This is a genomic window from Nocardiopsis baichengensis YIM 90130 (assembly GCF_000341205.1).
Taxonomy (GTDB): Bacteria; Actinomycetota; Actinomycetes; order Streptosporangiales; family Streptosporangiaceae; genus Nocardiopsis_A; species Nocardiopsis_A halophila.
Map to the genome: position 1 here is coordinate 57180 of NZ_ANAS01000015.1, position 57095 is coordinate 114274.

The 57095-nt window shown below is 72.6% G+C and carries 50 protein-coding genes (2 of these 50 cut by a window edge); 27 read left to right on the forward strand and 23 right to left on the reverse strand.

Going from position 1 to position 57095, the window contains the following annotated elements:
- Positions 1-1771: the 5' portion of a bifunctional [glutamine synthetase] adenylyltransferase/[glutamine synthetase]-adenylyl-L-tyrosine phosphorylase gene (locus tag C892_RS0114045; protein WP_017557738.1), read on the reverse strand. 1262 nt of this gene lie to the left of the window's left edge; the window shows 1771 of its 3033 coding nt (coding positions 1-1771); the start codon lies at positions 1769-1771; its stop codon lies beyond the left edge, outside the window.
- Positions 1772-1997: 226 nt separating this feature from the next.
- Between C892_RS0114045 and C892_RS0114050 the strand changes: the two genes are divergently transcribed.
- From C892_RS0114050 to C892_RS0114070, 5 genes are all read left to right on the forward strand, one after another.
- Entirely contained in the window at positions 1998-2321 is a 324-nt protein-coding gene (locus C892_RS0114050; protein WP_017557739.1) for a DMT family transporter, read from the forward strand.
- On the forward strand, positions 2318-2914 hold the full coding sequence (locus C892_RS0114055; RefSeq protein WP_017557740.1) for a TetR/AcrR family transcriptional regulator: 597 nt from the start codon (positions 2318-2320) through the stop codon (positions 2912-2914). Before C892_RS0114050 ends, C892_RS0114055 begins: the two co-directional genes overlap by 4 nt.
- A 628-nt stretch (positions 2915-3542) precedes the next feature.
- Positions 3543-4136, forward strand: a complete 594-nt coding sequence (locus C892_RS0114060) for a hypothetical protein (RefSeq protein WP_017557741.1) — start codon at positions 3543-3545, stop codon at positions 4134-4136.
- 89 nt (positions 4137-4225) lie between these two features.
- Positions 4226-4843: an SCO family protein gene (locus C892_RS0114065; RefSeq protein ID WP_017557742.1), complete on the forward strand. Its 618-nt coding sequence runs from the start codon at positions 4226-4228 to the stop codon at positions 4841-4843.
- On the forward strand, positions 4843-5382 hold the full coding sequence (locus C892_RS0114070) for a copper chaperone PCu(A)C (protein WP_017557743.1): 540 nt from the start codon (positions 4843-4845) through the stop codon (positions 5380-5382). Before C892_RS0114065 ends, C892_RS0114070 begins: the two co-directional genes overlap by 1 nt.
- A 225-nt stretch (positions 5383-5607) precedes the next feature.
- On the opposite strand, the gene glnA is transcribed toward C892_RS0114070, so the two are convergent.
- Positions 5608-7032 carry a type I glutamate--ammonia ligase gene (glnA, locus tag C892_RS0114075; RefSeq protein WP_017541421.1) on the reverse strand — a complete coding sequence of 475 codons (1425 nt, stop codon included), beginning with the start codon at positions 7030-7032 and terminating at the stop codon, positions 5608-5610.
- A gap of 267 nt (positions 7033-7299) precedes the next feature.
- On the opposite strand from glnA, the gene C892_RS0114080 reads away from it, so the two are divergent.
- On the forward strand, positions 7300-7734 hold the full coding sequence (locus tag C892_RS0114080; RefSeq protein WP_026124351.1) for an RDD family protein: 435 nt from the start codon (positions 7300-7302) through the stop codon (positions 7732-7734).
- 340 nt (positions 7735-8074) lie between these two features.
- Here the strand turns inward: C892_RS0114080 and C892_RS0114085 are convergent, their stop codons facing one another.
- The 9 genes from C892_RS0114085 to C892_RS0114125 all read right to left on the reverse strand — a co-directional run bounded on the left by C892_RS0114085 (position 8075) and on the right by C892_RS0114125 (position 20798).
- Entirely contained in the window at positions 8075-8812 is a 738-nt protein-coding gene (locus C892_RS0114085) for a DUF4191 domain-containing protein (RefSeq protein WP_017557745.1), read from the reverse strand.
- Positions 8813-8909: 97 nt separating this feature from the next.
- On the reverse strand, positions 8910-9860 hold the full coding sequence (gene lipA / locus C892_RS0114090) for a lipoyl synthase (RefSeq protein ID WP_017557746.1): 951 nt from the start codon (positions 9858-9860) through the stop codon (positions 8910-8912).
- 58 nt (positions 9861-9918) lie between these two features.
- A complete protein-coding gene (gene lipB, locus C892_RS0114095; protein ID WP_017557747.1) occupies positions 9919-10677 on the reverse strand; it encodes a lipoyl(octanoyl) transferase LipB in 759 nt (252 codons plus the stop codon).
- A 221-nt stretch (positions 10678-10898) separates the two neighbouring features.
- Positions 10899-11798, reverse strand: coding sequence for a TIGR01777 family oxidoreductase (locus C892_RS0114100; protein ID WP_017557748.1), 900 nt, complete (start codon positions 11796-11798; stop codon positions 10899-10901).
- A gap of 2030 nt (positions 11799-13828) precedes the next feature.
- Positions 13829-15229 carry a 2-oxoglutarate dehydrogenase, E2 component, dihydrolipoamide succinyltransferase gene (gene sucB, locus C892_RS0114105; RefSeq protein ID WP_026124352.1) on the reverse strand — a complete coding sequence of 467 codons (1401 nt, stop codon included), beginning with the start codon at positions 15227-15229 and terminating at the stop codon, positions 13829-13831.
- An 80-nt stretch (positions 15230-15309) separates the two neighbouring features.
- Complete coding sequence (gene lpdA, locus C892_RS0114110; protein ID WP_017541413.1) at positions 15310-16686, reverse strand: dihydrolipoyl dehydrogenase; 1377 nt, start codon at positions 16684-16686, stop codon at positions 15310-15312.
- A gap of 95 nt (positions 16687-16781) precedes the next feature.
- On the reverse strand, positions 16782-18290 hold the full coding sequence (locus C892_RS0114115; RefSeq protein ID WP_017557750.1) for a leucyl aminopeptidase: 1509 nt from the start codon (positions 18288-18290) through the stop codon (positions 16782-16784).
- Between the two features lie 387 nt (positions 18291-18677).
- Complete coding sequence (locus tag C892_RS0114120; protein WP_017557751.1) at positions 18678-19505, reverse strand: adenosylcobinamide-GDP ribazoletransferase; 828 nt, start codon at positions 19503-19505, stop codon at positions 18678-18680.
- Between the two features lie 237 nt (positions 19506-19742).
- A complete protein-coding gene (locus tag C892_RS0114125; RefSeq protein WP_017557752.1) occupies positions 19743-20798 on the reverse strand; it encodes a bifunctional adenosylcobinamide kinase/adenosylcobinamide-phosphate guanylyltransferase in 1056 nt (351 codons plus the stop codon).
- A gap of 271 nt (positions 20799-21069) precedes the next feature.
- Between C892_RS0114125 and C892_RS0114130 the strand changes: the two genes are divergently transcribed.
- A complete protein-coding gene (locus C892_RS0114130) occupies positions 21070-21273 on the forward strand; it encodes a hypothetical protein (RefSeq protein ID WP_017541408.1) in 204 nt (67 codons plus the stop codon).
- Positions 21274-21660: 387 nt separating this feature from the next.
- Here the strand turns inward: C892_RS0114130 and C892_RS0114135 are convergent, their stop codons facing one another.
- Together C892_RS0114135 and C892_RS0114140 are read right to left on the reverse strand one after the other, a co-directional pair.
- Entirely contained in the window at positions 21661-22665 is a 1005-nt protein-coding gene (locus C892_RS0114135; RefSeq protein WP_017557753.1) for an aldo/keto reductase family protein, read from the reverse strand.
- Between the two features lie 79 nt (positions 22666-22744).
- The gene (locus C892_RS0114140) at positions 22745-23386 is read right to left on the reverse strand and encodes a DUF3043 domain-containing protein (RefSeq protein ID WP_040685425.1); all 642 of its coding nucleotides are present in this window, start codon (positions 23384-23386) and stop codon (positions 22745-22747) included.
- A gap of 134 nt (positions 23387-23520) precedes the next feature.
- Here C892_RS0114140 and C892_RS0114145 point away from each other — a divergent pair, with 134 nt between their 5' ends.
- From C892_RS0114145 to rpsD, 8 genes are all read left to right on the forward strand, one after another.
- A complete protein-coding gene (locus C892_RS0114145) occupies positions 23521-24300 on the forward strand; it encodes a PspA/IM30 family protein (protein ID WP_083932784.1) in 780 nt (259 codons plus the stop codon).
- Complete coding sequence (gene pspAA / locus C892_RS0114150) at positions 24297-24581, forward strand: PspA-associated protein PspAA (protein WP_017541405.1); 285 nt, start codon at positions 24297-24299, stop codon at positions 24579-24581. Before C892_RS0114145 ends, pspAA begins: the two co-directional genes overlap by 4 nt.
- 166 nt (positions 24582-24747) lie before the next feature.
- A complete protein-coding gene (gene htpX, locus C892_RS0114155; RefSeq protein WP_017541404.1) occupies positions 24748-25668 on the forward strand; it encodes a zinc metalloprotease HtpX in 921 nt (306 codons plus the stop codon).
- A gap of 38 nt (positions 25669-25706) precedes the next feature.
- A complete protein-coding gene (gene pspAB, locus C892_RS0114160) occupies positions 25707-26279 on the forward strand; it encodes a PspA-associated protein PspAB (RefSeq protein WP_017557755.1) in 573 nt (190 codons plus the stop codon).
- 92 nt (positions 26280-26371) lie between these two features.
- Complete coding sequence (locus C892_RS0114165; protein WP_017557756.1) at positions 26372-27490, forward strand: glycerate kinase family protein; 1119 nt, start codon at positions 26372-26374, stop codon at positions 27488-27490.
- A gap of 550 nt (positions 27491-28040) precedes the next feature.
- Entirely contained in the window at positions 28041-28394 is a 354-nt protein-coding gene (locus C892_RS0114170; protein WP_017541402.1) for a HesB/IscA family protein, read from the forward strand.
- A 170-nt stretch (positions 28395-28564) separates the two neighbouring features.
- Positions 28565-29536 (forward strand): carbohydrate kinase family protein, encoded by a 972-nt coding sequence (locus C892_RS0114175; RefSeq protein ID WP_017541401.1) that lies wholly within the window; start codon positions 28565-28567, stop codon positions 29534-29536.
- 361 nt (positions 29537-29897) lie between these two features.
- The gene (gene rpsD, locus C892_RS0114180; protein WP_017541400.1) at positions 29898-30509 is read left to right on the forward strand and encodes a 30S ribosomal protein S4; all 612 of its coding nucleotides are present in this window, start codon (positions 29898-29900) and stop codon (positions 30507-30509) included.
- Positions 30510-30853: 344 nt separating this feature from the next.
- Here the strand turns inward: rpsD and C892_RS0114185 are convergent, their stop codons facing one another.
- The gene (locus tag C892_RS0114185) at positions 30854-31105 is read right to left on the reverse strand and encodes a sulfurtransferase TusA family protein (protein WP_040685426.1); all 252 of its coding nucleotides are present in this window, start codon (positions 31103-31105) and stop codon (positions 30854-30856) included.
- A gap of 364 nt (positions 31106-31469) precedes the next feature.
- Between C892_RS0114185 and ctaC the strand changes: the two genes are divergently transcribed.
- From ctaC to C892_RS0114205, 4 genes are all read left to right on the forward strand, one after another.
- A complete protein-coding gene (ctaC, locus tag C892_RS0114190; RefSeq protein WP_449406518.1) occupies positions 31470-32477 on the forward strand; it encodes an aa3-type cytochrome oxidase subunit II in 1008 nt (335 codons plus the stop codon).
- Positions 32477-34156 (forward strand): aa3-type cytochrome oxidase subunit I, encoded by a 1680-nt coding sequence (gene ctaD, locus C892_RS0114195; protein WP_026124354.1) that lies wholly within the window; start codon positions 32477-32479, stop codon positions 34154-34156. The genes ctaC and ctaD overlap by 1 nt, the downstream gene beginning before the upstream one ends.
- Positions 34157-34168: 12 nt before the next feature.
- Complete coding sequence (locus C892_RS0114200; protein WP_026124355.1) at positions 34169-34594, forward strand: cytochrome c oxidase subunit 4; 426 nt, start codon at positions 34169-34171, stop codon at positions 34592-34594.
- Positions 34595-34840: 246 nt separating this feature from the next.
- Complete coding sequence (locus C892_RS0114205; protein ID WP_017557759.1) at positions 34841-36172, forward strand: L,D-transpeptidase; 1332 nt, start codon at positions 34841-34843, stop codon at positions 36170-36172.
- Between the two features lie 496 nt (positions 36173-36668).
- On the opposite strand, the gene qcrB is transcribed toward C892_RS0114205, so the two are convergent.
- From qcrB to ctaE, 4 genes are read right to left on the reverse strand one after another with little or no spacing between them, the layout of a single operon-like run.
- Positions 36669-38342: a cytochrome bc1 complex cytochrome b subunit gene (gene qcrB / locus C892_RS0114210; RefSeq protein WP_017557760.1), complete on the reverse strand. Its 1674-nt coding sequence runs from the start codon at positions 38340-38342 to the stop codon at positions 36669-36671.
- A 3-nt stretch (positions 38343-38345) separates the two neighbouring features.
- Positions 38346-39476: a cytochrome bc1 complex Rieske iron-sulfur subunit gene (gene qcrA / locus C892_RS0114215; protein ID WP_017541392.1), complete on the reverse strand. Its 1131-nt coding sequence runs from the start codon at positions 39474-39476 to the stop codon at positions 38346-38348.
- Positions 39469-40395 carry a cytochrome bc1 complex diheme cytochrome c subunit gene (gene qcrC, locus C892_RS0114220; protein WP_083932782.1) on the reverse strand — a complete coding sequence of 309 codons (927 nt, stop codon included), beginning with the start codon at positions 40393-40395 and terminating at the stop codon, positions 39469-39471. The genes qcrA and qcrC overlap by 8 nt, the downstream gene beginning before the upstream one ends.
- Positions 40396-40412: 17 nt before the next feature.
- Entirely contained in the window at positions 40413-41039 is a 627-nt protein-coding gene (gene ctaE / locus C892_RS0114225) for an aa3-type cytochrome oxidase subunit III (protein ID WP_169541702.1), read from the reverse strand.
- 350 nt (positions 41040-41389) lie between these two features.
- Between ctaE and C892_RS0114230 the strand changes: the two genes are divergently transcribed.
- A complete protein-coding gene (locus C892_RS0114230; RefSeq protein ID WP_017541389.1) occupies positions 41390-41812 on the forward strand; it encodes a hypothetical protein in 423 nt (140 codons plus the stop codon).
- A gap of 249 nt (positions 41813-42061) precedes the next feature.
- Positions 42062-43159, forward strand: a complete 1098-nt coding sequence (trpD, locus tag C892_RS0114235; RefSeq protein WP_017541388.1) for an anthranilate phosphoribosyltransferase — start codon at positions 42062-42064, stop codon at positions 43157-43159.
- A 111-nt stretch (positions 43160-43270) separates the two neighbouring features.
- Here trpD and C892_RS0114240 read toward each other — a convergent pair whose 3' ends face one another.
- From C892_RS0114240 to C892_RS0114250, 3 genes are read right to left on the reverse strand one after another with little or no spacing between them, the layout of a single operon-like run.
- Positions 43271-43546, reverse strand: a complete 276-nt coding sequence (locus C892_RS0114240) for an Lrp/AsnC family transcriptional regulator (RefSeq protein ID WP_017557762.1) — start codon at positions 43544-43546, stop codon at positions 43271-43273.
- Between the two features lie 27 nt (positions 43547-43573).
- Positions 43574-44338, reverse strand: coding sequence for a rhomboid family intramembrane serine protease (locus C892_RS0114245; protein ID WP_017557763.1), 765 nt, complete (start codon positions 44336-44338; stop codon positions 43574-43576).
- A gap of 16 nt (positions 44339-44354) precedes the next feature.
- Entirely contained in the window at positions 44355-46094 is a 1740-nt protein-coding gene (locus C892_RS0114250) for a DEDD exonuclease domain-containing protein (protein ID WP_017557764.1), read from the reverse strand.
- A gap of 77 nt (positions 46095-46171) precedes the next feature.
- Here C892_RS0114250 and C892_RS0114255 point away from each other — a divergent pair, with 77 nt between their 5' ends.
- The 4 genes from C892_RS0114255 (at position 46172) to C892_RS0114270 (ending at position 50633) form a co-directional block, all read left to right on the forward strand.
- Entirely contained in the window at positions 46172-46360 is a 189-nt protein-coding gene (locus C892_RS0114255) for a hypothetical protein (RefSeq protein WP_017557765.1), read from the forward strand.
- Positions 46360-47721, forward strand: coding sequence for an NYN domain-containing protein (locus C892_RS0114260; protein ID WP_017557766.1), 1362 nt, complete (start codon positions 46360-46362; stop codon positions 47719-47721). Before C892_RS0114255 ends, C892_RS0114260 begins: the two co-directional genes overlap by 1 nt.
- A 459-nt stretch (positions 47722-48180) precedes the next feature.
- Positions 48181-49176 (forward strand): C40 family peptidase, encoded by a 996-nt coding sequence (locus C892_RS0114265; protein ID WP_026124357.1) that lies wholly within the window; start codon positions 48181-48183, stop codon positions 49174-49176.
- A gap of 449 nt (positions 49177-49625) precedes the next feature.
- Positions 49626-50633 (forward strand): C40 family peptidase, encoded by a 1008-nt coding sequence (locus tag C892_RS0114270; protein WP_017557768.1) that lies wholly within the window; start codon positions 49626-49628, stop codon positions 50631-50633.
- Between the two features lie 1310 nt (positions 50634-51943).
- On the opposite strand, the gene C892_RS0114275 is transcribed toward C892_RS0114270, so the two are convergent.
- A complete protein-coding gene (locus tag C892_RS0114275; RefSeq protein ID WP_017541380.1) occupies positions 51944-53743 on the reverse strand; it encodes an AMP-dependent synthetase/ligase in 1800 nt (599 codons plus the stop codon).
- Between the two features lie 275 nt (positions 53744-54018).
- On the opposite strand from C892_RS0114275, the gene C892_RS0114280 reads away from it, so the two are divergent.
- Positions 54019-54558 (forward strand): hypothetical protein, encoded by a 540-nt coding sequence (locus C892_RS0114280; protein ID WP_040685434.1) that lies wholly within the window; start codon positions 54019-54021, stop codon positions 54556-54558.
- A 266-nt stretch (positions 54559-54824) separates the two neighbouring features.
- On the forward strand, positions 54825-55772 hold the full coding sequence (locus C892_RS0114285) for an ROK family glucokinase (RefSeq protein WP_017557770.1): 948 nt from the start codon (positions 54825-54827) through the stop codon (positions 55770-55772).
- A gap of 180 nt (positions 55773-55952) precedes the next feature.
- Here C892_RS0114285 and macS read toward each other — a convergent pair whose 3' ends face one another.
- Positions 55953-57095: the 3' portion of a MacS family sensor histidine kinase gene (macS, locus tag C892_RS0114290; protein WP_026124358.1), read on the reverse strand. Its footprint extends 279 nt past the window's final position; the window shows 1143 of its 1422 coding nt (coding positions 280-1422); its start codon lies off the right edge, out of view; its stop codon occupies positions 55953-55955.

Here is a 57095-nt window from a genome sequence, read left to right on the forward strand (position 1 = left end):
GCAGGTACCAGGGGGTCGCCCCGAGCGCGTCGCTGACCTGCCGGAACCCCAGCAGACCGGCGTCGGGTCGGGGTGCGTCGGAGAACCAGCCCAGCATCACCGGCAGCAGCGTGCGCTGGATGGAGGCCCGGCGCGACACCCCCGAGGTGAGCGCCTGCAGGTGGCGCAGCGCCCCCTTGGGGTCGGCGAAGCCGAGCGCGCCCAGGCGCTCGCCGGCCTGCTCCGGGGTGAGCCGGGACTCGTCCCCGGGCAGGCGGGCCACCGCGTTGAGCAGCGGCCGGTAGAACAGCTTCTCGTGCAGCCGCCGCACGTCCCCGGCGACCCGCTTCCAGGCCGCCGTGACGTCGGTGACCGGGTTGGCCGCGTGGCCGAGCGCGCGGCCCAGGCGCCGCAGCGCCTCCTCACCGGACGGGGAGGACGCGTCCGGGAGCAGGTGGGTGCGGCGCAGCTTGTGCAGCTGCAACAGGTGCTCGACCCGGCGCAGGAAGCGGTAGGAGGAGGCGAGCCCGGCGGCGTCGGAGCGGCCCACGTAGCCCCCCGACGACAGCGCCTCCAACGCCTCCAGGGTGTTGCCCGAGCGCAGCGCGGCGTCGGCGCGCCCGTGCACCAGCTGCAGCAGCTGGACGCTGAACTCGATGTCGCGCAGGCCGCCGGGGCCCAGCTTGATCTCGCGCGCCGTCTCGGCGGCGGGGATGTGCGCCACCACCCGGCGGCGCATCGCCTGCACGTCCTCCACGAAGTTCGTGCGGTCGGCGGCGCGCCAGACCATCGGGCCGATCGCCTCCAGGTAGGCGGCGCCCAGCTCGGCGTCGCCGGCCACCGGGCGCGCCTTGAGCAGCGCTTGGAACTCCCAGGTCTTGGCCCAGCGCTCGTAGTAGGCCACGTGCCCGGACAGCGGGCGCACCAGCGGGCCGTTCCGGCCCTCCGGGCGCAGGCCGGGGTCGACCTCCCACAGCGTGCCCTCGCCGTCGGTCTCGGCGGGGATCGCCATCATCCGCGAGGCCAGGCGGGTGGCGGCCTGCATCGCCTCGTGCTCGTCGGTGCCGGGGGCGGGTTCGGCGACGAAGACCACGTCCACGTCGCTGACGTAGTTCAGCTCGCGCCCGCCGCACTTGCCCATGCCGATCACGGCCAGCCGGCACGCCGCCGCGTCCTGCGGGGACTCGCCGCGGGCCACGGCCAGGGAGGCGTCGAGCACCGCGGCGGCCAGGTCGGCCAGCTCGGCGCCGACCGCGGCCAGGTCGGCGGCGCCGGTCAGGTCGCGCCCGGCCAGGCGCAGCACCCGGCGGTGGTAGGCGGCACGGAGCGCGCGGGAGGGGTTGTCGTCGGGGGCGGTGTCCGGGTCGGCCGCGGGGGCGGCGGCGGTGGGGTCGGCGCCGACGGTGTGCATCAGGCCGTCGCGCAGCTCGGCGGCGCCGGGGGTGCGGGCGGCGTCGGGACCGCGCAGCTCGCGCCAGTCGCCGGGGTGGCGGACCAGGTGGTCGGTGAGGGCGTCGCTGGCGCCGAGCACGGCGGTCAGCCGGGCGCGCAGGTCGGCGTCGCCGTCCAGGGCCTCCAGCAGCTCGCCGGCGTCGGGGGCCTGCTCGGCGATGCGCACCAGGCCGGTGAGGGCCTGGTCGGGGTCGGCGGCCGCGGCCAGGGCCTGCAGCAGCTCGTGGTGGTCGGCCGGGTCGATCCCGGCCTCGTCCAGCAGGCGCAGCGCCCGCGCCCCCTCGCCGAATCCGAGCCGGGCCAGGGCGCCGGCCGTGGTCCTCGTCGTCCCCTCGCGCATGGTCACGCTCCAACGTTAGCCCGGTGGGCCGGAGCCGAGGGAGGGCGGGGGACCGGCGCGGCGGAGGTGAGGGCAGGGGGCGGGCGGCCGAAAGGGTGGCGTGGATCACTCGGAGGCGGGGGAACAGATCTTGTTGAACCATCGTTCAAGGAATTAAGTTGAACCATCGTTCAATAACACGGCCGGTCGCCGAGGGGCGCCGGCGGCGATCGAAGGGGGAGAGTCCATGCCTTGGCTGCTGCTCATCGGGGCGATCCTCGCCGAAGTGACGGCCACCATCTCGCTGCGCTTCTCCGAGGGGTTCACCCGGCTGGTGCCCTCGGTGATCACCGCCATCGGGTACGGCACCGCGTTCCTGCTCCTGGCCCAGACTCTCAAGCAGGGCATGCCGGTGGGGGTCGCCTACGGGATCTGGGCGGCGGTGGGTGTATCCCTGGTCGCGGTCATCGGGGCGCTCTTCCTGGGCGAGTCCCTCACCTGGGTGCAGGTGGCGGGCATCCTGCTGATCATCGGCGGTGTCATGGCGATCGAGTTGGGAGGGGCGCATTGAGCGCCGAGAGCGCGGCCAGGGACGGGTCCGACGGGGCGGCGGAGAAGGAGGACGGGCGGCGAGCGCGGGGTGAGCGCCGCCGGGCCGCCATCATCGCCGCCACACTGCGGGTGGTGGAGCGGGACGGCGTCGGCGGCGTCACCCATCGGGCGGTGGCGTCCGAGGCCGGGATCCCGGCCAGCTCGGCGGTCTACTACTTCGCCACGATCGACGACCTGCTCGTGGCGGCGCTCAGCGAGGCGGCGGACGCCTATGTCCGCCACGCGCGCGAGGCGGTCGAGGGCGGTAAGGACCCGCTGGAGGCGGTGTGCGAGTCGGTCGTGCACGCCGGGACGGGTGTGGGGCGCAAGCGGGTGCTCGCCGAGTACGAGCTGACCCTGCTGGCGGTGCGCCGGCCTTCGCTGCGGCCCATCGCCCGGAGGTGGATGGACATGGTCACCGAGATCGCGAGCGGCTACTCCGACGACCCGGTGGCGGTGCGCACGGCCGTGGCCGCGGCGGACGGGCTGTGCGTGGAGGCGCTCCTGGACGATCGCGAGGTGGACCCCGAGGAAGTCGGGGCGGTCCTGCGCCACGCACTGCGGATCGACTGACCTGGGGTGGGAGCGGTCGGCCCCTGCATCGTGGCCGCTCCCGCCCGCGGCGCGCAGGTTCCACGAGCGGGTGTTCGGCGGCACGAAGGCGCGATGCCGCCTCGGCGCCGGGGCAGCCCTGGACGTTCCGGCCTGCTGGGCGGCAACGCCCCTCCGGGAAGCGAGAGTGGTGCCCTGAGCCGCGCCTGGGGCGGGCAGGGCGCAGATCGCCGCTGCCCCTGATGACGGAACCCTGCGCGAGGAGTGCCGGGCTTGGAGAAGGCGCACCCATGCCCGCCCTCCGTCTGCCCCGTCACGGCGCCGGTGTCTCGCTCGTGGTGCCCGGTGCGGCCGGCTTCGGCGAGCGCCGTCCCCTCGCCCGGCTCGACGGGAATCCGAAGCGGTCGAGCCATCACGCGACAGAGGGGCCACGCTGCTCGCCCCCCTCTCCTCCGGAGAGCGGATCGGGAGTGGCGGAAACGACACCCCGCTCCGTCGGCCCTCACGGCGCCGTCAGTGGGCCCGCCGTGGGGTGTACGACCGCCTTCTGTGCGGGCGGTGCCGGTTCCGCCCGCACTGACCCGGCCTGACGCGCCGATCCCGACCCGGTTCAGGGCCCTCCCGGACCACTGGGATGATGGCTCCTGCCATGTCAGACGCCCGGTACGGTCTCCCATTCGCCCTGCTCAGGGCGGCGCTCTTCGCCGCCGTGTGCACAGGGCCGGCGATGCTGGGCCACACCGGTGCCGGGGCCCCCGCGCCCGGTCCGGGCGTCTTCGCGGCCTGCTGGGCGGGGATCGCGCTGCTCGCACTGCCGTTCGCCCGCGGGCGGCGCTCGGTGGCCTCGCTGGCCCCGGGGCTGCTGGGCGCGCAGCTCCTGCTGCACCTGGCCTTCTCCGCCTCCGCCCCGCCGCTGCCGAGTGGGCCCGCGCCGGTCTCGCTGGAGCACATGTGCGGCGGCCTGGCGGTGCACGGCGACACCGGCATGCTGCTCGCCCACGCCTGGGCGGCGCTGGTCACCGGGTGGTGGCTGGCCTCGGGCGAAGAGGCGCTGTGGGCGGTGCTGCGCCTCCTGCGCGTCCGGCTCCCGCGCCGGCTGAAGCCCGCCGTGCTGCCGATGCCCGCGCCTTCGTGGCCCGTGGAACGGCCGCGGCCCCCGTATAGGACCCACTTCCTCCGCTACGCCCTCGCGGGCCGCGCCCCTCCGCGGTGGGCGCCGCGACCGTGCACTATGTCGGCCTGACCCCGCCGACCCGCCGGGGAGGGGCGCGCGCCGTGCGGGCGCGGACACCGGTACCCCCGTACGCGACGATGGTGAGGAGAGGCGCGAGGATGCGCAGGAAGATGTGCGCGGCCGCCGGTGCGGCGGCCGCGGTGGCGCTGCTGGCCGGATGCGGAGGCCAGGCGGCGACCGGTGACGGGGACTCCCCCTACAACGGCAGCGAGATCGAGGGCGCGTTCACGCTGCCCTCCACCGAGTTCACCGACAACAAGGGCGAGCCCTACGAACTCAAGGCGGACTCGGCCGGCACGTACACGGCGGTGTTCATCGGGTTCACCAACTGCCCGGACATCTGCCCGACGACCATGGCGGACATGTCCCAGGCGGCGGGGATGCTCGACGCGGCCGAGCGCGATCAGTTCCGGACCGTGTTCATCACGGCGGACCCGGAGCGGGACGACCCCGAGCTGCTCGACATGTGGCTGGGCAGCTTCGACCCCTCGTTCGTGGGGCTCACCACGGACCTGGAGAAGACCGACGCGACCGCCGAGGAGCTGGGCATCTCGGTCTCCCGGCCGGAGGACCGCTCCGGCGACTACCAGGTCGACCACGGCGGCCAGACGCTGCTCTTCGACCCGGAGGGGAACTCGAAGGTCATGTGGTCCTACGGCACGGAGCCGGAGAAGATCGCAGAAGACGTCGAGACCGTGATCGGGGAGGACGCGTGATGGGGGCCCGAGGGATCGCCGTGGCCGCCTCCGCCCTGGGGGCGCTCGCCCTGGCGGCGGGGTGCGGGCCGCAGGAGCCGCGGATCGAGGCGGCGGACGCGACGGTGCGGGTGCCGCTGAACCCGGACGTGACGTCGGCCTACCTGGTGATCGAGAACACCGGGGGCGCCGACGACACGCTCACGGGCGTGGAGACCGAGGCCGCCGACGAGGTCCAGATGCACGAGAGCGTCGAGAAGGACGACGGCACCACCGGCATGGAGGAGCGCGCCGAGATCCCGGTGAAGGCGGGCGAGACCGTCGAGTTCGCCTCCGGGGGCCTGCACCTGATGCTGATGGGCCCCGAGGAACTCGACGCCGGCGAGACGGTCCCCCTGGAACTCCACTTCGCCGAGTCCGGCACCGTTGAGGTCCAGGCCGAGGTCGAAGACGTCATGGGCGAAGGCGGCCAGGACGACGGCGACATGGACGACACGGGCCACCAGGACATGGACCACGAGGACATGGGCGACATGGACCACGGCGACATGCAGCACTGACCGGGTGGCCGCCCGAGCCGCGAGGGTCGGCGAGGGGCCGGGGCCGAAACGGGCCCGGCCCCTGTTGAACCGGCCCCCGTGCTGGGGCGGAACCGGCGCGGGCCCTTGGGGCCCGGTTGACGGCGGCGGACCCGTGGTGCCGGGCGGGAAACGGCGGAGGGCCGCCGCCCCGGGTGGGGGCGGCGGCCCTCTCTGCGCACTGTTCCTCGGCCTGCGGCCGTCGGATCAGATGTCGTAGTACAGCTCGAACTCGCGCGGGTGGGGGCGCAGGCGGAGGGAGTCGATCTCCTCGGTGCGCTTGAAGTCGATGTAGGTCTCGACCAGGTCCGGGGTGAAGACCCCGCCCTCGAGCAGGAACTCGTGGTCGGCCTCCAGGGCGTCCAGGGCCTCCTCGAGGGAGGCGGGGACCGTCTCGACCGCCGCGGCCTCGGCCGGGGGCAGCTCGTAGAGGTCCTTGTCCATCGGCTCCGGCGGCTCGATCTTGTTCTTGATGCCGTCCATGCCGGCCATCAGCATCGCCGAGAAGGCCAGGTACGGGTTGGCCGAGGGGTCCGGGACGCGGAACTCCAGGCGCTTGGCCTTGGGGTTCGGGCCGGTCAGCGGGATGCGGATGCAGGCCGAGCGGTTGCGCTGGGAGTAGACCAGGTTGATCGGGGCCTCGTAGCCCGGCACCAGGCGGTGGTAGGAGTTCACCGTCGGGTTGGTGAAGGCCAGCAGCGCGTTGGCGTGCTTGAGCAGGCCGCCGATGTAGTAGCGGGCCGTGTCCGAGAGCTGGGCGTAGCCCGACTCGTCGAAGAACAGCGGCTCGCCGTCCTTCCACAGGCTCTGGTGGCAGTGCATGCCGGACCCGTTGTCGCCGAACAGCGGCTTGGGCATGAAGGTCACGGTCTTGCCGGCGGCGTTGGCCGTGTTCTTCACGATGTACTTGTAGAGCTGCACCCGGTCGGCCTGCTGGAGCAGGGTGCCGAACTTGATGCCGATCTCGGCCTGGCCGGCGGTGCCGACCTCGTGGTGCTGCAGCTCGACGTCGAGGCCGCCCTCGATGAGGTTGCGGACCATCCGCGAGCGCAGGTCGCTGTAGTGGTCGACCGGCTCGACCGGGAAGTAGCCGCCCTTGTAGCGCGGCCGGTAGCCGAGGTTGCCGCCGTTCTGCGCGGTGCCGGTGTTCCAGGCGCCCTCGATGGAGTCGATCTGGTAGTAGCCGGTGTTCGCACGCGTCTCGAAGCGGACGTCGTCGAAGATGTAGAACTCGGCCTCCGGGCCGAAGAACGCGGTGTCGGCGATGCCGCTGCTCTTGAGGTAGGACTCGGCCTTGCGGGCGACGTTGCGCGGGTCGCGGCTGTAGGACTCCAGGGTCAGCGGGTCGTGGACGAAGAACGTCATGTTCAGCGTCTTGAACTCGCGGAACGGGTCCAGAACGGCGGTGCTCAGGTCGGGCAGCAGCAGCATGTCCGACTCGTGGATCGCCTGGAACCCTCGGATCGAGGACCCGTCGAACATCTGGCCCTTGGTGAACGTGTCCTCGTCGACGTTCTCCGTGGGGAGCGTGACGTGGTTGACGCCACCGAACAGGTCGGTGAAGCGGACGTCGAGGAACTTGACGTCCTCGTTCCGGATGAACGCGAGGGCCTCTTCGGCGCTGCTGAACAAGACATACCTCCGAGCAGATGTGAGAGGGGGCGCGGCGGCGCGGGCCGCGGCCCGTTGTCCGCGACCCCCTCCTCGGCCACGTTGACGACGCTAGGAGGGCGTCGTTTCTCGTCCATGTCTCGTATGTTTCCTGCGCGTTACGGGGTGCGGCGTTTCCCCTGCCCAGCGGGACGGGTCCGTCGTAACCCCGGGAAAACGGCCTTTCCAGGCGCCCGGGGGAGGGTGGTCCGGAACCGTCCGTGCTGCGCCGCCGATACCGTGTGAACCATGGAAAGACACGGCGACGCGGCCCCTGACGAGGACGAATTCCGCTACCGGGGCAACCGGTTGGGGATGCCCGAGGAGGGGGCGGGCTCGGTGCCCGGTATCGGGCGCAGGCTGCTGGCCCTGCTGCTGGACTGGGGACTGAGCCTGGCGATCGCCTACGGAATCCTGGGCGCCGACCCGCAGGAGGCCCAGTACGTTCCCCTGATGGTGTTCGCGGTGATGACCGCGCTGCTGCTGACGCTCTTCGGCACGACCGTGGGAAAGCGCATCACCGGCACCGGCGTCGCCGCGACCGGCGAGCGCGCCCTGCCCTGGCCCCTGGCGGTCGTCATCCGCACCGTGCTGCTGTGCCTGGTCATCCCCGCCGTCGTCTACGACCGCGACCAGCGCGGCCTGCACGACCGCGCCGCAGGGACCGTGTCCCGGCGCCTCTGAGGACGTGTCCTGGGCCCCTCCACCGCCCGGCCCTTCCCCCTTGTTGATCTCGGGGAACCCGGCCTTATGGAGGCCGCCATAAGCCCGGGTTCCCCGAGATCAACAAGGGGCTGGTGGCCGGGACGACCGTCCGAACGCGGCCCGGGCCTGCACCGCCCGTTTCCGGAACGAAACACCGTGGGGCATCCGGACGAGCGGCTCAGGGTGTGGAGAGCACGGCCGGGTCATGCCGTGTGACACGAACGATCCCGAGAACGGGCCCAAACGAAGAAGCCGCCCGGCCCCTTAGGGCCGGACGGCTTCTCGCCCTCGTGTCTGTGGCGAAGCACCCGCGGCGGCGTCAGCGTGTCTGGGGCTTGGGGCCCTTCGGCATCTTCACGCCCTTGGGCATCGGGCCCTTGGGCATCTGCACGGCCGACGGCAGCGCCTTGAGGCGGTACCTCAGCTCGGCCACCTTGGTCTTGTCCAGGTTCCGGGGCAGCTTCATCATGTGCTTCTGCAGGTCGGCGATGGCCACCTGGCCCTCGCCGCTGCCGACCAGCACGTCGTAGATGGGCATCTCGTAGGCGACCCGCGCCACGCGCTTCTTCTCCGCGCCGATGATCTTGCGCAGCCGCTGGGGGTCCCCCTCGCCGACGAGGACGACGCCGGGGCGGCCGACCACGCGGTGCACGACGTCCATCTGCCGGGTGGCGGTCACCCCCGGCTCCACCGACCAGTCCCCGCGCATGTTCTCCAGCACCGCCATGCCCGCGCCCAGCTGGCCGTCGAGCATCGTGTACTGGATCTTCTGGGCCGACCGGGTGAAGTAGATGAACCCGGCCAGGAACGCGATGGGGATGCCCAGGCTGAGCCAGTAGAGCCATCCTCCGCCGGTGACCAGGCCGCCGACGACCGACAGTGCCACCAGGCCCACGAAGATCCCGACCGCGGTCGGGATCGTCTTCGGGCTCTGCTTGTGCACGACCTTGGCGACCATGCCGAGCTGCTTGAACCGGCCCGGCCGCTTCTGCTGCTCCCCGGCGCCGCCCTTGGCGGTGGCCTGGGAGTTGCTGGTGTCCTTGGGCTTCTTCGCCATACCTTCCAGGATATGGCCCACCCGGGTGCCAACGTGAAACGGCGGCCGTCGGCCGCCGTTTCAGCTTGATTACTTTGTGATGAGTGGTTTGTCCGGGTCAGGCCTGTGCGGTCTGCGCGGCCTCTGCCTCGCGCTTCTCGACCGCCTGCTTGTACAGCCGCCCCGCCCGGTAGGACGAGCGCACCAGCGGACCCGACATCACGCCCGCGAAGCCGATCTCCTCGGCCTCCTCCGACAGCTCGACGAACTCCTCCGGCTTGACCCACCGGTCGATCGGGTGGTGCAGCTTGGAGGGGCGCAGGTACTGGGTGATGGTCAGCAGGTCGCACCCGGCCTCGTGCAGGTCGCGCATGGCCTCGCTGATCTCGTGCCGCTCCTCGCCCATGCCCAGGATCAGGTTGGACTTGGTCACCAGCCCGGCCTCGCGCGCCTTGGTGATGACCTCCAGGGAGCGCTCGTAGCGGAACCCGGGGCGGATCCGCCGGAACACCCGCGGGACCGTCTCCACGTTGTGCGCCAGCACCTCCGGCCGCGACCCGAACACCTCGCCGAGCTGGTCGTCGTCGGAGTTGAAGTCGGGGATGAGCAGCTCGACGCCGGTTCCCGGGTTGAGCTCGTGGATCTTGCGGACCGTCTCGGCGTAGAGCCAGGCACCGCCGTCGTCGAGGTTGTCGCGGGCCACGCCGGTGACCGTCGCGTAGCGCAGCTCCATGGTGCGCACCGAGTTGGCGACCTTGGTCGGCTCCATCCGGTCCAGGGGCGACGGCTTGCCGGTGGCGATCTGGCAGAAGTCGCACCGGCGCGTGCACTGGTCGCCGCCGATGAGGAAGGTCGCCTCGCGGTCCTCCCAGCACTCGTAGATGTTGGGGCAGCCGGCCTCCTGGCAGACCGTGTGCAGGCCCTCCCGCTTGACCAGCGAGTGCAACTCGCTGTACTCGGGCCCCATCTTCGCCTTGATCTTGATCCACGGCGGCTTCTTCTCGATGGGCGTCTCACTGTTGCGGGCCTCGATCCGCAGCAGCTTGCGGCCCTCGGGAGCGATGGTCAACGCGGACCCTTCCTTTCCTCGTCCCTCGTGGGGAGGTCGTCGTCGTGCTCGGGCGCCCTCAGGCGCTCGCCGGCTCCGCCGGGGCCTGGGCCCCCGGGCTGTGCTCCTCCGGGCCGTGCTCCCCCGGGAGGGGCGGCGGCGCGCCGTCACTGTGGCTGTAGGACTCGGCGCCGAGCACCGCGGCCAGGTGCGCCTCCACGCGCGGCAGAACCTCGGCCACCGGCACGTCGCGGCCCACCTCGCGGGAGATGCTGGTGACGTCCCCCTCCTCGGCGGGGATGCCGCACGGGACGATCCTCTGGAACCACGAGAGATCATTGTCGCAGTTGAGGGCGAAACCGTGCATGCCGACCCCGCGTGAGATGCGGCAGCCGATGGCGGCGACCTTGCGTTCGATGAGCCCCCGGCCGGGGTCGGCGTCCAGCCACACCCCGGTCCTGCCCTCGACCCGCCGCCCCGTCAGCCCGTACTCGGCCACGGTGCGGATGATCGCCTCCTCCAGCATCCGCACGTAGGCGACCACGTCGATCGGGTCGGCCAGGCGGACCATCGGATAGACGGTGAGCTGGCCGGGACCGTGCCAGGTGATCTTGCCGCCGCGGTCGATGTCGAAGACGGGGGTGCCGGGCCAGGTCTGCTCCCGGTCCCACTTGCTGGTGCGCTTCCCGGCCGTGTACACGGGCTCGTGCTGGAGCATGAGCACCGTGTCGGGGATGAGGTCGGCGACACGGCTCTGGTGGAGCCGCTTCTGGAGGTCCCAGCCCTCCTGGTAGGGGACCGGGTCGTCGCCGAGCCGGGCGAAGACGAGCTCACTCATACATCCCACCTTATGCCCTCGGCGGGGGCCGGGCGGAAGGCGCCCTGGGTGCGGGAAACCCCCGGTCCGGGCGGGAATACCGCGCACCGGAGCGGTGTTCGACGCCCGCCGTCCGGCTCTGGCCGCGGCCTCGGATGCGGTTGCGGGGCCCGTTTCGGGCGGGACCCGTCTACGGGCGGTGCGCGGGCGCGGCCGGCGTGTCGGCCGAGGTGTACGGCCGCTCAGTGCCCGTACAGCAGCGAGGTGAGCGCTGGGCCCAGGGTCGGGTGCTCGAACGCGAACCCGGCCTCCTCCAGGCGTGCGGGCAGGACCCGCTGGCTCACCAGGGCCGCCTCATCGGCGAAGCCGCCCAGCGCCGCGCGCATCGCGAACGCGGGCACGGGCAGCGGCGCGGGACGGCCGACCGCGGCCGCCACCGCGCGCGTGTAGGCGGCGTTGGTCACCGGCTCGGGCGCACACAGGTCGAAGGGGCCGGTCAGGTCGGGCCGCTCCAGCAGGAAGCGCATGGCCGCCACGTGGTCGTGCCGGCCGATCCAGCTCATGTACTGGCGCCCGGAGCCCAACCTCCCGCCCAGGCCGAGGCGGAACAGCGGCAGCACCGTGCCCAGGAGCCCGCCGTCGGCGTCCAGTACCAGGCCGGTGCGCAGGTGGGCGGTGGAGATCCCGGCCTTCTCCGCGGCCTCGGTGGCGCGCTCCCAGTCCCGGCACACGTCCGCCAGGAAGCCTTCGCCCTTGGCGGCGGTCTCGTCGACGGCGTGGTCCCCGGTGTCGCCGTAGTAGCCCACCGCCGATCCTGACAGCAGGCGGCCGGGCGGTGCGTCCATGGCGGCCAGCGCCTCGGCGAGGGTGCGGGTTCCGGCCACCCGGCTCTGCCGGATGGCGCGCCGCCGCGCGGTGGTCCAGCGGGCGGGGCCCAGCGGCGCGCCCGCCAGGTGCACCACGGCGTCGGCGCCGGCCAGCGGGTCGGTGTCGACCGTGCCGCCCTCGGGGTCCCACCGCGCCTCGTCGTCGCCGCGGGCGGGGCGCCGCACCAGGTGCACGACCCGGTGCCCGTCGTCGGTGAGCGAGCGCGCCAGGGCGCTCCCGAGGAGTCCGTTGGATCCGGTGATCGCGACCTTCATGGAGGCTCCCTACCCGGTTTCGGCCCCGGGCGTACGTCGTTCCCGAGGGCGGATCTCGGGCTGGGCGTGTTGAGGAGAGCGCGGTGACGGGGCGGCTGGTGCCCTGCTTCGGGCTGCTTGCCGGGTGGCCGGCCGCTGGGGTACAGGGGGCGGCGACGAGGCGAGGTCGATGGCGGCCGGCGCTCTGGCTGGCCGCCGGGCCTCTCGTGGTCCGGGAATAGCGGCAACGACGGCCCAGCTGGCGCCCCGCTCGCGCCTGTCTGCCGGGCGGCGGGGCCCTTCGGTGCGAGGAGAGGGCGGCGACGACGAAGCGCGACGGTTCCCCGGGGTCGCCGGTCGGCCGCCGGGCCTCTCGTGGTCCTGGTAGGGGTGTGGTCGGGTCTGGTGTTGCCCGCTCGCGCCCGCGGCGCCCCGCCCGGCCCAGGCCGGTCGCCCTTCGATCAGAGGAACCATTGTGAACTGGGCGAATACGCACCGTCATGGGGCGGCGAGAGCGGAAGCGCGCTGATCGACGCCTCGAGGCGGCCTCTAGGTGCGATCCCGGCCAGACCAGAACGGGGTTCGGTGCCAAGGTGCCCGTATTGTTCCTGTTCGTCCGCCCGTCGAGAGAGGGGAGGTGGCGGGGAAGGGGTGCGGCGCCCGTCTGCGCTGGGCCTCGTGTCGGTTTCGCCCCGTCTTTGGCTACCCGGGGTAATGGAGAGCGCTGCAAACGGGGTTGAGGTGTCGGTAGAAGGGGTGTCGGAGACCGAATCCCGTTCTGGTCTGGCCACGATCGCACACTCAGCCGTCCCCGGGTGCCGCTCCGGGCGCGCGAGACCCGTTTCCCCTTTCGATCCGGACAAACGGGACGCCCGGCGGGTCGTGTCCGCCGGAGACCGGCCCGGAAGGGCTCGATCTCCATCGTGAGTGGTGACATCGCCACGCAATGTGCAATTGCGTGGCGATGTCACCACTCACGATGCTCAAGCGCCGCCTGGTGCGCCCGGTATGCCCGGAACACGAAAAGGAGGGGCCCGCCGAAGCAGCAGGCCTCCCGGAGGCCGACCGGCGGCACCGGGGAAGCGCCCCTCCTCTTCGTCGATGCCGTCCCCCTGGCACTGAAGGGCCCTGTCACCCGGCAAGCAGCCCTGAGCGGGGTACCTGCGGTGCCGTCGTCGCTGCTGTTCCCGGACCGCGAGAGGCCAGGCGGCCGACCGGCAGCACCAGGGGACCCGCCCCGCTTCGTCGTCGCCGCTCTCCTCATGGCACTCCGGTGGACCCGCGCCCGGCCGGGGCCCGTGAGCGGGGTACCGGCTGTTCGGCCGCCGCCGCCTCCTCCTCCGCCTCCGGCGGCCATCCGCGCGCCCGGCGCCCGACAGCGCCGTCCGGTGAACCGCAGCCTCCGTCGTCGCCGCCCTTCCCTGATCCACAGGGGCCCCGTCACCCGGCAAGCAGGCGTGAGCGGGGCGCCGGTCGTCCCGTCGCCGCTACTGTTCCCGGGCTCCGTGGTCCTCGGTGCTCGCCTGTGCTCGTCTGCGAACGCCTGTGCCTCAGAGCCGGGCCGTCGGCCGTGGGCGGTGGGGCCGAGTCGGCGCCGCCTGACGCCCGCCCATCGGTCCGGGCGGGCGCTGAAATCGGTGATCGGGGGCGACTTCGGGCGCTGCGCGGGGAATCTCGCGCCAATTCCTCGGAATCCCTGCGCCACAGGTGATCACGGCTCTACCTTGGGTTCATCCGGGCACGCCGCACATCGGTGCCGGGCCCGGGCCGACCTTTGGTGATGGGGATCACCAGGGGGATGGTGAATGGTGGGGTAACAAGGCGGGGCGGCGCCCGGGAGGGCGCCGCCCCGCTGTTCGTCCGGGCCGGGCGGCTCCGGTCCGCATGCCGGTTCCGAGGGCGGGCGCTCGTCGGGGGCGCGCCCGCACCGGGCCGGGGATACGCCCCCGCACACAGAGAACGCGGCGGGCCGCTGCGGCCGGCTCGTGGAAGCCGGCCGCAGCGGCCCGCCGCGTGGGGCTCCAGGGGTGCTCCCCGGCCCCGGAAGCGCTTTAGGCCAGGCCCAGGGCGGCCTCGAAGGCGCCCTCCTCCAGGCGCTCCTTGACCGCCTGCAGGAACCGGGCGGCGTCGGCCTTGTCGATGAGCCGGTGGTCGTGGGTGAGCGCCAGGTACGCCATCGAGCGCACCGCCATGACCTCGCCCAGCTCCGGGTCCTCCACGACGACCGGGCGCTTGACCACGGCGCCGGTGCCCAGGATGGCCACCTGCGGCTGGTTGATGATGGGCGTCTCGAACAGCGCGCCCACCGCGCCGGTGTCGGTGATGGTGAAGGTGCCGCCGCTCAGCTCGTCGGGGTTGAGCTCCCCGGTGTGCGCGCGCCGGCTCAGGTCGGAGATCTTGCGCGCCAGGCCGCCCAGGTTCAGGTCGCCGGCGTCCTTGATGACCGGGGCCAGCAGCCCGCGCTCGGTGTCCACCGACACCGACAGGTTCTCCAGGTCGTGGTAGGTGACCTCGTAGCTGTCGCTGTCGATGACCGCGTTGAGCTTGGGGTGGGCCTTGAGCGCCTCCACCGCGGCCAGCGCGAAGAAGGTGAAGAAGTCCAGCTCCACGCCCTCGCGCGCGGCGAACTGCTCGGAGGCCTGCCCGCGCAGCCGCGCGATGTTGGTCATGTCGACCTCGACCACCTGGGTGACCTCGGCCGAGATGCGCAGCGACTCGGCCATCTGGTCGGCGATGGTCTGCCGCAGGCGGGACATCTTCTCGGTGCGGCCGCGCAGCGTGGTGTCCGGCGCCGGGGCGGTGCGGGCCGGGGCCGCGGGAGCGGCGGGCTCCTTGGCGGTCGCGGCGGCGTCCAGGACGTCCTGCTTGCGGATCCGGCCGCCCACGCCGGTGCCGCGCACCGACCCCAGGCTCACCCCGTGCTCGGCGGCGAGCTTGCGCACCAGCGGCGTCACGTAGGCCTCGGTGACGGCGTCGGTGCCGGAGGCCGTGCCGGTCCCGCTGATCGTCTCCACGTCCACCGCGGGGGCCGAGTCGCGGTCGGCGGCGGCCGGGCGCTCCGGGGCGGGGCTCGGAGCCGGGGCCGGGGCGGGAGCGGGCTCCTGGGCGGCGGCCTGCGGGGCCGGCTCGGGCTCGGGGGCGGGTGCGGGCTCGGGCTCCGGCTCGGGCTGCGCCTCCTTGGCCGCGGGCGCAGCATCCTCGGCCGGGGCCTCGCCCGCCTCGGAGATGACGGCGATCTGGGCGCCGATCTCCACCGTCTCGTCCTCGGCGACGAGGATCTGGGAGAGCACACCGGAGACGGGGGAGGGGATCTCGGTGTCGACCTTGTCGGTGGAGACCTCCAGCAGCGGCTCGTCGACCGCGACGGTGTCGCCCTCCTTCTTGAGCCACTGGGTGACGGTGCCCTCGGTGACACTCTCACCCAGTGCGGGCATTTCAACGGAAGTCGGCATGGGGTCCTCTTAGTGAAAACGTATGGAGCGCGGAGAAGAAGAGAGCGGGGCGGGCCCGGGGCCCGCCCCGCGGGGGTGCGTCAGTCGTGGACGTGCAGCGGCTTGCCCGCCAGTGCCAGGTGCGCCTCGCCCAGCGCCTCCGACTGCGTCGGGTGCGGGTGGATGAGCTGCGCGACCTCGGAGGGCAGCGCCTCCCAGTTGTAGATGAGCTGGCCCTCGGCGACCAGCTCACCGACCCGGGAGCCCACCATGTGGACGCCCAGCACCGGGCCGTCCTTCTGCGCGATGACCTTGACGGCGCCCTGCGTCTGCAGGATCTGGCTCTTGCCGTTGCCCGCCAGGTTGTAGTTGGTCTCCACGACCTCGTAGCCGCGCTCCTTGGCCGTCGCCGAGGTGATGCCGACCGAGGCGACCTCCGGCTCGCAGTAGGTGATGCGGGGGACGCCGTCGTAGTCGATGGCCGGCGGGTTGAGCCCGGCGATCCGCTCGGCCACGAAGATGCCCTCGGCGAAGCCCACGTGGGCCAGCTGCAGGGTCGGGATCAGGTCGCCGACCGCGTAGATGTTGCCCACGCCGGTGTGCAGGTTCTCGTCGACCGTGACGAACCCGCGCTCCATCGGGATGCCCTGCTCCTCGTAGCCCAGGCCCTCGGAGACCGGGCCGCGGCCGATGGCCACCAGCAGGACCTCGGCCTCCAGGGTCTTGCCGCCCTGCAGGGTGACGCTGACGCCCGTGTCGGTGGTCTTGACGCTCTCGAACGGAGTGCCCAGCTCCTGCTTGATGCCCCGCTTGCGGAAGGCCCGCTCCAGCAGCTTGGAGCTGGACTCCTCCTCGACCGGGACCAGGTGCGGGAGCGCCTCGACGACGGTGACCTCGGCGCCGAAGGAGCGGTAGACGCTGGCGAACTCCACGCCGATGACGCCGCCGCCCAGCACCACGACCGAGGAGGGCGTCTTGTCCATCCGCAGCGCCTGCTCGCTGGTGACGACCTTCTCGCCGTCGATGTCCAGGCCCAGGGTCTTGGGCTTGGAGCCGGTGGACAGCAGGATGTTGCGGCCCTTGTAGGCGGTGCCGCCGACGGTGACCTCGTCGGGGCCGGTGAGCTTGCCCTCGCCCTCGACGACGGTGATCCCGCGGGACTTGATCAGCCCGGACAGGCCCTTGTGCAGGCCGCCGACGACCTTGTCCTTGTACTTGTGGACGGCGGGGACGTCGATGCCGTCGAAGCTCGACTTCACGCCGAACTTCTCGCCCTCCTTGGCGGAGTCGGCGACCTCGGCCGCGTGCAGCAGCGCCTTGGTGGGGATGCAGCCCTGGTGCAGGCAGGTGCCGCCGAGCTTGTCTTTCTCGATCAGGGCGACACTCATGTCCAGTTCGGCCGCGCGCAGCGCCGCCGCGTAGCCGCCGCTGCCGGCGCCCAGGATCACGAGGTCGAAGGTGCCGCCGCTCTCACTCACGGGAAGGACACTCCTTGGTGTGGATGTAATGGTGTTCGTCCGTCGGTGACGGTGCGGCGCGTCCGGGCGCGTGTCCCGCCCGGACGCGCCCGGTCTCAGGTCTGCGCGCCGCCGGCCAGGTCCTCGACCAGCCGCACCAGCGTGCGGGTGGCCGAACCGGTGCCGCCCTTGGGCGTGTAGCCGAACGGGGCGCCCTGGTTGAAGGAGGGCCCGGCGATGTCCAGGTGGGCCCAGCGCTGGCCGTCGGCGATGAACTCCTTGAGGAAGACGCCGGCGCTGAGCATGCCGCCCCAGCGCTCACCGGCCACGTTGGCGATGTCGGCGACCGCCGAGTCCAGGCCCTTGCGCAGCTCCTCGGGCAGCGGCATGGGCCAGGCGGCCTCGCCCGCGGCGTCCGCCGCGGCGGTGACCGAGGCGCGGGTCTCGTCGTCGGAGGCCATGACCCCGAAGACCCGGGTGCCCAGGGCGACGATCTGCGCGCCGGTGAGGGTGGCGACGTCGACCACCAGGTCGGCGCCGTCCTCCTGGGCCCGGACCAGGGCGTCGGCCATGACCAGGCGGCCCTCGGCGTCGGTGTTGAGGACCTCCACCGTCTTGCCGCCGTACATGGTCAGCACGTCGGAGGGGCGCTGGGCGGTGCCCGAGGGCATGTTCTCCGCGATGGCCAGGTAGGCGACCGCGTTGACCTTCGGCTTGAGGATCGCGACGGCCCGCATGGCGCCCAGCACCGCGGCGGCGCCGCCCATGTCGGACTTCATCCAGTCCATGGACCCGGCCGGCTTGAGCGACAGGCCGCCGGAGTCGAAGGTGATGCCCTTGCCGACGAAGGCGACCGTGGAGGAGGCCTCAGGGTGGCTGTAGGAGAGCCGCACCAGGCGCGGCGGGTTGGCCGAGCCCTGGCCGACGCCGACGATGCCGCCGTAGCCGCCCTCGGACAGCGCCTTCTCGTCCAGGGTGTGCACCTGCAGGCCGTGCTCGCGGGCGACCTCCTCGGCCACCCCCGCCAGGTCCTCGGGGACCAGGTCGGCCGGGGGCGTGTTGACCAGGTCGCGCACCAGGTTGACCGAGGCGGCCACGGCCTCGGCGCGCTCGACGGCGGCGGCCGCGCCCTCGGCGGAGCTGACCACCTGCAGCGCCTCGGCGGGCGTGCGCTCGGCGTCGGTGGCGGTGCGGTAGCGGGTGAAGGCGTAGTCGCCCAGCAGGGCGCCGGTGGCGGCCGCCTCGGCCAGCCCGGCGGTGTCGGCGGGCAGCGCGAGGGCCACCCGCGCCTGGCCGTCGGTGCGCGCGCGCAGGGCGGCGCCGGCGGCACGGGCGACGTGGTCGGGGTCGGGGGCGCCGCCGTCGGGGGCGGGGCCCAGGCCGACGGCGAGCACGACCGGGGCGGTGGTCGCGCCGGCGGCGGGGAGGCTGTGCACCTCCTCGAGGGCGCCGCTCGCTCCCAGAAGCGACAGGGTCCGGGCGAGGCCGCCGGGGTAGGCCGCCTCGACGTCGTGAGCGCCCGACGCGGGCTCCGGGCCGTCGGGCCCGGAGTGGTAACCGACGACCAGGGCGTCGGCGTCGAGCGAACAGGGGGATTCCGTAATGACTGACAGCGACGTGCTCACAGGTCCGATGCTAGTCCTTGTGACGTCCCGGTGGGCACGCCGGACCCGGCGTGGCCGCCGGGAAGCGTCAACCGGGCCGAGGTTCACACAAACGTGAAGAAGTGCGCTTCTTTCCGTCGATGGCGGCGCGAACGGCGCGGACCGTGACGATCTCCCGGGTCTTCCGGGAACGGCGGGTTCGTCCCGGTCACCACGGGTGGCCGGGTGCGGCCCCGGGGCCGGTGTGAAGAAATGTGATGATGGCGACAGGGTTCCGCGCCGCCCGGAGGGCGCCTGCCGGGCGCGGAGCGGCGCCCCGGCGCGCTGCGCCGCCCGTGACCAGGGGACGTGCGGGCGGCGCGACCGAGCCCGGAGGAAGGACGGCGCCCGCCCCGCCGGCCGCGGCGGTCACAGCGCGATCGCCGCGGCGACGAGGGCGACCGTGGCGGAGGTCTCGCACAGCGCCCCCAGCACGTCGCCGGTGATCCCGCCGAGGCGGCGCCGGGCGTGCAGCAGCAGCGGCAGCGAGGCGGCGGCGCCCAGGGCGGCGGCGAAGGGCAGGGCCAGGGCCGCGCCGAGGGAGTGCACGGCCCCGAACAGGGAGGCCAGGAGCAGCGTCCCGACGGCGGATGCGGCGGCAGCGGCGTGCGGGACGGTCCCGGCGACATGGGCGCCCAGCCCGTCCGGGCGCGCGGAGGGCACGGTCGGCGTGCAGGCCAGGGTGATGGCCAGGCGCCCCGCGGCGGCCGCCGCGACCAGCGCGGCCGCCCCGGCGAACAGCCCCGCGGCCGACACCTGGGCCAGCGCGGTGACCTGGATCAGGAGCACCAGCACCAGGGTGATCACCCCGAAGGGGCCGATGTCGGAGCGCTTCATGATCTGCAGGGCGGCGTCGGCGGGCTTGCCGCTGCCCAGCCCGTCGGCGAGGTCGGCCAGGCCGTCCAGGTGCAGGCCGCGGGTGAGGACGGCGATCAGGCCGACGGCCAGCGCGGCGGCCAGCGGCGGGGCGACGCCCACGAAGAGCGTCACGAGGACGAGCAGGCCGCCCGCGGCGCCCAGTCCCGCGCCGATGAGGGGGGCCCACCGCATGGCCCAGCCCGCGACCTCCCGGTCCACGCGCTCGGCCCGGACGGGGACCGCCGTCAGCGTGCCCGCGGCCATGCGCAGCCCGTCGAGCGCGGCGCCCGCGGCGCCGCCGGACTGCCCGGAGGAACCGGCACCGGAGTCGGACTGCATGCGGACTCCTTCCAGAGCGGGGGAGGGAAGGCGCCCGATCCTATCGCCGGCCCGGCGCCTCAAGGCCGCGGAAGGGGAGCGGGAGGAGAAGGGGAGAGGGGCGGGTGCTCTCCTCTTCCTTGTGTTCCTTGTGGTGTGAGACCGCTTCCGCCGCGCTCGGGACATGACGGCATGGGACGGGTGCCCTCTGACGGACGCGCGGGTGCTTCGGCGCCCCCCTCTCGCCTCTCGGACGGTTCAGGGCAGCTCGGTGACCCTCCCCGCGACCGCGAGCAGGACCTCCTCGGACTCCTGGGCCAGGCGCTGGTTGAGGCGGCCGAGCATGTCGCGGAAGAGCCCCCCGCTGCGGGTGGCCGGGACCACGCCCATGCCGACCTCGTTCGTGACCGCCACCAGGTGGCCGGGGAAGCGCCGCCAGGCCGCGGCCAGCTCCTCGATCCGCCGCTCCAGCCGCTCGCCGGCGTCGGCCGGCGGGGAGTCGGACCACATGCCGCACGCCTCCATGGCCCCCGCCAGCCACGTGCCGGCGCAGTCGAACAGCACCGCATCGCCCGTCTCCGCGGCCTTGTCCAGCGCCGCGGCCGTGTCGGAGGTCTCCTCGGTCCGCCACCAGTGCGGCCGGCGGGACCGGTGCGCCGCCACGCGCTCGGCCCACGAACCGTCGCCCTCCGGGCTCGGCCCGGTCGCGACGTACACCACCTCGGGCTCGGCCAGCATCCGCCGCTCGGCCTCGGTTGACTTGCCCGACCTCGCCCCGCCGGTCACCAGGACGCGTCGGGCCGCCGGGGCGGCCGGAGCGGGCAGCGGCGCGACCGCGACGTCCTCGCCGTCGCGCACGGCGTCGGCGCCCCAGAGCGCGGCGCGGCGCTCCAGCTCGGCGGGGGAGTGGACCCGGTGGTCCCCGCCGACCAGCAGCAGCCGGGTGCGGGCACCGACCACGCCCCGCCTGCGCAGGTCGCCGATCCGCTCTGCGGCGGCGGCATGGACGACGGCGACGTCGACGCGGGCCGGAGCCTCCGGGCCGCCGTCGGTCCCGGAAGGCGTCCCGGCCGGGGCGCCGGCGCGAGCGGGCGGGGAGCAGACGAGCAGCCGCGAGCCGTCGTCGCCGATGGTCAGCTCGCCCTGTTCACCGTGTTCCCCGATCGGCGCCGGAACGGCTCCGGCCGCCGCCCCTTCGATGCGAATGCCGAGTGGGCCCCGGGGAGCGTCGGACGCGCGGCGGCAGGACGCGCACCGGCAGTCCGGCGCGGGCCACCCCTCTCCTGCTGCGGTACCGGAAAAGTGAATGCGCACATCCGCCAGTCAACACCACGGAGACGCCCTGTCCCGCGCCGCCCCGGCGGGACAGGGCCGTGCGCACAGGCGGGTGCGCGGTGCCGCCCCTAACCGAGGCCCCCTGACGGAACGGAAGGTGTCACCGGCCTCGCGGCGTGGGAGGCCTCTGGATGTCCGCTGGATGTCCGCGGAAGGTGGCCACGGAACCGGGCCGCGCTCCGGCGCGCCCGCTCGATAGGGTCGGCACGCCGGGAGCCGCCCGGTTCGCGGTGAGAGGGAAGGGAGCCCCATGGCCTGGAGCTGGCGCTACGAGAAGGAAGGCGGGGAGGTCCTGGAGTCCGAGGAGCTTCCCGCCGAGACGTTCTCTTCGCGGGGGGACGCCGAGAGCTGGCTGGGCGAGGAGTGGCGCGGCCTGGCCGAAGCGGGCGTGGATCAGGTCAGCCTTCTTGAGGACGACCGCCTCCAGTACACGATGAGCCTGGGCGACGCCTGACCCGTCGCCCCGAGAGCGCCCCGGGGCCCGCCGTAGGCCGTAATGGGCCGGCGGACCCGGGAGAGCAGGGGCCCGGGGTGTGCCGCCCCCCCCGGAGGGGCACTGCCTGCCGCCCGCATCGCCCCCTCGTTGATCTCGGGAGAGTCGGGGTAATACTCGCCGGTATTACCCCGACTCTCCCGAGATCAACGGCGAGGAGGGGGCGCGCACCCGGGGCGGGGCCGCCGATCGCGCCGCAGCGGTCGCACCGCTCACAAGGACGGGGCCGACAGTTCCACCACTCCAGCGGACACGACCGTGGCCGACCGCGTTCGCGGGAGGGCCGCGCAGTCCCGGCCCGGCCCGGACCGCGCCCGGCCGGTGCTGGGCCGGCCGGGCCGCAGAGGCTCAGGGGCGCCTCTCCGGGCTGATGGTCAGGCCCGGGTCGCGCTGCACCTTGTCGCCGAGGATCTCGTCGATCCGCTCCAGGACGTCGGGGGACAGGATCACCCCGGACGCCCGCACGTTGTCCCGCACCTGCTCGGGCCGGCTGGCGCCGATGATCGCCGTCGACACGTTGCGGTTCTGCAGCACCCAGGCCACCGCCAGCGCGGCCATGCTCAGCCCCACCTCGTCGGCGACCGACCGCAGCCGCTGCACCCGGCGCAGCAGCTCCTCGTCGTCCATGTACTTGGCCATGGTCTGCGCGCCGCCGCCCTCGTCGGTCGCGCGCGACCCGGCCGGCGGTGCCTGGCCCGGCGCGTACTTGCCGGCGAGCAGCCCCTGGGAGATGGGGGACCAGACGATCTGCCCCATCCCCTCGCGCTCGCTGACCGGCACCACCGCCGACTCGATGACCCGCCACAGCATGTTGTACTGCGGCTGGTTGGACACCAGCCGGTCGAAGCCCATGTCGTCGGCGATCTTCACCGCCCGCTCGATCTCGTCCGCGCGCCACTCCGAGACGCCGACGTAGAGCACCTTGCCCTGGCGCACCAGGTCGTCGAAGGCCCGGAGGGTCTCCTCCAGCGGCGTCTCGTAGTCGAACCGGTGCGCCTGGTAGAGGTCCAGGTAGTCGGTGCCCAGGCGGCGCAGGGACTCCTCGCAGCCGCGGACGATGTGCTTGCGGGAGAGCCCGCGGTCGTTCTTCCCCTCGCCCATGGGCCAGTAGACCTTGGAGAAGATCTCGATGCCGTCCCGGCGCTCGCCCTTCAGCGCCCGGCCCAGCACCTCCTCCGCGCGCCCGCGCGCGTAGACGTCCGCGGTGTCGAAGGTGGTGATGCCCTCGTCCAGGGCCGCGCGCACGCATGCGACGGCCGCGTCCTCCTCCACCTGCGATCCGTGGGTGATCCAGTTGCCGTAGGAGATCTCGCTGATGACGAGACCGCTGCTGCCGAGGTGACGGAATTCCATGGGGGAACGATAAGCGCGCGGGACCCGCCCTGTGCAGAGCGGGTCCCGCGCGTCGGTTCCGGGAGGGGAGGGGCGCCGGTCAGCCCTTGGCGGCGGTGCCGATCGGCTCGCCGGGCTTGACCCGCGGCTTGGGGAGCCGCAGCCGCCGGATCTGCAGCTGGCGCGTGGCCGCGTACAGGCCGATGCCGCGCAGGTTGTCGTCGTTGGGGAAGTGCTCGGCGGTGTACTTCTTCACCCTGCGCGCCACGAAGACGCCCTCGACCACGATGGTGACCATCATGACCGGCCAGGCGATGTAGGTGATGCCGGCCTGGATCTCCACGGGGGCGGCGATCAGCGCCACGATGATCACGAGGGAGAAGTAGAGGAAGAACTCGCTGAGGCTGCGCCGGGAGTCGACGGCGTCCCGCGCGTAGGCGCGCGCCGGGCCGAGGTCCTGGGGGCGGAAGTACCGCTCCTCGCCCTTGGGGGCGCCGGACTTGGAGGCCGTGCGCTGCTGCTCGCGGGCGCGGCGCTCGCGGTACTGCCGGTAGGCCTCCTTGCGCGACTGCGGCGCGTTGAGGGGACGGCGGAGCTCGGCCTGGCTGTCCCGGCGCTTGGGTGTGGGCACCCCCTTCTTAGGGGTGTAACCCTTCTGCTGCGAGGCCTCAGTAGTCTCGCCGTTGACAGAGCCGGTCACGGCCGGCTCTTTGGATTCGGAAGCGGTGCGACGTCGGAACACATCCCACAGGGTAGCCGGTCCCCGCCGCGTGGATGGCGCTGCATGGCGACCGCCCTCCATAGCGCGTAGGGTTGGAAGACAGCGCCCGCCGGGAACAGCCGATCGTACGGACCGAGAAGGGGACGGCCACGCCGATGAGCGTGTTTCAGCGACTTTCCATGATCTTCAAGTCCAAGGCCACCAAAGCCCTGGACTCCGTCGAGGACCCTCGGGAAACACTCGACTACTCCTATCAGAAGCAACTGGAACTGTTGCAGAAGGTCCGGCGCGGGGTGGCCGACGTCGCCACCTCCCGCAAGCGCGTCGAGTTGCAGATCCAGCAGCTCGAGCAGCAGTCGGGCAAGCTGGAGAACCAGAGCCGCGCGGCACTTGAGCAGGGGCGTGAGGACCTCGCCCGCGAGGCCCTGACTCGCAGGTCCGGTCTGCAGTCCCAGGTGGACGGCCTCAAGCAGCAGCACGAGCAGCTGCAGGGCGAGGAGCAGAAGCTCACCCTGGCCGCGCAGCGCCTGCAGGCCAAGGTGGACTCCTTCCGCACCCGCAAGGAGACCATCAAGGCCACCTACACCGCCGCCCAGGCCCAGACGCAGATCAGCGAGGCCTTCTCCGGCATCTCCGAGGAGATGGGCGACGTGGGCATGGCCGTGCAGCGGGCCGAGGACAAGACCTCCGAGATGCAGGCCCGGGCCGGGGCCGTTGACGAGCTCCTGGCCTCGGGCGCCCTGGACGACGTCTCGGGCAGCTCCAAGGACGACATCCAGTCGGAGCTGGACCGCATGGCCAGCACCAGCGGTGTCGAGCTGGAGCTGGAGAAGATGAAGAACGAGCTGGGCCAGGGCAACGGGAGCGCGGCACCGCAGCTGGAGAGCGGCTCCGAGGGCCAGTCCCAGCCCAACCGCCAGGGGGAGGGCGCATGATCGTCCGCATCATGGGGGAAGGGCAGCTGGACCTGTCCGAGGCGGACATGGACCTGCTCAACTCGGTCGACACCACGCTGGAGCAGGCCATCGACTCCGGTGACGAGGCGAGCTTCCGCGAGGCCCTGGACAGCCTGCTGGCGAAGGTCCGCGAGCACGGCAAGCCGCTCGCGCTGGACTCTCTGGAGTCCTCGGACTTCGTCCTCCCTCCGGCCGACGCCTCGATGGACGAGGTCAAGGAGATGCTGGGCGATGAGGGGCTCATCCCCGACGTCTCCTGAGACCGCGCCTGTCTTCCGGTGAGCGCGCGCCCCGCACGGGGCATCGAGGCCGTCGCGGCACTGCGCTGCGGCGGCCTCTGCGTGTCTCACCTTCCTCTCACCTGTTCGTGGCACCCTCAGGCCTAGACTGGACATGCAGGGCGAAGCGGCGAGAAGGCGGGCGTAGATGGCTGGCTCGAAGTTCATCCCCGACAGAGGGCTCACCGCCCGCATGGTGCTCACCATGGCCCTGCTGGGCGTGGTGTACGTGGCGTTCATCGTCGCGCTGATCCTGGTCGGCCTGCCCTGGCCGCTGGTGGTGCTGCTGGTCGTCGGCTTCGCCGTGGTCCAGTACTTCACCTCCGACAAGATCGCGCTGTACGCGATGGGGGCGCACGAGGTCACCCCGGAGCAGGCGCCGCAGCTGCACGCGGTGGTCGACCGGCTGTGCGCCATGGCGGACATGCCCAAGCCGCGCGTGGCCGTCGCCGACACCGACGTGCCCAACGCCTTCGCCACCGGCCACAACGAGAAGAAGGCGGTGGTGTGCGCCACCACCGGCATCCTGCGCCGGCTGGAGACCGAGGAACTGGAGGCGGTCCTGGCGCACGAGCTTTCGCACGTGGCCCACCGCGACGTGATGGTGATGACCATCGCCGGCTTCCTGGGGATCGTGGCCGGGTTCCTCACCCAGATCGGCCTGCGGTTCGCCGCATTCGGCGGCGGGGGCGGCCGCAACAACAACGGCCCCTCCCCGGCGATGATCGCGCTGGCTGTGGTGGTGGTGAGCGCCATCGTGTGGGCGCTGAGCTTCCTGCTCACCCGGGCCCTGTCGCGCTACCGCGAGCTGGCCGCCGACCGCGCCGCGGCCTACCTGACCGGGCGCCCCTCGGCCCTGGGCAGCGCCCTGACCAAGATCACCGGCGACATGGCCCGCATCCCCAGCCGCGACCTGCGCCAGGCCGAGCCGTTCAACGCCTTCTTCTTCACGCCCGCCTTCTCCAAGAGCGGGTTCACCATGGGGCAGCTGCTGGCCACCCACCCTCCGGTGGAGCGCCGCCTGGAGCAGCTGTCCTCCATCTCCCGCCAGCTGGGCACCGGGTCCTAGAGGCCCCGGGCCGCCGCCGCACGCACCAAGGAGCCCCGTTGAGTTTCCTCCGCGCCCTGCTCGGGCGTTCCAAGCCCGCCCGCCCCGATCTGGACGCCCTGTTCGCGCTGCCCTCGGCGGCGGTGACGCTGGAGGCGGCGGCCGGCTTCACCCCGACCGGCACCGGATCGGTGGCCTTCCGCGCCGCCGAGGGCAAGGCCTTCGCCGACCTGGAGCGCGAGGTCACGGAGCTGCTCGACGCCGACGGCGGGCCGCCGGTGGAGACCAGCGCCGACGACTACGGCTACACCTGGCTGGTGCTGCGCTCCTCGACCGAGAGCGGCATATCCGACCTGGTGACCGATGTGCACGCGGTCAATTCCAGCCTGGAGAACGCCGGCTTCGGCCCCTCCCTGCTGTGCTCGCTGACCGCCTTCGCCGACGGCAAGGGCCGCAAGGTGGCGCTGGTCTACCTGTACAAGCGCGGCACCTTCTACCCCTTCGCTCCGCTGGGCGGACAGCGCCGGGACAACGCGCTGGAGCTGCAGGTGGCGGCGAACATCAGCGGGGACCTGCCGATCGAGGAGGACAAGGGACGCTGGTTCCCGGTGTACGGCGCACCCGGCCTTTGATCCTTTCGTTAAGCGGAAACGGGCTATCGCGAAGCGGATAAAAATTCCTCCGGCCCCTGGCCCGGGCAGGGGAGACGGGGCACACTGGTCGGGTGCGAATCGTGATTGCCCCAGACAAGTTCGCCGGCACCCTGAGCGCGGTCGAGGCCGCCGAGGCCGTCGCCTCCGGCTGGCGCGACGTGCACCCCGGTGCCGACACCCGGACCGTCCCGCTGTCCGACGGCGGCCCCGGCTTCGTGGAGGTGCTGCACGCCGCGATCGGCGGCAAGCTCCTGACTGCCGAGGTCACCGGCCCCCTCGGCGCGCCGGTCCGCGCCGACCTGCTGCTGGACGGCGAGACCGCCTACGTGGAGAGCGCCCTGGCCTGCGGCCTGCACCTGGTGCCCCGGGCCGACCGCGATCCCGCGCGCACCACCACCCGCGGCGTCGGCGAGCTGATCGCCCGCGCGGTGCGGGCGGGGGCGCGCACCGTGGTCGTGGGCATGGGCGGAAGCGCCACCAACGACGGCGGCGCCGGCATGCTCGCCGCGCTCGGTGCCGCCCCGGCCGACCGGCTCGGGGGCGGCGGGGGCGCCCTTGCGGGGCTGGGCGCCGCCGACCTGGCCCCGGCCCGCGCCGCGGTCGAGGGGGTGCGCCTGATCGCCGCGACCGACGTCGACAACCCGCTGCTCGGCGAGCACGGGGCGAGCGCCGTGTTCGGCCCGCAGAAGGGCGCCGGCTCGGAGCAGGTGCGCGCCCTGGACGCGGCGCTGGCCGACTTCGCCGACGCCACCGACCCGGACCGCGCCCTGCGCGCCGAGCCGGGCGCCGGTGCCGCCGGGGGACTGGGGTACGGGCTGCTGGCGCTCGGCGGCACCGTGGAGTCGGGGGTGGCCCGGGTGCTGGAGGCGGTGGGCCTGGACGCCCTGGCCGAAGGCGCCGACCTGGTCGTCACCGGCGAGGGGTCGTTCGACTTCCAGTCGCTGCGCGGCAAGCTGCCGCACGGGGTGGCCCGCACCGCGGCCCGCCACGGGGTGCCGTGCGTGGTCACCGCCGGCGCGGTCTCCGCCGACCCGGCCGAGGCCGCCGCGGCCGGGGTGACGGCCGCCTACTCGCTGGTGGAGTCGGCCGGCTCCACGGAGGCCGCGATGTCCCGCTCCGCCGAGGAACTGCGTGCGCTGGCCGCCTCCATCGCCCGTACCTGGCCCGACACCGGCGGAGCGAAGGGCTGAGGGGGCGCCGAGAGCGCGCCGACCCGTTCGTCGTGGGACCCGCAGGGCCGTCGGCATCCCCGATGCGGATCGAGAGTGGTGAAATCGCCACTTCACGACGCCGATCGTGGTGATTCCGCCACTCTCGACCCGCCGACCCGCCGACCCGCCGAAGAGCCCGGTACTCCGCTCTCCCGTCCCCTCTCAGGCCCGGCCGCCCCACCGGCGGCGAACCTCCGGACACCCCGGCAGAAGGCGTTTGAGAAGGGGCGGGGCGGCGCCTCGGCCGTCCGCCGGCGGACGGCCCGTCCCCGGGCGGCCGGTGCGTCCCTCCGCGAAGGGCGAGGTGACGGTCGGGGCGACCGCACGATGGCGGGCGCTCCGTGCAGGACCTAACCTGGAGGCAGGGCACCGAGGCGCCCAGCCGGGGCGGAATGCGCCACCGGACCTCGGTGTTGGGACCGCTGAGGACCGAAGGGCCCCGTGCGCGGCCGCGCGGGGGTTCCGGAGGGCCGCCGGCGCCGCCCGGCGACGGGGGTCGACGTACACGCCTTCTTGGAGGAGCTTGCAGATGACGGTTCAGAGCGACGAGGCCACGGCGCAGGGGATCATCCTCACCGACGAGGCGTCGGGCAAGGTCAAGGCGCTCCTTGACCAGGAGGGCCGGGACGACCTCCGGCTTCGCGTGGCCGTCCAGCCCGGCGGCTGCTCGGGGCTGCGCTACCAGCTGTTCTTCGACGAGCGCGAGCTCGACGGCGACGTGACGGCCGAGTTCGGCGGCGTCGAGGTGGTCACCGACCGGATGAGCGCCCCTTACCTCATCGGCGCCACCATCGACTTCGTCGACACGATCGAGAAGCAGGGCTTCACGATCGACAACCCCAACGCCACCGGTTCCTGCGCCTGCGGCGACTCCTTCAACTAGGGAGTCCGCGGCGGCGGGGCCGCACGGACCAGGGCCCGTCCCGGCACGGCCGGGACGGGCCCTTCGACGTGCGCGGACACCGTGTGCCTGCAGGGGCCTTCCCTGGGGCCCGAGGCGGCTGGGTAGGGTTGTTCCTCGTTCAGATCTCCCCGACCCAAGGAGCACTCCGAGTGCGCATCGCGGTTACCGGATCGATCGCCACCGACCACCTGATGACCTTCGACGGGCGATTCGCCGAACAGCTGATCGCCGAACAGCTGGAACAGGTTTCGCTGTCGTTCCTGGTGGAGGAGCTGGATGTGCGGCGCGGCGGGGTCGCCGCCAACATCAGCTACGGCATGGGCCGCCTGGGCCTCAAGCCGCTGCTGGTCGGCTCCGTCGGCGCCGACTTCGCGGAGTACCGCGCCTGGCTCGAACGGCACGGCGTGGACACCTCCGGCGTCCGCACCTCCGATCGCAAGCACACCGCCCGTTTCGTGTGCACCACCGATCGCGAGCAGAACCAGATCGCCTCTTTCTACGCCGGCGCCATGTCCGAGGCGCGCGAGATCGACCTCGCCGCCCTGGCCGCCGAGCACCGGATCGAGCTGGCGCTGATCGGCGCCAACGACCCCCAGGCCATGATCCGTCACAGCGAGGACTGCCGCCGCACGGGTCTGGCCTTCGCCGCCGACCCCTCGCAGCAGCTCGCCCTCATGGAGGGCGAGGACATCCGCAAGCTGATCGACGGCGCGGCCTACCTGTTCACCAACGAGTACGAGAAGGCCCTGGCCGAGCAGAAGACCGGCTGGAGCGACGAGGAGGTGCTGGAGCGCGTCGGCATCCGGGTCACCACCCTGGGCGCCAAGGGCGTGCGCATCGACCGCAAGGGCGAGCCGCCGATCGCCGTCGACGTCGCCGAGGTGTCGGAGAAGGCCGACCCCACCGGTGTGGGCGACGCCTTCCGCGCCGGCTTCCTGGCCGCCACCGCCTGGGGCCTGCCGCTGGAGCGCGCGGCCCAGGTCGGCAACGCCATCGCGGTGCACAGCCTGGAGGTCAACGGCCCCACGGAGTACGAGCTGACCCCGGCCGGCCTGCTCTCGCGGATCACCGCCAGCTACGGCCGTGAGGTGGCCGACGAGGTCGAGCCGCACCTGGCCTGAGGCGCGCGGGCGGGGGCCGGGGCCGCATGGGCCCGCCGCGGCGGGGTGGGACGCCGTGTGCAGGAGCCTTGTGGCGCGGGCACCCCGCCCGACCGCGTAAAGTAGGACAACGACCCGCCCGCCCGGCTCCGGCCGGGCGGGGCCTTCACCGGCCGCCGCGCTGAAACGCGTGGCGGCTCTCGTGCGGAGAGGCCCTCCGCACGCGCCACCGCCGGTACGCGGCCCGGGTCGGCCGCACCGGTAGGGAACGGCGCGCACGCGGCGATCGCCGCGGCGACCCGGGCGGCCTGTGGGCCCCCTCCCAGAACTAGGCGAGCCTTACCTGGGATTCCCTCCACTGACGAAGCGGAAAGAGGAGAACATGCGCTACACCGGACCTAAGGTGCGGTTGTCCCGGCGCGCGGGTACCCCGCTGACCCGTAAGGCGGTCAGCTACTTCGAGAAGCGGCCCTACCCTCCGGGTGAGCACGGCCGCCGCGTCCGCCGCTCCACGAGCGACTACGCGGTCCGCCAGGCCGAGAAGCAGAAGCTGCGCTGGTACTACGACCTGTCCGAGAAGCAGCTCGCGCGGGTCTACGACAACGCCAAGAAGCGCTCCGGCCGTACCGGCGAGGAGATGATCGCCGAGCTGGAGCTGCGGCTGGTCACCCTGGTGCTGCGGGCCGGCTTCGCGCCGTCCGTCTACGCGGCCCGCCAGTACGTCAACCACGGCCACATCACCGTGGACGGCAAGAAGGTCGACATCCCGTCCTTCCAGGTCAAGCCGGGCCAGGTGATCGGCGTTCGGGAGAAGTCCCGGAACATGGTGCCGTTCGTGGAGGCCTCCGAGGGCGTGCACGCCGACGACAAGATCGCCGGCTTCCTCGCGGTCAGCCACAAGGACCTGCGCTGCGCGGTCGTCGACCGCCCCAAGCGCGACCAGGTGCCGGTGCCCTTCGACGAGCAGCTCGTCGTCGAGTACTACTCGCGCTGACCCTTCGCGGGAGCGAGCGCGGCGAGGGCCGCGCCCCGGAGCATCCGGGGCGCGGCCCTCGCGCATGTCCGGCCCGTTTCCAGAGGAATGCGCCCGCGACGGCCCCGAAAGGCACCGCGGCGAACGGGCCGGACAGGGGCCGTCTGTAGCCGCCTGTGGCCGCCTACCGTCGGACGCACACCGGTGCGGCGCCCGGAGAGCGCACGTCCTCACGCGGCGGCGGAGGAGGGGCGGACCGGCGTCCGTGGAGCCGGGCGGAGCCGGATGCGGCGCGGGGTGTCCCGATCGGACCAACATCACGATGGTCACGGGAGGGAAACGGCCGCGCCGTCCGGGGCGCCTCCTCAGTACATCCGCCGGATGTGGAACGCACTCCCGCGCTCCAGCGGAACCTCGGCGACGAAACCCTGCATCTTCATCCGGCACCACGCGGGGATGTCGGACGATGCGGCGGGATCGTCGGCGGTCACGGCGATCACGGAGCCGATCGGCACCTCGCGGATGCGCTCCGCGAGCATGATGATCGGGATCGGGCACTTGCGGCCGATCGCCTCCACGGTCACCAGCGGCTGGTCCCCCACGGGTGGCTCCTCCATCACCTGGTCGTCCTGCTCCGTGTCCTGATCTTTACCCGTGCCCGCGGCTAACGGGCACCCGGTTAAGGGTGCTGTAAATCCAGCGATACTCTCGCCTTAGCCCGCCCGAGACGGCTCCGCTGGGACCCGCCCGAGCGGGACGGGGACCACGCACCGGCCCGCCGGCCGGACGGACCGCCCGCTCCGAAAGGGGTGTCGAGCAACACGCTGACCTGGCACGCCCGTGAACGGCGCAGCGGGCGGTTCGCGATAATGTTCCCCCTGACAAGCTTCGGATAGACGACCGCCCGCGCACTGGCCGCGGGCATCACCGCTGGGAAGGCAATCCGTGAGTCCGACCCGCCATAGGAATCGGCGCGAGGCAGTGCGCCGATGGGCACCACGTGGCGCCGTGCTCGCCGCGTTGGGACTGGCCGCGACCGGGTGCGCGTCGAACGAGTTCACTCGTTTGGGTGTGCCGGAGCCGATCACCGAGCAGGGGCAGCGCGTGCTCGCGCTGTGGCAGGGCTCGTGGGTGGCGGCGTTCGCGGTCGGCATCCTCGTGTGGGGGCTGATCATCTGGTCGATCATCTTCCACCGCAAGCGCTCTGAGCAGCTGCCGCCGCAGGTGCGGTACAACATGCCGATCGAGGCGCTCTACACCGTCCTCCCGATCGTGGTCATCGCCGTCCTGTTCTACTTCACGGCGCGCGACCAGACCTATCTGCTGGAGACCGACGAACAGGCCGACGCCAACGTCGAGGTCGTCGCCTTCCAGTGGAGCTGGGAGTTCAACTACCTGGACCAGTCCAAGGCCGAGGCGGCCGAGGCCGCCGACGACGAGGACGCCGAGCCCGAGACCCTGTTCTCCGAGGCCGGCACCCCCGACCAGATGCCCACCCTGGTCCTGCGCGAGGGCGACGTCGTCCACTTCGACCTGCACTCCCCGGACGTGATCCACTCCTTCTGGATCCCGGCGTTCGCCTTCAAGATGGACGTCATCCCGGGCCACGACAACGAGTTCCAGGTCAAGGTCAACGAGGGCACGGCCGGCACCTACATGGGCCGCTGCGCCGAGCTCTGCGGCGCCGACCACACCCGGATGCTCTTCCAGGTCGAGGTCATGGAGCCGGACGAGTACGACGCCTGGTTCGCCGAGCAGGAGGAGGCCGCCGAGGCCGCCGCCCTCGAGCAGGAGGCCGCCGACCAGGAGGCCGGCCAGGAGCAGGACGCCGAGGCCGCCGACCAGGAGGGCGGCGCCGAGGCGGAGGACGCCCAGTCGCAGGACGGCGCCGAGGACGAGGAAGAGGCCCAGGCCGCCTCGGACGACGACCAGCAGGACGACGCCGCCGCGCGCGACGAGGAGTCCCAGGACGAGGAGGCTGGCCGCTGATGGCGACCGCGACTTCGACTCAGCAGGCCGTGAACCGGCCCGCGTCGACCCGTAAGGGGTCGATCATCGTCAGCTGGCTGACGTCGACCGACCACAAGGTCATCGGGTACATGTACCTGATCACCTCGTTCGGGTTCTTCATCTTCGGCGGCATCCTGGCTCTGCTGATGCGCGCCGAGCTGTTCTACCCCGGACTGCAGGTCATGTCGTCCGAGCAGTTCAACCAGATGTTCACGATGCACGGCACGATCATGCTGCTCATGTTCGCCACGCCGCTGTTCGTGGGCTTCTCGAACATCATCATGCCGCTGCAGATCGGGGCGCCCGACGTGGCGTTCCCCAGGATCAACCTGTTCGGGTACTACCTGTACCTGTTCGGGTCGCTGATCGCGGTCGGCGGGTTCCTGACCCCCGGCGGCGCGGCCAGCTTCGGCTGGTTCGCCTACACCCCGCTCTCGGACGCGGTGCGCTCCCCGGGCCTGGGCGGCGACCTGTGGATCCTGGGCCTGGCCGTCTCCGGTCTGGGCACCATCCTCGGTGCGGTCAACTTCATCACCACCGGCCTGTGCATGCGCGCGCCGGGCATGACGATGTTCCGCATGCCGATCTTCACGTGGAACTCGATGCTCACCAGCGTGCTGGTGCTGATCGCGTTCCCGGTGCTGACCGCGGCCCTGATCGCGCTGGGCGCCGACCGCATGGTCGGGACCCAGGTCTACAACCCCGAGCACGGCGGCGCCATCCTGTGGCAGCACCTGTTCTGGTTCTTCGGGCACCCGGAGGTCTACATCATCGCTCTGCCGTTCTTCGGCATCGCGACCGAGATCCTGCCGGTCTTCAGCCGCAAGCCGATCTTCGGCTACAAGAGCCTGGTCGGGGCGACCATCGCGATCGCCGGCCTGTCGGTCACCGTGTGGGCGCACCACATGTTCCCGACCGGCGCGGTCCTGCTGCCGTTCTTCTCCTTCATGACCTTCCTCATCGCGGTCCCGACCGGTGTGAAGTTCTTCAACTGGGTCGGCACGATGTGGCGCGGGCAGCTGGTGATGGCCTCCCCGATGCTGTTCACCATCGGCTTCATGGTCACCTTCCTGTTCGGCGGCCTGACCGGGGTGCTGCTGGCCTCCCCGCCCATCGACTTCCATGTCACCGACTCCTACTTCGTGGTGGCCCACTTCCACTACGTGGTGTTCGGCACCGTGGTCTTCGCGATGTTCGCCGGGTTCTACTTCTGGTGGCCCAAGTTCACCGGGAAGATGCTCGACGAGAAGCTGGCCAAGCTCCACTTCTGGCTGCTGTTCTTCGGCTTCCACGCCGCCTTCCTGGTGCAGCACTGGCTGGGCGCGGCCGGGTTCCCCCGCCGCTACGCCGACTACCTGCCCACCGACGGGTTCACCGAGCTGAACCAGCTCTCCTCCGTCGGCGCGTTCGTCATGGGCGCCTCCACGCTGGTGTTCTTCTGGAACATGTGGGTCACCCACAAGAACGCGACCAAGGTCGAGGTGGACGACCCGTGGGGCTACGGCTGCTCGCTGGAGTGGGCGACCTCGTGCCCGCCGCCGCGGCACAACTTCACCTCGCTGCCGCGCATCCGGTCCGAGCGCCCCGCGTTCGACCTCAACCACCCGCACGCGGCCGCCCCCGGTGCCGTCCCGGCGGCCGCCACCTCCGAGAAGTAGGGCGTCGACACCATGAAGATGCAGGCATATCTGTTTATGGGCGTCTCGACCTTCTTCGGCCTCGCCGCGGCGCTGTACGCCTACTGGGCCTGGGTGGCCGAGGGGCACATCGAGTGGACCGGCACCGTGGCCCTGGTCGTCTCGATCGGGTTCGGCTGGATGGTCGGGTTCTGGCTCTGGCAGGCGGCCCGCCGCAGTGAGAGCCACCACGGGCTGGCGCCCGAGGACCGGCTCGACGGCGAGATCGCCGAGAACTCCGGGGAGTACGGGTTCTTCAGCCCGCACAGCTGGTGGCCGCTGTTCGTCGCGATGGCCGTGGCCTTCACCGCGGTCGGCGTGGCGATCGGCTGGTGGATGGTCTTCATCGGGGGTTTCGCGATCATCCTCACCTCGATCGGGTGGGTGTTCGAGTACTACCGCAAGGAGTTCCAGCACTAGGAGCGGCACCGGGCCCCGGCCCGTGCGACACGGCCCCGGCCGTCCCGCCTGACCTCCACGTGGGGAGGGCGGGGCGGCCGGGGTATTATTTTCGGACGTTCATACCCATCGGCGGTATCCGTCCGGGGCAGAGCGCCGGGAAGGCGTGCGAACCGGAACAGCGGAACATTTCCGCCCGCGGCGGCGTCTCCCCGAGTGCGACGGGGAGGGTCCCCGCCGCGCGGAGGCTCAGGAGGGCGCACCCTAGTGAAGCTCACAGCGAAGCCGGCGGCGCGCGGCGTCGGCGCGGGTCTGGCCGGGGCGGCGCTGGTCGTGGCGTCGGCCTGTACGGGCTCCGGCGCCGACCCGGCCGGATCCGAGTCGGGCTCCGATCCCGCCGTCGAGGTGGTGATCACCCCGGGCGACGGGGCCACCGACGTGCGTCCGGACGTCCCGCTGACCGTCGAGGCCGAGGGCGGCAAGGTCACCGACGTCCGGGTCGTCCAGGAGCTCCCCGAGGGCGCCCAGGACGGCCAGGAGCAGGGCCAGGAACAGGACGGTGAGGGCGAGGAGGAGGGTCCCTCCGAGGCCGACACCGTCACCGGCACGCTCAGCGACGACGGTGCCACCTGGACCAGCGACTGGAACCTGATCCCCGGCGCCGATGTGCGCGTCGAGGCGGTGGCCGAGAGCGCCGAGGGCGAGGAGAGCGAGTTCACCGCCCAGTTCACCACCGCCTCCGCCGAGCAGGGCAAGGCGCTGGAGCTGCAGTCGAACTTCCCGACCAGCGGGGACAGCGTGGGCGTGGGCATGCCCATCATCGTCAACTTCGACCTGCCGGTGGAGAACAAGTCCCGGGTGGAGAACTCCATGGAGGTCGTCTCCGACGAGCCCAACGAGGGTTCGTGGGCCTGGCTCGACGATCAGACCGCGGTCTTCCGCCCCAAGGAGTACTGGAAGCCGAACCAGCAGGTGAGCGTCAACATGCGGCTGGCCGGGGTGGACGCCGGCGGCGGCGTGTACGGGGTGGAGAACCACCGGCTCGACTTCGAGGTCGGGCGCGACCAGCGCTCCACCATCGACGCGCAGACCCACCGCATGGTGGTCGAGCGCGACGGCGAGCAGATCAAGGACTTCCCGGTCAGCGTGGGCCGCGCCGACACCCGCGCCTACACCACCACCAGCGGCAGCCACCTGACCATGGAGAAGTACGCCGAGCTGGTCATGGACTCCTCCACGGTGGGCGTTCCGGTGGACAGCCCGGAGGGCTACAAGCTGGAGGTGGACTACGCGGTCCGCTTCTCCAACAGCGGCGAGTTCACGCACGCGGCGCCCTGGAACGGCTCCCTGGGCGAGGCCAACCTCAGCCACGGCTGCCCGAACATGGCCACCTCCGACGCCAAGTGGTTCTACGAGAACTCCTCCATGGGCGACCCGCTGGAGGTCACCGGCACCGACCGCCAGGTCGAGTGGGACAACGGCTGGTCGTACTGGGAGCTGTCCTGGGACGACTGGCTGGCCAAGAGCGAGACCGGCGAGCCGGACAAGACCGACGACACCGGAACCCCGGGCTCGGTCCACGGCGACCCGCAGGAGTAGGGCGGCGCCGCACCGCCGCCCCGCCGTCCGTCGGACGGGCTCGGCGGGCTCAGGCGCCCCGGACGCACGGAAGGCCCCTCACGGCTTCGTGAGGGGCCTTCCGCGTGCTCTCCCGAACTCCGCATGCGCTCGGGGGAGCGGGACGCTCAGAGCGCAAATGAGGGCCGTCCGTAATCCACGTGTCCGGTGTCCGTTCCCGGGGCCGCGGAGCGGCCCCGAGAGGGCCTGTCGGCGCCGACCCCGGCTCCTCCCGCCGGCACGGGGGGCCGGCGAACCGGGCCGCCGGGAGCCGTGCCACGGACCGCCGTAGGTGCGGCCCACCGGGCCGCGCCTCTACGCCGCCCTGCCCCTCCCTGGCGGGGCCTCTCCGCAACCCTCTGACGCCCTCTCCGGGAGCCTGCGGGACCGCTCGTCCGGACGCTCCCCGGACTCGAACGAGGCCCGGCCCCCGAACGGATCGGGGGCCGGGCCTCGGCTGCGGAGCGGAGCGGTGCGCCTAGTGGCTGCCCGCCATCTCCTCGTCATGCTCCGAGTGGCCCGCACCGTGGTGCAGGTGGTGGCCGGTGTGGGCCTCCACCCCCTCGAAGGACACGTTGTCCTTGGTGAACCAGTGCGCGAGCCCGGCGCGGAGTTTGCCCTTCAGGCCGCGCGCGGCCGGGGCCTCCACACCGTCGGACTCCGGCTCCTCCACCGAGGCGATCATCTCGTCGTCGATCCGGTCGACCTCGGCCTTGCTCTCCAGCACGTGCACGGTGTCCTGCGAGGACTCCTTGTGCACCTCGATGAACTCGCCGCTGGGGAGCTGCTGGATCGTGCCGCTCTCGTAGCCGTGCTCCAGGGTCTCGCGGTCCCGGCGCTGCAGGCCCAGGCAGATCCGCTTGGCGATGATGAAGCCCAGGAACGGCCCGACGATGGCGGCGACGCGGAAGAAGTACGTCGTCCAGTACAGGCTGACGGAGAAGGTGTGCGACAGGATGTCGTTGGCCCCCGCCAGCCACAGGATGCCGTAGAAGACGACGCCGGCCACGCCCACACCGGTGCGGACCGGGGCGTTGCGCGGGCGGTCGGCGACGTTGTGCGCCCGCTTGTCCCCGGTGATCCACTGCTCGATGAAGGGCCAGGCCGCCAGCCCGCCGAAGATCAGGCCCGGGATCACCAGGCCCGGCACCAGCACGGCGATCGGCACCGCGTACCCGAAGACCGGGAAGTCCAGCCAGTTCGGGAAGATGCGCAGCGACCCCTCCATGAAGCCCATGTACCAGTCGGGCTGCAGGCCCGAGGTGATGGACGTGGGCGTGAAGGGCCCGAACAGGTGGATCGGGTTGACCTGCACGAACGCGCTCAGGGCGACGATCACGGCGAACACGAAGAAGAAGAACCCGCCCGCCTTGATGGCGAAGCCGGGGAACATCGGCGTGCCGACGACCTTCTTGTTCGTGCGCCCGGTCCCCGGGTACTGGGTGTGCTTCTGGTGCCAGAGGATCATGAAGTGCGCCACGATGAGCGCCAGCAGGATCCCCGGGATCAGCAGGATGTGCAGCATGTACAGCCGCGGGATGATGTCCTCGCCGGGGAACTCCCCGCCGAACAGGAACATCGAGACGTAGGTCCCGACCACCGGCAGGGCCAGCATCACGCCCTGCAGGATGCGCACGCCCATGCCCGAGGGCAGGTCGTCCGGGAGCGAGTACCCGAACAGGCCCTCGACCATGGCCAGGGTGAAGATGGCCACGCCGATGAGCCAGTTGATCTCGCGCGGCTTGCGGAACGCTCCGGTGAAGAACACCCGCAGCATGTGCACCACCAGGGAGGCGACGAAGATCAGCGCCGCCCAGTGGTGGATCTGCCGCACGAGGAAGCCCCCGCGCACGTCGAAGTCGATGCGCAGGGTGGAGGCGTAGGCCTCGCTCATCTCCACACCCTGGAGGCGCTCGTAGGAGCCGTCGTAGGTGGTGTGGGCCATGCTGGGGTTGAACCACAGGGTCAGGAAGACACCCGTGACCAGCAGGATGATGAACGAGTACAGCGCGATCTCGCCCAGCATGAACGACCAGTGGTTCGGGAAGACCTTGCGCAGGTTCTTCTCACCGGTCTTGGCCAGGTGGAAGCGGTCGTCGATCCAGTTGCCGACGCCGCGCAGCGCCTTGGGCGCCTGCGTCGTGGTGCTCATCGGCTAGTCCCCCTTCTCCGCGTCCCAGAACGTGGGGCCGACCGCGCTGGAGAAGTCGCCCTTGGCGATGAGGTACCCCTCGTCGTCCACGCCGATCGGCAGCTGGGGCAGCGGACGGTGGGCCGGGCCGAAGACGACCTTGGCGCCGTCGGCGGCGTCGAAGGTCGACTGGTGGCACGGGCACAGGATGCGGTGGCTTCCGCGCTCGTACAGCGCCGCGGGGCAGCCCACGTGCGTGCAGATCTTGGAGTAGGCCACGATCCCGTTGTGCGTCCAGTTCATCTGCTGCTCGGTCATCCCCGGCTTGAAGTCGCCCTCGGGGATCTTGATCAGCAGGACCACGGTCTTGGCCTGGTCGTTCAGGCTCAGGGCCGGGCCGTGCCCCTCTCCCTCGCCGTGCTCCTCGACCAGCGGGAAGGCGGAGATCATCGCGCCGTCCTCGGCCAGGTCCTCTTCCCGGATCTTCTTGTCCGTGCCCTCGACGACCATGTGCATGCCGTCTTCCCAGAGCGTGTGCTTGAGCTTGTCACCGGGCAGCGGCCCGGTGTCGCGCAGCAGCACGATGGGCGCCAGGCCCAGCGGCACCATGGAGAGCAGCAGGGTGCGGCGCAGCAGCGGCCGCTTGGTGAAGCCGCTCTCGTCCGCGCTCCGCATGAAGAAGTCGCCGAAGGACCCCTTCTCCTCGGGAGCCGAGGGAAGGTCGTCGTAGGGCGAGGAGACCTCGTAGTGCGGCATGATCCTGCGCGCCCACACGGTCATGCCCGCGCCGATGCCGAACAGGGCCAGGGCCAGAGTGCCGCCCAGCGCCATGTTCGAGTACTGGCCGATCTGCGGGTCGGCGATGGCCGGCTCGCCCTCGGCGTTGGGCGGGAAGGCGAAGTAGGCCACGAAGAAGCCGATGCCCGCGAGGAAGGCGATGAGGAACCACACCGCGGCCGTCTTCTCGGCGCGGCGCTGCTCCTCCTCGCTGTGCGTGTGCGTCTCCTCCGCGGGGTAGGCCCCCGGGTGCTCGGCGCCGGGGTCCTCGGAACCGGCCACGATCGCCTCGCCCTCCGCGGGGGAGGGCGTGCCGATGACGCGGTCGGCCGACCCGTCGGACGCGCCGTTGTCGTTGCTGTTGGTCTTGTCAGTCATGGGCTCGCTGCTTCGCGGTGATCCAGATCGCGCACGCGATGATCAGGGTCAGACCGACCGTCCATGCGACGAAGCCCTCGGCGACCTGCCCCACGCGGTTCAGGTCGAAGATCCCGCCGGCGTTCGGCTCGGCCTGGAGGGTCTTCACGTAGGAGATCAGTTCCTGCTTGTCCTCGGGCTCGATGGCGCCGTCGGTGAACACGGGCATCTGCCCCGGACCGGTCAGCATGGCCTCGTAGATCTGGCGCGGCGTGGCGTCGTGGATCTCCGGGGCCCAGTGGCCGCCGGTCAGGCCGCCGCCGGCCCCCGACCAGCTGTGGCAGTGCGCGCAGTTGGCCAGGTAGAGCTGCATCCCGGCCTGGGTGTCGGAGGCGCCCTCGACGTAGGCGTCGTAGGCCTCGTCGTACTCCTCCTTGGCCGCCTCGTAGGACTCCTCGTCCTCGAAGTCGGAGCGCTCCGGCTTGTCGCCCGGGGCCGCCTCGGGGACGGCCGGGCCGGCGCCCTGCCCGATCTCCTGCTCGTAGTAGGCGATCAGGTTGTCGATCTCCTCCCGGTCCCACGCCGGCTCCTTGCGGGGCATCTGCGCGTCCGGGTTGGAGGAGGGCATGCGGCCGGTGCTGACCTGGAAGTCCACGGCCGCGCCGCCGGCGCCGGTGATGTCCGGCGCGTTGTCACTGCCGCCGCCGTTGAGCCCGTGGCAGCTCGCGCAGCTGCGGACCCAGATGTCGCGCCCCTCCTCGATGTCGACGGTGGCGTCATCGGCAGGGTCGGCACCGGTCTGGGCGGCCATGACCTGGGCCTCGGCTCGGTCGGCACTGGGGGCCACCAGGGAGTAGCCCACGCCGAACACGGCCAACGCGAGTAGGACGACGACATACCCCGCTAGGGGATGCCGTCGCCGCGCGGTAATCCATTTCACGGTTTCCCCGTTTCGGGTTACTGGATGAAGTAGATGGTTGCGAACAGAGCGACCCAGACCACGTCGACGAAGTGCCAGTAGTAGGACACAACGATCGCGCTGGTGGCCTGCTGGTGGGTGAAGCGCTTCGCGGCGTACGTGCGTCCCAGCATGATCAGGAACGCGATCAGACCGCCGATCACGTGGAGCCCGTGGAACCCGGTGGTCAGGTAGAACATCGAGCCGTAGGCGCTGGACTGCAGGGTCAGGCCCTCGTGCACGATGAGCTCGTAGTACTCGTACGCCTGGCCCAGGACGAAGACCAGGCCCATGGCGAACGAGATGAAGAACCACTTGCGGAGCTTGCGGACGTCACCGCGTTCGGCCGCCCACACGCCGGCCTGGGCGGTGAAGCTGGAGGCCACCAGGATGACGGTGATGCCCAGCGCCCACGGCACGTTGAGGTGCGCGGCCGGCCACTCCCCGAGGTCGGGGTTGCCCACGGTCACGGATCGGATCGTGTAGTACATCGCGAACAGCGCAGCGAAGAACATGAGCTCGTTGGACAACCACACGATGGTGCCAACGCTCACCAGGTCAGGACGCTTGGCCGCACCATGTACTGGTGTCGGTGCTGTTTCTTGGTTCGCGGTTGCTGTCGCCACGCCTGCATTATTGCGGCATCTGGCGGAGGTTGGTGCACGACCCCCCGGAAGGGGCCGCTTCTCCTCTGATCTGCGGTGGCGCAGGCCGCACCGCGCCCCCGGGATCGTGATCCTCCCGTGATGGAGGAGGCCTCCGCGGGCCCCGGGGAAGCCCGCCAGGGCGCCCTGCGCCGTCCCGGAAGTCTCATAACGGTCTCGGCGGCGCCCGTACAGGCCGTCCGGGCGTGGCCTGCGTCGCACTCGGACTGGCATCCTGTCGTGGCGAAGGTCTCAGAGCGAACGTCGCGACGCGACAGGGCCGCGGCGGGGGGCGATCCCCGGCCGCGCGAGATGTGAGGGACGGTTCAGTCATGGGTAACGCCGCCGACGCCCCCCGGATGCGGGTGCTCGTCTACAGCGACAAGGCTCAGGTCCGCGACCAGGTCCGCATGGCGATCGGGCGGCGCCCCGCCGCCGACGTGCCCAAGGTGGAGCTGGTGGAGTGCGCCACCGAGGCGGCCGTGCTCAAGCGGCTCGACGACGGGCTGGCCGACGTGTGCGTCTTCGACGGCGAGGCGGCGCCGGTCGGCGGCATGGGCCTGTGCCGCCAGGCCAAGGACGAGATCTACCGCTGCCCGCCGGTGCTGGTGCTCATCGGCCGCCGCGACGACGGCTGGCTGGCCGCATGGTCGCGCGCGGACGCGGTGGTCAGCCACCCCGTCGACCCCGTCGCGCTGGCCGAGTCGCTGGCCGGGCTGATGCGGACCCGGATGGACGGGCTGGCGGCCCTGTAAGGCGCCCGGTAGTGTCGGACCGGGTCCCCGACGGCGGACCCGGTCCATGTGAGGTCCTCAGGAACACCGAACGGATCCCGACTCCGATGCAGCGATACCGCGCCGCCGCGCCGTGCACCGGCGGTCCCGCTCCGCGCCACTGCGAGCTCGCGCGATGGCCCCGATGGCGATGGCACACGCCCTCGTCCCGAGCCTGACCCGACCGCAGCGCCGCGCCCCGCGGCGCGCCGACGCAGAGGAAGACGCATCGTGAACAGCCGTCCGGCCGACAGCCGTCCCCTGAACGGATCCGCCCCCGGCGCCGCCGACCCGACGTGGTCCGGGCTGATCAACGCCCTGCTCGCCGGGGAGGACCTGGCCAGCGGGCACACCGCCTGGGCGATGAACGAGATCATGTCCGGCTCGGCCACCGACGCCCAGATCGCCGGCTTCGCCATCGCGCTGCGCGCCAAGGGCGCCGGCGTGGACGAGGTCGTCGGCCTGGCCGAGGGGATGCTGGACAACGCCGTGCGCATCGACGTTCCCGGCCCCGCCGTGGACATCGTGGGCACCGGCGGCGACCAGGCGCACACCGTCAACGTGTCGACCATGGCGGCCGTCACCGCCGCGGCGGCCGGCGCCAAGGTGGTCAAGCACGGCAACCGGGCCGCCTCCTCCTCCTGCGGCACCGCCGACGTGCTGGAGCGGCTGGGCGTGGTGATCGACCTGCCGCCGCGCTACACCGCCCGGGTGGCCGAGCAGGCCGGGATCACCTTCTGCTTCGCCCCGCTCTTCCACCCCTCCTTCCGCTACACCGCCAAGCCCCGGCGGGAGCTGGCGGTGCCCACGGTCTTCAACTTCCTGGGCCCGCTGACCAACCCGGCCCAGCCGGGCGCTGCCGCGGTCGGGGTGTTCGACGCCGCCATGTGCCCGACGGTGGCCGGGGTCTTCGCCCGCCGCGGCACCTCGGCGCTGGTGTTCCGCGGCGACGACGGGCTGGACGAGCTGACCACCACGACCACCTCGCGGGTGTGGACGGTGCGCGGCGGGCGGGTGCGCGAGGACGTGCTCGACCCGCGGGACCTGGGCATCGGCCGCGCCGCCCCGGAGGACCTGCGCGGCGGCGACGTCGAGGTCAACGCCTCGGCCGTGCGCGCCCTGGTCGAGGGCGAGCGCGGGCCGGTGCGCGAGGCGGTGCTGCTCAACGCGGCGGCGGCGATCGCGGCCGCCGAGCAGCTGCCCGGGAGCCTGGAGGAGATGCTCGCCGCGGGGCTGGAGCGGGCGGCGGCCGCCGTCGACGACGGGCGGGCCAAGGACGTGCTCGACCGGTGGGTGGCCGTCAGCCAGGAGCAGGCCAAGCAGGACTGAGCCGGCGCCTTCGGTGCTGATCTCGGGGAACCCGGCCTTATCAGGGCGCTCTTAAGGCCGGGTTCCCCGAGATCAACGCGGGGTGGGCCGTCGGCGCGGGGCGGGCGGTCCTCAGATGCCCAGGGAGAACGCCGACTCCAGGTCGTGCTTGGAGTAGGCGTTGAAGGCGATGTGGGTGTCGGAGGAGCGCACCCCGGCGATCTTGTTCACCCGGCCGGGGATCACCTCGGCCAGCTCGTCGTGGCGGCGCACCCGCACCACCGCGATCAGGTCGATCCCGCCGGTCACCGAGTAGACCTCGCTGACCCCGTCGATCTCGGCGATCGCCTCGGCGACCTCCGGGATGCGGTCCACGTCGGCCTTGATCATGACGATCGCGGTGATCACGGTGGGATCCTCCTGGGTGCGAGGGTGTCAGTACACGTCGGAGAGCCGGGTCCCGGCGCGCCAGCGTATGCGGTGGACGAGCAGCGCCATGGCCGCCCCGGCGACGAACCCGTACACGTGCGCGGCGTAGGCCACGTTCGTCTGCCCGCCTCCGGGGTACAGCGAGACGCTGACGTACAGAACATACTGGAGCACGAAATAGGTGCCCACGAGCGCCCACCCGGGCAGCCGCACCGGCAGCACGAAGAACACCAGGGTGATCACCCGGCTGCGGAACTGCACCACCAGGTAGGCGCCGAGCACCCCGGAGATCGCGCCGGAGGCCCCCACCAGGGGGATCTGCGAGGCGGTGTCGGTCAGCGCGTAGGCCAGCGTGGCGACCGCGCCGGAGGCCAGGTACAGGCCGCTGTAGCGGACCCGGCCCAGCCGGTCCTCCACCACCGGGCCGAAGACGAACAGGTAGACCATGTTGCTCAGCAGGTGCAGCGCGTCCCCGTGCAGGAACATCGAGGTGAGCACGGTCAGCCAGGGGGCCACGCCGCCCGGCTCGCCCGGGCAGGGCGAGGGGGAGGAGACCTGCTCGCCGGTGAACAGCTCGACGGGGACCGCTCCCCAGCGGAAGACGTAGGCGTCCACGGCGCAGACGCGCTCGGCCAGGTCGCCGCCGTACCACAGCGCGACCATCGACATGGGGGAGGCGAGGTAGACCGCGACGTTGGCGGCGATGAGCAGGTAGGTCACGGCCGGGACCCGGCGGACCGGGTAGTCGTCGCTCAGCGGTATGCCTGCCATGGGCGCGCGGGTCCGTTCAACTGTGCTCGGCGGTCGTCTCCCGCGCCCAGTCTGTCAGGTCGCGGTGGCGTTCGGCGCCGCGGGCGGGGCATGTCCACGGCGCGTCGAGCTCGACCAGCCGCACCCCCGGGCCCTCCAGCCAGCGCAGCACGCACTCGGTCTCCTGGGGCGCGGCGGCCGGGGCCGGACCGGGGCCGGGCGGGACCGTCTCGGCCGTGGCGCGCAGCGCGGCGACGAAGGCGTGCGGGTCGGCGCCGGGCTCCATCACCGCGGCGGCCGCCAGCCGCCCGCGGCGCACCGCGTGCACCTCCCAGGAGCCGGGCGCGCCGGCCAGCGGGCGGGCGGCCACCAGCTCGCCGATGCCGGTCAGCGCCGACAGCCGCTGTGAGCGGGCGGCACCGCGCAGGAAGGCGGCCAGGCGGTCCCGGCGCACCGCCGCCTCCTCGTAGCGCAGGTCGGCCGAGAGGCCGGCGATGGCGCCGCGCAGCGCCTCCACCACCGCGTCCGGGTCGCCGGTCATGGCCTCGCGGGCGGCGTCGGCGTGCACCGCGTACTCCTCGGGCCCCTCGGCGCCGGTGCAGGGGGCGCCGCACCGGCCCATCTGCGCCAGCACGCAGGCCGGGCCGGCGTCGCCGCGCCCGATCCTGCGGGTGCACTGGCGCAGGGGGAAGGCGTCCAGCAGCGCCTCGCGGGCCAGCTCGGCCTCGCGCGCCGAGGTGAAGGGGCCCAGATACGGGGCGCCGTCGTCGCGGACCGTGCGCACCTTGGACAGCCGGGGGAAGGCCTCGGGGGTCAGCTTGATCCAGCTGGCCCGCTCGGGGTTGCGCGAGCGGCGGTTGTAGGGCGGTTTGCGCTCGGCGATCAGCCGCATCTCGCGCACCTCGGCCTCCAGGCCGGTGGCACACGGGATCGGGGTGACCCCCTCGACCAGGCCGATCATCTCGCGCACCCGGCCGCGGGTCTCGGCGGCGGTGAAGTAGGAGCGCACCCGTTTGCGCAGCGAGGTGCTCTTGCCCACGTACAGCGCCTCGCCGCGGGCGTCGGAGAACACGTACACCCCCGGAGCGTCGGGCAGGCCCTCGCCCAGGTGCCGTTTGGAGCGCTGGGCCCGGGTGGGGGCGGTGCGGAACGCGCACAGCTCCTCCACGCTGTCCACGCCCATGGGGCCCAGCCGCTCCAGCAGCCCGTGCAGCACCCCGGCGGCGGCCCGGGCGTCGTCCAGGGCCCGGTGCGAGGGGCGGTCGGCGAGCGCGAAGAACCGGGCCAGCGTGCCCAGCTTGTGGTCGCGCACCTCCTCGCGGGTGACCAGGCGGCGCGCCAGCGGCAGGGTGTCCACCACCCGCGGGCGGGGCCAGGGCCGGTCCTGCTCGGCGCAGGCGGCCTTGAGGAAGGACACGTCGAAGGGGGTGTTGTGGGCGACCAGCACCGCACCGCCCTCCAGGTTCGCGAACTCCAGGAAGGCGGGCAGCACCGCGCCGATCGGCGGGGCCGTGGCCACCATCGCCTGGGTGATCCCGGTGAGCAGGGTGATGTGCGCCGGAATCGGGGAACCGGGATTGACCAGGGAGGAGAACTCGCCCAGCACCTCGCCGCCGCGCAGCTTGACCGCGCCGATCTCGGTGATGGCCGAGCCGCCGGCCCGGCCGCCGGTGGTCTCCAGGTCGACCACCACGAAGGTGCCCTCGGCCAGCGGCGTGCCCAGGTCGTCCAGGGTCGCCTGGACGGCGGGCGCGGCGGAGGGGCGGGGCGGGTGCACGCCGACAGGGTAGCCGTGGTGGGCCCCGGACGTGGAAAGATGTCCCGGACCGCGGCGAGAGCAGGGAGGTAGGACAGGTGAGCAGCGAAGCCCCGGCCGAGGGCCGCCGGCAGTGCGGCCGGCGCGGCGACCTGACCAGGTTCGGCGCGGCGCGCACCGTGCGCGGCCGCGACACCGTCCACGCCGTCCGGACCGTCCGCTCCGCGGCCGGCGCGGGGAGAGCGGTCAGCGCGGTCGCCCCGGCCGAGAGCGGTGCGGAGGGCTGATGGAGCCCGCCGACACACCCTCGGACCCGCCCGCCGACACGCCCGCCGAGGACGGCGGCGAGCGGGAGCACCGCCCGCTGCCCGAGGCGGTGCGCTCCCGTGTGGTCGAGTACGGCTCGGACGTGCTCGGCGGGCTGCGCGCCGCCGAGCTGCCGGCGGCGCTGCGCCGCGTGGCCAAGTTCGAGCCGCGCCGCCGCGCCCGCCTGGCCGGCCCGCAGATCGCCGCCCAGCTGGAGACCGACGCCGCCTTCCGGGGGCTGGTCGCCGCCCGGGTGGAGCAGGTCTGGCCCGAGCTGGCCGAAGGGCTGCGCCGCGGCGTGCTCCCGCCGGCCGCCGACCCGGTGGCGGTGGGGGCCGCGGCCTACCTGATCCGGCCGCAGGGGTGGCAGGACATCGTCGACCGGGTGGGCGGGGAGTTGGAGCGCCAGGAGAGCGCCCGGGAGGCCGACGAGGCCGCCGAGGCCCTGGCCGACCTGCGCGCCCGCCTGGACGAGGCGCGCGCCGAGCACCGCGAGGAGGTGCACCGGCTCCGCAAGGAGCTGCGCGAGCAGCGCAGCACCGTGGCCGACCTGCGCCGCAAGGTGCACGCCGAGCGCAAACGGGCCAAGGAGGCCGAGGAGCGCGCCGCGCAGGCCGAGGAGGAGACCCGTGACCGCAGCCGGCTCACCTCCGCCCAGGTGGCGGCGGTGGAGGCGGAGAACCGCCGGCTCAAGGCGCGGCTGGAGGCAGCCGAGGGCCAGGTGGAGGCGGCGCGCCGGGCGGCGCGCGCCGGGCGCAGCGCCGACGACGCGCGGCTGCGGGTGCTGCTGGACGTGCTGGTGGAGGCCGCGCACGGGCTCCGCCGCGAGCTGGCGCTGCCGAGCTCCATCGCCACCCCGGCCGACCTGGTCGCCGAGGGCCGTTCCGGGCCTGCGCGCCCGGTGCCCGAGGTGGGCGCGCCCACCGACGACCCGGCGCTGGTCGACCGGCTGCTGGAGCTGCCGCGCATGCACCTGCTGGTGGACGGCTACAACGTGACCAAGACCGGCTACCCGGAGCTCCCGCTGGCCGACCAGCGGGCCCGTCTGCTGACGGCGCTGGAGGGGCTGGCCAGCCGGACCAAGGCCGAGATCACCTGCGTGTTCGACGGCGCGGACGTGGAGGCCCCGGCCCAGCAGGGGCAGCGCCGGGTGCGGCTGCTCTTCAGCGACCCGGGGGAGACCGCCGACGAGCTGATCGTCCACCTGGTCCGCACCGAGCCCCCGGGCCGACCGCTGGCGGTGGTCACGGCGGACAAGGAGATCATCGCCGCAGCCCGCCGCGAGGGCGCCCGCCCGGTCCCCTCCACCCTCCTCCTCCGCCGCCTGGACCCGGGGCGCTGAGGCGGCGCACGCCGCGTCCGGGCGGCCGGGGAGGGCGTGACCCTAGCGTTCTTTGAGGTCAGGTGCCCTGCGTGTGACGGATCTGTGACCGAGTCGAAGCCGGTGAGCAAAAGCCGTACTGGGCAGGGAGAACGGCCGCGGGGCCGCTGTCGGTCGCCGTTACTGTTTCGTTGTTGTGGTTGAGGCGGGTAAAGCGGTCCGCTAGTTTTTCCCAGGAGCTTCATGGTCTCGTGCGCCTCGGTGCAGGCGCCGCCCGCGGGGCGGTGCCCGCCGAGGGGCGCGGGGCTCCCCGTAACCCCATGGGTGCGAGCGGTCGTGCTGCCGTGTCGTCCGGCCCCCGAGTGTCGCCCGGAGACCGCGGTCCCCGCTCCCCGGTCCCGCACCGCGCGGGGCCGGGGCCCGGCCCTCGCCCCCGCCCAGGCCCCTGAGGGGCCCGACCAGCAAGGAGCGTGGACCGCCATGGCGAACAACGGTGGTCGGCGCACGGCCCGCCGGGTAGCGACCGGTCTCGGGGTCGTGGCGGCCGGCAGTCTGATCGCGTCCGCAGGGACCGGTGTGGCCAGCGCCGATCCGGAGCAGAGCCGTGAGGACGTCCAGCAGAAGCTGGACGAGCTCAACGAAGAGGCCGGCAAGGTCGTCGACGAGTACAACGAGGCCAACGAGGACTACAAGGCGGCCAAGGCCAAGGCCGACGAACTCGACGAACAGGTCGGCGAGGAGAAGGAGCGCTACGAGGAGCTCAAGAAGGAGGCCTCGGAGATCGCCAGTGCCGTGTACCAGGGTGGAGACCTCGGGTCCAACTCCTATGCGCTGACCGTGGAGGACCCCGGTGACCTGATGGACCAGGCCGCCGACGTCGGCAAGCTCTCCGAGAACCAGAAGGCCAAGCTCGACGAGTTCAGCGACTCCAACGAGCGCCTGTTCAAGCTCAAGGACGAGGCCGACTCGGCCCTGGAGGAGGCCAAGGACGAGAAGGACGAGGCCGAGGAGAAGAAGGAGGAGGTCGAGGAGAAGATCTCCGAGCAGGAGGACCTCCTCGCCGAGTTCCCCGAGGCCGACGCCGCCCCCGAGGGCGACGGGTCCACGGCGGCCAACAACGGCTCGGGCAACGCCCGCGCCGCGCTCGACTTCGCGCTCGCCCAGGTCGGCAAGCCCTACGTCTACGGCGCCGCCGGGCCCGACGGCTTCGACTGCTCCGGCCTGGTCATGCGCTCCTGGGGGGCGGCCGGCGTGAGCCTGCCGCGCGCCACCTACGGCCAGGCCGAGGCGGGCTCCCGGGTCGGCCGGGACGCGCTGCAGCCGGGCGACATCCTGATGTTCAGCGGCCTGGGCCACGACGGCCTCTACCTGGGCAACGGCCAGATGGTGCACGCGCCGCGCACCGGCAAGAACGTCGAGGTCGTGCCGCTCGCCGGGTACTGGGACGGCCAGTTCATGTACGGCGTCCGGGTCTAGCCGGACCCCGGCACTCCGGGCGCCGCCCGCCGCCGCAGGCCTGCGGCGGCGGGCGGCGTGCCGTATCGGCCGTATCGGGCGATTCCGGCCACCCCGGAATTCCCGCTCGAAGGTAACGAATCGGTTGAGAAGGTGGCGGGGATGCACTACTGTTCCCGCCGAACCGGGTCGTTCCTCTCGCCGCCACCCGGGCGGCGACGATCCGGACCCGCCGAACTCCGCCGCGGGAGGCCTGTCGGCCCCGCGGGAGCGGAGACCGGAGCACCGCGCACGGCGACGACCTCCCGAAGCGGCCCCCCGCCGCATCCGCCGTCCGCGGACACCTGCCCCCGAACCGGGCCGCGCAGCGTCGCATGAGCCGTGCGTGCCCCTCCGGTAGGCGGACCACGGGAGAAAGGTGGGCCACCACCGTGCACGATCCACGCGAGCGCGGTCCCTACCGCCGCCGCATGGCGGCCGCGGGCTTCGTCGCCGCGGGCGCCCTTTTCGCCTCGACCGTCCTGCCCGGGATCGCGTCGGCCGATCCCACCCCCGACGAGGTGCGCGAGCGGATCGAGAAGCTGGAGGAGGAGCACGCCGAGCAGGCCGCCGCCTACAACGAGGCCAAGCAGGACCACGACGCCGCCCAGGAGAAGCTGGACGACATCGAGGCCGACCGGAAGGACGCGGCGGACGAGCTCGATGGGATGCAGTCCGGTGTCCGGGAGCTCGCCACGGCGGCCTACAGCGGCGACGACTACACCTCGGTGCCCTACCTGACGACGTCCAGCGGACCGGAGGATGCGCTCCGGCAGGCTTCCGACCTGGGCTACCTCTCGCAGAGCCAGCAGGACCGCCTGGACAACTACGTCCAGGAGAAGCGCAAGCTGGACGAGCTGGAGGCCTCGGCGGAGGAGACCGAGAAGGAGGCCGAGGAGCGTCTCGACGACGCCGAGAAGGCCAAGGAGAAGGCCGAGGAGAAGCTCGACGAGCAGCAGTCGCTGCTGGACGACCTGACCGCCGAGGAGCGCGCCGAGGCCACCGAGGGTGTGGACGGCGGGGCCCAGGAGTCCTCCTCCTCGGGCGGGTCCGGCGGAGGGGCGACGCCGCCGCAGGTCAACGGCAACGCCCAGGCGGCGGTCAACTTCATCTACGCCCAGATCGGCGACTCCTACAGGATGGGCGCCAACGGCCCGGACGTGTGGGACTGCTCCAGCCTGGTGCAGGCCGCATGGCGTGAGGCGGGGGTGAGCATCCCCCGGGTCACCTATGACCAGGTCAACGTCGGCACGAAGGTCTCGTGGGACCAGTTGCAGCCCGGCGACCTCATCTTCTTCTACGAAGGGCCCAGCCACGTCGGCATGTACGTGGGCGGGAACAAGATGGTGCACGCCTCCACCTCGTCGAAGCCGGTGCTCGAGGTGCAGCTGAACAGCTACTACCAGAGCAAGTTCCACTCGGCCGTGCGGGTCGGCTAGCGCCCCGCGACCGGACGCGCACCGGACGCGCAGCGCGGACGAAGGGGCCGCGGCACCCGAAAGGGAGCCGCGGCCCCTTCGTCCGCCTGTGTACGGGCGAGCCGCGGGGCCGGACACGGCATTCGCGGGGGCGGCTCCCACGCGGTGGAACGCTGGTGCGTTAGTACTGCAACGACAGGTCGGTCGAGGACCCGGCGGACGCTGACCACACGACAGTGGCGGGCGCTTCCCCAGGCCCGCCTGCCGGGCAGCGGGCCGTCTGGGGCGCAGGGGCGGCGGGGCGTGACCGTGTCCGGCACCCTGGTGCCGCTTCCGCCCGCTCCCGCGCCGATCCCGGGAAAAACGGCCCTTGAAGCCGCGCCCGCAGGGCCGCTCTCCCCCTCCCTTGTTGATCTCGGGGAAGTCGGGGTTATACCGGCCGGTATAACCCCGACTTCCCCGAGATCAACAACGGGCCTGCCCGCGGGGCCCGCCGCCCGGCAAGCAGGCCCGGGGAAGCGCCGGGCTCTCCTCGTTGCCGCCGACCACCCCGACCCCAGACCCCCTACCGCCCGGCCGGGGCCCGTGAGCGGGGCACCTGCTGTTCCGTCGGACGGCCTCTGTCCGCGTCCATTTCCGGCTTCGGCGGGTGCCCTGATGGGACCTGGACGTCCGCCGACTCCTCGACCGAACTGTCGTTGCAATATCAGTGGTGCGGGGCACCGTCGTGCTGGGCGGTGCCACGGGCGGCCGGGTGAGCACCGTACGAAGGATCTGCGGCGCACTACCGGGACCATTGGGTCCGGGGCATTGACAGAGCGCTGTGCCCCGAGGCGAGATCACTTCAGCCTAAGAGAGCCTCCGACGGTCCGAACGGTGTCCGGGACTGGGCGAACGTGTAGGTCAGGGCAACCGGGCTGACCGGTTCGTCCTAGAGCGCGTTGAGATGGGCGCTGGAGTCGCCAGAGGGCGATCGGGAGGTCCGGGCCCTGTGCGGCTTCGGTCGGCGCGTCAGGGCTGCCTGAGCGATGCCGGGAAGCGGAGGATTCCGGAGGAGGCAGTCCTGCCGGGGCCACCCGCATCGGCCTCTTCTGCGCCGCCCCTCATGATGGGCGGCGAACGTCGTGCAGGGAGTGCTCCCATCAGTCCCGATCGGTGGTCCGCACAGCGGGCGAGGGCCGCTCGGCGAGAGGCGATCGCAGCCGCGGACGGACCTACCGCGTCAGCGGCGCCTCCCCTCCGTCGTGTAGCCCGGTACAGGTATGCGCAGGGCCGGGCGCGTGGCGCCCGGCCCTGTCGGCGGTCTTCCGGCGGTGCGGCCGGAGGGGAGCTCAGCTGTCGGAGTAGAGCGCCTCGATCTCCTCGGAGAACTGCTGGTTGATCACGTGGCGCTTGATCTTCAGCGAGGCCGTCATCTGTCCGCCCTCCTCGGAGAAGTCCAGCGGCAGGATCGTGAACTTGCGGACCGACTCGGCCCGCGAGACGGCCTTGTTGGCGTCGTCCACCGCGTTCTGCACCTCGGCGACCAGGTCCGGGTCGTCGACCAGGTCCGGGATGTCGCCGCTCTTGCCGTTCTGCTCCTTCCAGAAAGCAAAAGCGTCCGGATCGATGGTGATCAGCGCCGAGACGAACTTGCGGTTGTCGCCGACCACCATGCACTGGCTGATGATGGCGTGGCCGCGGATGCGGTCCTCGATCACCGCCGGGGCGACGTTCTTGCCGCCGGCGGTGACGATGATCTCCTTCTTGCGGCCGGTGATGCTCACGTAGCCGTCGTCGTCGAGGGTGCCCAGGTCACCGGTGCGGTACCAGCCGTCCTCGTCGAAGGCGTCCTTGGTGGCGGCGTCGTTGTTCCAGTAGCCGCGCATGACGTGGTCGCCCTTGCAGAGCACCTCGCCGTCCTCGCCGATGCGGATGGACACCCCGGGGAAGGGCGCGCCGACGGTGCCGATCTTGTTCAGCTGCGGGGTGTTGACCGCGGTCGGGGCCGAGGTCTCGGTCAGGCCGTACCCCTCGATGATGGTCAGGCCCACGCCGCGGAAGAAGTGGCCCAGCCGCTCGCCCAGCGCGGACCCTCCGGACACGGCGTAGCGGGCCTGCCCGCCGACCGCCGCCAGGATCTTGCCGTAGACCAGCTTGGAGAACAGCGCGTGCTTCAGGCGCAGCCCCATCGGCACGTGCCCGGTGCTCAGCGCGCGGCTGTAGGCGATGGCGGTCTCGGCGGCGGCGTGGAAGATCTTGCCCCGCCCCTCGGCGGTGGCCTTCTGCTCGGCCTTGTTGAAGACCTTCTCGAACACCCGGGGCACGGCCAGCAGGAACGTGGGCTTGTACACCCCGAGCGCGTCGATCAGCTCGGGCCCGGTGGAGGGGAAGTGGCCCAGGGCCGTCTTGGACTCGATGCAGCCGATCTGGATGATGCGGGCGAAGGAGTGCGCCAGCGGCAGGAAGAGCAGCGTCGAGCGGCCCTCCAGCGTGAAGACCTCCTCCAGCGGGCCCTGGATGACGTTGAGGATGGTGAAGAGCAGGTTGCGGTGGGTCAGCTCGCAGCCCTTGGGGCGGCCGGTGGTGCCCGAGGTGTAGATGAGCGTGGCGAGCTCGTCCACGCCGCCGGCGGTGCGGCGCTCCTCGATCACCGCGTCCTCGATCTCGGAGCCGGTGGCGGTGAACCGCTCCATGCCGCCGTCCTCGATCTCCCACACGTGGGACAGCTCGGGCAGCTCGGCGCGCACGGCCTCGACGCGGGCGGCGTGCTCGGCGGTCTCCACGAAGACGGCCCTGCTGCCCGAGTCGCCGAGGATCCACTGGACCTGCTCCTCGGAGGAGGACTCGTAGATGGGCACGCTGACCGCGCCCACGGACCACACGGCGTAGTCGATGGCGGTCCACTCGTAGCGGGTCCGGGCCATCAGGCCGACCCGGTCGCCGTGCTCGATCCCGGCGGCGACCAGCGCCTTGGCGATGGCCACGACGTCGTCGCGGAAGGCCTTGCAGGTGACGTCGCGCCACTGGCCCGACTCCTGGCGCCGGAGCGCGACGGCGGTGGGCTCCTGCTCGGCGCGCGCGAAGACGGTGTCGGGCAGGCGCGCATCAGAGGAGATCTCTGCCTTGACGGGTCGGCTGAATTCGCGCACGTTCGGCTCCTGGACAGATGGGGTCGACGAGGGGACGTGACGACGGTAACAAGTTCGGCTACTCGTCGGTAGAACCTGTTCCAGGTTCGGTATCGGATGGTGACCGAACAGGGCCGTTCTCCGATCCCTCGGCCGCATTATGCCCCGGCAGGGGGCGGGCGTCCCTGAATCCGCTCGGGGTTTCCCCGGGTTCGGGGCCGCCGGGGACCCGCCCCGGGGCGCGTGCGGCTACCGTGGTCGTCGAGTCCGGCTATCACGAGCAGGGGTGGGCGAGCATGGCAGGGTCCGACGGCACAGCGGGCGCGAACGGCGGCGGGAACGGCCGCGGGAACGCCGGGGCGAACGGCCGGCAGGAGGACCGGGCGGAGCGGCAGGACGCCGGCGGCGAGGCCGGCCGCGAGGGCGGCGCCTCTGCCGAGCTGATCGACGACGCGATCCGGCTGGTCGACACGCTCCAGCGCAAGCTCATCATCGCCGGGGTGCGCAAGGGCGTGTCCACGGTGGCCTCCCCGCCGCCGCGCACCGGTGACGTGTGGGAGCAGGCGATCCGCGAGGAGCAGGCCCCGCAGGAGGCGCCGCTGGACCGGCTGGCGGGCGTCGTGCGCACGGCGGCCCCCGAGGTCGCGGGCCACCTCGGGCGGGCCGGGGTGACCCTGTTCGGCGCGCTGCAGGAGAGCTGGCGGATCGCCGGCGAGGAGTTCGCGCGCCAGCGCCGCGAGCGCGAGGAGCGGGAAGGGCGCGAGGCTGCCGAGCGCCGCGCCCGCGACGACCGCGCCCCCGAGGCGCCTCCGGAGATCACCGAGGGCCGGGGCTGAGAGCCCCCGGAATCCGGGCGGCCGCCGGGGGCGCGCCCGGCGCCGCATAGGGCGGACCGCTCCCGGCCGGCTCCGAGGGGTGCGGGGCGGGGGAGCCGGGTCCGTGCCCGCGGATCGGCCTTCGGCCTTCCTCGGCATGTGCGCCCCCGATCCGGGTTCGCGACCGCCCCCGGTGGCAATCCAGGGGGCGGAGGCGGCGAGTGGTCCAAACCTTTGGTTTACTCCATTCGGTCCGTCCGTCCCGGCACACGTGAGGAGCACCCCCAATGGCGTTGACCATCGGCGTCGACATCGGCGGAACGAAGATCGCCGCAGGCGTCGTCGACCCCGAGGGGCGCATCCTGCGCCATGCGAAGGCCCCCACGCCCCGCGGGGACGGGGAGCTGCTGGCCGAGGCCGTCGCCGGGCTGGTGCGGGAGCTGCGCGAGAGCGACCGGGAGCCGCCGACGGCGGTCGGCATCGGCACGGCGGGGTTCGTCGACGAGGCGCGGTCGCGGATCGTTCTGGCGGGCAACCTGGGGCTGTCCGACGACCCGGTCCGCGAGCGCATCGCCCGACGCATCGACCTGCCCGTGGTGGTGGAGAACGACGCCAACGCCGCCGCGTGGGCCGAGGTCCGCTTCGGCGCGGGCCGGGGCTGCCGCGACGCCGTGGTCGTCACGCTGGGCACCGGGGTCGGCGGTGCGCTGATCGTCGACGGCGAGCTGCGCCGCGGGCGCTTCGGGGCGGCCGGGGAGATCGGCCACTACCGGATGGTGCCCTTCGGCCGCAGGTGCGCGTGCGGCAACCAGGGGTGCTGGGAACAGTACGCCAGCGGCAGCGCGCTGGTCGCCGAGGCGCGTGCCCTCGCCGCGGCGGAACCGGTGAGCGCGGCCCGCCTGCTGGAGGCGGCCGGGGGCGACCCCGAGGGGATCGAGGGCCCGGAGGTCACCCGCGCGGCCCGCGAGGGGGACCCGGCGGCGCTGCGGTGCTTCGCCGCCGTGGGCGAGTGGGTCGGCCAGGGGCTGGCGGACCTGGCGGCGATCCTGGACCCGGAGTGCTTCGTGGTCGGCGGGGGAGTGTCCGCGGCGGGCGAGATCCTGCTGAAGCCCGCGAGGGAGGCCTACGCCCGCGCGGTCACCGGAAAGGCCACCCGCAGGCTCGCCGACGTCCGCCCGGCCGAACTCGGAGGCGAGGCCGGCATCATCGGCGCGGCGGACCTGGCCCTGCGCTAGGCGCACCCGGCGGACCGGCTCCGCCTCGCGGCCACGCCCCCTGGATCGGGAGCGGCCCCACCGGTGCTCCTGGGTCTCGGTGCCGCGGTGGGGCGGGCGGCGTGGGGCTCTGGCGGCCCTCGGGGCCGGGCGGATCTCGTGTCGGGTCGGCGCCTCCCGGCAGAAGCCTGACCGGTCCGCCTACCGGGCCGTCTCCTCCGGGACCGGGATGTGCATCTCGATCTCGGTGCCTTCGCCCGGGGCGGTGATGACCTCCGTCGTGCCCGCCAGGTCGCGGATGCGGCCGCGGATGGACTGGGACATCCCGAGCCTGCCCTCGGCCCGGGCCTCCTCCGGGCGTTCGGGAGGCATCCCCGGCCCGTCGTCGCGGACGGTCACCGTGACCTGCCCGCCCTCGTCCTCCAGCAGCAGCCACACCCGGGTGCCGTCCGGGCAGTGGCGGTCGACGTTGGCCAGTGCCGCCTCCACCGCGGCACGGATCTCGGCCACCGCCGGCGCGGGCATGCGCACCGGGTCGGCCGGGCCCGCGAACGTCACGCGGGACGACGCCAGCTCGGCCAGCGCCGCGTGCAGGTCGGCCGAGGGAACGACGGCGTCGGTCGGGGCCGGGCCGGGAGAGGAGCGGCCCCAGGAGGACACGAGGCCGCGGAGTGAGGGCACCAGGCCGCGGAGCGACGTCCGGACGCCCGCGGAACCCCTGCTCCCGGCAGCCCCCGGGCCGCCCGCACCGGCTGTGGCTCCCGCGGCCTCCGCACTGTCCGCACTGTCCGCACTGTCGGCACTGTCTGTACCGTTCTCGGGCCGCTCGACGGCCGGGCCGCCGCCGACCAGGGTGCGCAGGCGCACCTCCTGCTCCCCGGCCAGGCGCCCCAGCTCGCCCGCCTCGCCCCCCAGCTCCTCGCCGCGGCGCCGCACCATCGCCAGCACCTGCAGCACCGAGTCGTGGATCGACCGCGCCAGGCGCTCCCGCTCGGCGGTGCGCGCCTCGATCTCCACCGCCTCGGCCAGGCGCCGCTCCGCCCGCAGCGCATAGTGCGCCAGGTAGCCCATCGAATACCCGGCCAGCAGGAGCAGCACCACGCCCCGCGGCACCGCCGCGCTGATCTCCAGGCCCAGCCACACCCGGACCGCGATGTCCACCACCCCGTGCCCCAGCGCCACGCACAGCGCCCACCGGCGGCCGCCCACCACCGCCGCGGCCAGGGCCGCACCGGCGAACCACGTCGAGGTCAGCGGCGGGGCGTGGCGCAGGTAGACGGGCTCGACCACCAGCGCGGTCGCGGCCAGGCAGGCGAAGGCCACCGCGACGTCCGCGGCCGCCAG

Bases quoted from the DNA above. Each gene is read 5' to 3' on its own strand.
- C892_RS0114260 (WP_017557766.1), top strand. From the start codon at position 46,360: ATGGAGCCCGCCGACACACCCTCGGACCCGCCCGCCGACACGCCCGCC.
- C892_RS0114080 (WP_026124351.1), top strand. From the start codon at position 7,300: ATGGAAAGACACGGCGACGCGGCCCCTGACGAGGACGAATTCCGCTAC.
- sucB (WP_026124352.1), bottom strand. From the start codon at position 15,229: ATGCCGACTTCCGTTGAAATGCCCGCACTGGGTGAGAGTGTCACCGAG.
- C892_RS0114145 (WP_083932784.1), top strand. From the start codon at position 23,521: ATGAGCGTGTTTCAGCGACTTTCCATGATCTTCAAGTCCAAGGCCACC.
- qcrB (WP_017557760.1), bottom strand. From the start codon at position 38,342: ATGAGCACCACGACGCAGGCGCCCAAGGCGCTGCGCGGCGTCGGCAAC.
- ctaD (WP_026124354.1), top strand. From the start codon at position 32,477: ATGGCGACCGCGACTTCGACTCAGCAGGCCGTGAACCGGCCCGCGTCG.
- C892_RS0114050 (WP_017557739.1), top strand. From the start codon at position 1,998: ATGCCTTGGCTGCTGCTCATCGGGGCGATCCTCGCCGAAGTGACGGCC.
- C892_RS0114135 (WP_017557753.1), bottom strand. From the start codon at position 22,665: ATGGAATTCCGTCACCTCGGCAGCAGCGGTCTCGTCATCAGCGAGATC.
- C892_RS0114130 (WP_017541408.1), top strand. From the start codon at position 21,070: ATGGCCTGGAGCTGGCGCTACGAGAAGGAAGGCGGGGAGGTCCTGGAG.
- rpsD (WP_017541400.1), top strand. From the start codon at position 29,898: ATGCGCTACACCGGACCTAAGGTGCGGTTGTCCCGGCGCGCGGGTACC.
- C892_RS0114245 (WP_017557763.1), bottom strand. From the start codon at position 44,338: ATGGCAGGCATACCGCTGAGCGACGACTACCCGGTCCGCCGGGTCCCG.
- C892_RS0114085 (WP_017557745.1), bottom strand. From the start codon at position 8,812: ATGGCGAAGAAGCCCAAGGACACCAGCAACTCCCAGGCCACCGCCAAG.
- C892_RS0114285 (WP_017557770.1), top strand. From the start codon at position 54,825: ATGGCGTTGACCATCGGCGTCGACATCGGCGGAACGAAGATCGCCGCA.
- lipB (WP_017557747.1), bottom strand. From the start codon at position 10,677: ATGAGTGAGCTCGTCTTCGCCCGGCTCGGCGACGACCCGGTCCCCTAC.
- C892_RS0114070 (WP_017557743.1), top strand. From the start codon at position 4,843: ATGGGGGCCCGAGGGATCGCCGTGGCCGCCTCCGCCCTGGGGGCGCTC.
- C892_RS0114265 (WP_026124357.1), top strand. From the start codon at position 48,181: ATGGCGAACAACGGTGGTCGGCGCACGGCCCGCCGGGTAGCGACCGGT.
- C892_RS0114120 (WP_017557751.1), bottom strand. From the start codon at position 19,505: ATGCAGTCCGACTCCGGTGCCGGTTCCTCCGGGCAGTCCGGCGGCGCC.
- C892_RS0114230 (WP_017541389.1), top strand. From the start codon at position 41,390: ATGGGTAACGCCGCCGACGCCCCCCGGATGCGGGTGCTCGTCTACAGC.
- pspAA (WP_017541405.1), top strand. From the start codon at position 24,297: ATGATCGTCCGCATCATGGGGGAAGGGCAGCTGGACCTGTCCGAGGCG.
- htpX (WP_017541404.1), top strand. From the start codon at position 24,748: ATGGCTGGCTCGAAGTTCATCCCCGACAGAGGGCTCACCGCCCGCATG.
- C892_RS0114280 (WP_040685434.1), top strand. From the start codon at position 54,019: ATGGCAGGGTCCGACGGCACAGCGGGCGCGAACGGCGGCGGGAACGGC.
- C892_RS0114170 (WP_017541402.1), top strand. From the start codon at position 28,041: ATGACGGTTCAGAGCGACGAGGCCACGGCGCAGGGGATCATCCTCACC.
- C892_RS0114200 (WP_026124355.1), top strand. From the start codon at position 34,169: ATGAAGATGCAGGCATATCTGTTTATGGGCGTCTCGACCTTCTTCGGC.
- C892_RS0114185 (WP_040685426.1), bottom strand. From the start codon at position 31,105: ATGGAGGAGCCACCCGTGGGGGACCAGCCGCTGGTGACCGTGGAGGCG.
- qcrA (WP_017541392.1), bottom strand. From the start codon at position 39,476: ATGACTGACAAGACCAACAGCAACGACAACGGCGCGTCCGACGGGTCG.
- C892_RS0114100 (WP_017557748.1), bottom strand. From the start codon at position 11,798: ATGAAGGTCGCGATCACCGGATCCAACGGACTCCTCGGGAGCGCCCTG.
- C892_RS0114270 (WP_017557768.1), top strand. From the start codon at position 49,626: ATGGCGGCCGCGGGCTTCGTCGCCGCGGGCGCCCTTTTCGCCTCGACC.
- C892_RS0114065 (WP_017557742.1), top strand. From the start codon at position 4,226: ATGCGCAGGAAGATGTGCGCGGCCGCCGGTGCGGCGGCCGCGGTGGCG.
- C892_RS0114060 (WP_017557741.1), top strand. From the start codon at position 3,543: ATGTCAGACGCCCGGTACGGTCTCCCATTCGCCCTGCTCAGGGCGGCG.